The organism is Streptomyces narbonensis (genome assembly GCF_014649015.1).
Lineage (GTDB): Bacteria > Actinomycetota > Actinomycetes > Streptomycetales > Streptomycetaceae > Streptomyces > Streptomyces narbonensis.
This window is the reverse complement of the sequence record NZ_BMSF01000023.1, coordinates 1-55,546: the sequence shown is the minus strand read 5'-3', so window position 1 is coordinate 55,546 and position 55,546 is coordinate 1. Positions and strand designations below refer to the sequence as shown.

Below are 55,546 nucleotides of genomic sequence, written 5' to 3'. Positions count from 1 at the left end.
AATCCTTACGCGGACGGGGAGTACCAGTGGGGGCCTGGCCAGGGGCCCGGGACGCCGGCGTACGGGTATCCGCAGGACGCCACGCCGGGGTACGGGTACCCGAAGGACGCGACGCCGGGGCCGGGGGCGTACCAGGCGCCGGTCTACCAGCCGACCCTGCCGGGCGGGGTGGCCGTGCCGCCGCAGTACCCGACGGGCGGGGCGCCGTCGTTCGCCATCGGGGACATCAGCGTGGTCGGTGACCAGATCCTCACCCCGGCCGGGCCGATGCCGCTGCGGGGCGCGGTGTGGAACGCGATGGACCTGTCGCGCACCGAGGAGAAGATCTCGACGGTCGGCATCGTGCTGGCCTGTCTCTTCGTCGCGGCCTGCGGCCTCGGGCTGCTGTTCCTGCTGATGAAGGAGCAGCAGACGACGGGCTTCGTGCAGATCACGGTGAACAGCGGCGGCAAGCACCACTCGACGATGATTCCGGCGGTGCGGCCCGACACCATCCACTGGGCGATGGCCCAGGTCAACTACGCGCGCTCGCTGAGCATCTGACACCGCGCCGGAGACAGCGCCGGGAGCGGGGCCGCTCAGTCCCAGTGGCGGGCGTTCTCCACGCTCTCGGCCTCGACCATGATCCGGCGCAGCAGGTCGTTGAGCAGGTTCCGCTCCTCGGGCGAGAGGACGCCGAGGATCCGGTACTCCTCGTGGCCGAGGACGTCCATCGCGCCGAGCCAGGTCTGACGGCCGGTGCCGGTGAGCTCGACGACGACCCGGCGCCGGTCGGTCGTGGACTGGGTGCGGCGGACGAATCCGCGCTTCTCCAGGGCGTCGAGGCGGCCGGAGACGGAGGCGGGGGCGAGGTCGAGGTCCTGGGCGAGCTCGGAGGGCGCGGCGCTGCCGCCGCGGCCGGCGAGCTTGTGGAGGGTGTCGAACTCGTGGCGTTCCAGGTCGAAGTCGACGAGTGACTGCTCCCTGACCCGGCGGAGGTGGACGGAGAGCTTCTTCATGCGGGTGACGGCGCCCTCGACGACGGGGTCGAGGCCCGGCAGGACGGGCTGCCAGCGGGCGACGTGCCCGTCGGTCCAGTCACTGGGCCGCCGGGGTTCGCGGGGTTCGCCCGGCCCGCCGGATTCACCAGGTTCGCCTGGTTCGCCCGGGGCACGCGGTTCGTGGGGGAGCGCCATGAGCTGATCGTACGTCGAGAGCCGGCCGCACCCCCGAGAAAGTATTTCGTTGACGAATTATTCGGAACCGAAATACTCTGCGATCCATGCCTGCCGCTCCCCCGCGCGCCGCCGCGCCCGCGACCGTCCCCCACCCCCTGCGCACCCGCTCCTTCCGCCTCCTCTTCACCGGCCGCGCCCTCTCCCTCCTCGGCGACGCGGCGATCCCGGCCGCCCTCGCCCTCGCCGTCCTGGAGGCCACCGGATCCACCTCGGCGCTCGCCCTCGTCCTCGGCTGCGCCATGGTCCCCCGGCTGCTCCTGCTGCCCCTGGGAGGCGTCGTCGGCGACCGCTTCGACGCCCGTACGGTCGCGCTCGTCACCGACCTCGTACGCTGCGCCACACAGCTCCTGGTCGGCATCCAGCTGCTCGGCGGCGCCCCGAGCCTCGCCGTCCTCGCGGTCGCCGAGGCGCTCGGCGGTGCGGCCGGGGCCTTCGCGATGCCGACCGGCTCGCCGCTGGTGAAGGGGACCGTCGCGCCCGAGGCGCTGCACCGCGCCAACGCCGCGATGGGGATCGCCCGCAGCGCCAGCCGGCTCGGCGGACCCGCGCTCGCCGGCACCCTCGTCCTGACCGTCGGGCCGGGCTGGGCCTTCGTCCTGGACGCCGCCACCTTCGCCCTCAGCGCACTGCTCCTGACGGCCGTTCGGGTGAAGCGGGTGCCGATCCCGCGCCGCTCGCTCCGCGCCGACCTCGCGGAGGGCTGGCAAGAGGTCCGCTCCCGGGACTGGTACTGGGCCAGCCTCATCGGCCACAGCGCCTGGAACGGCGCCGCCGCCGTCCTGATGACCCTCGGGCCCGCCGTCGCCGTGCAGCACCTCGGCGGCGGCACCACCTGGGTCGTCCTGCTCCAGGTCGGCGCCGTCGGCTTCCTCCTCGGGGCGCTGCTGGCCGGCCGGGCCCGCCCCCGGCGCCCGGTCCTGACGGCGAACCTCGGGCTCGCCACGTACGCGCTCCCGCTGGTCCTGCTCGCCGTGGCCGCGCCCGCGCCGCTGACGATCGCGGCCTACGGGCTCGCGCAGGCGGGACTCGGCTTCCTCTCGCCCGTGTGGGACACCGCCGTCCAGCGGGCGATACCCGAGCACGCGCTCGCCCGGGTCACCTCGTACGACTGGCTGGTCTCGCTCGCGGCGATGCCGCTGGGCTACGCCCTGGCCCCGCTCGCCGCCTCGGCCTGGGGCCCCGAGGTACCGCTGCTCGCCGCCGCGGTGATCGTCGGGGGCTGCTGCCTCGGCACGGCGCTCGTGCCCGGGGTACGAGGGTTCCGGGCGGAGGACTGAGACCGGGCGCCTCGTCGGTGCGTCCGCAACCGCACGGCGCTCAAGGGGCCGAGAGGGCCCGCGAGGGACCGGCCGACCGCTCAGGGGGCTGACACGGGTGCGGGCCCGCACCGTGGGGCGCGGGCCCGTCCGTCGGGTGTGACGTTCTACGAAGCCGTGGTCCGGGCGAGGAAGTCGGTGAGGAGGCGCGCGGTCTCGTCCGGGCGCTCCAGGGCGGGGAGGTGGCCCGCCCAGTCCAGGTCGACGCGGCGAGCGTCGGGCAGGATCCGGGTCAGCTCGTCGGCGACCGCCCGGAAGTCGGGCACGTCGTGGCCGCCGGCGACGACGAGCGCGGGGGCCTTGATCCCGGCGAGGTCGTCCGCGGTGATCCCGGTCCGGACCGGCGAGAACTCGTCGGGGACAGCCAGCTGGACCTCGAAGGCGCGCCGCTGCATCTCCCGTACGAGCGCGCGGGCGGCCTCGTCGGCCTCGGGGCCGAGCCAGGTGTCGACGTTGAGCTCGACGGCGCCGTCGAGGTCCCCCGCCTCCAGCAGCTCGTCCTCGCGGCCGCCCCAGGCCCGCAGCTCGTCGCTGGGCGCGAAGCCGGGCATGCCGGAACAGAGCAGGGCGAGGGCGGAGACGCGTCCGGGGTGGCGGACGGCGAGTTCGAGGGCGACCTGGCCGCCGAAGGAGGAGCCGACGACGGCGGCGGCGTCCACGCCGAGGTGGTCGAGAAGGTCCCTGACGTCGTCGGCGTGGGTGTGCGCGGCGTCGACGGGGGTCTCGCCGAAGCCGCGGAGGTCGCAGCGGACGACACGGTGGCCCGCCTCGGCGAGCGCGGAGAACTGCACGTCCCACATTCGGCGGTCACAGACCCCGGAGTGCAGCAGGACGACGGTCGAGGGGCCATTACCGGCCAGGTCATGAGAGAGCGTCACCCGCCAGACCCTAGGGGGTGGCACGGGTGGGGTCCACCACGTTTCCCGACAGCAGCTTGAACACGTTCAAAGAGAGGTCTACAGTCATGCCCGTCAGCTTTTGAACGCGTTCAAGGGAGCGTGGGGCATGGACCTCACTGTCGTCGCGTATGTCGCCTACCTGCTGATCAGCGTGGCCCTGACCATCTGGGTCGCCCGCACGCTCAGCCGTAACGGAAAGATCTTCCTCGCCGACGTCCTGCACGGGAACGAGAAGCTCGCGGACGCCGTCAACCACCTCCTCGTGGTCGGCTTCTACCTCGTCAACTTCGGCTTCGTCGCCCTCTATCTGAGCCAGGACGAGGCCGTCGTCGACACCCGCGCGCTCTTCGAGGCCCTCTCGGTCAAGCTCGGAGTGGTCCTGCTGGTCCTCGGCGTGATGCACCTCGGCAACGTCTACGTCCTCAACAAGATCCGCCGCCGGGGCGTGATGGAGCGCGAGCAGGTGCCGCCGGTCCGTCCGCAGGGCTGGACCGCGGCCCCCCAGGCCGGTCCGTGGGCCCCGCCGGCCCCCCAGCGCTGACCGCCGGGCCATGCCGACCCCCGTGGGACGCCTGACCGTCCTGTACGACGCCGACTGCCCGCTCTGCGTGCACCTCAGGCACTGGCTGCTGCGGCAACGGCAGCTCGTCCCGCTCGACCTCGTACCGGCCGGATCGCACGAGGCCAGGCGCCGCTTCCCCGACCTCGACCACTCCGCCACCCTGCGGGAGATCACCGTGGTCGGGGACCGGGGCCAGGTCTACCGGGAGACGAACGCCTGGATCGTCTGCCTCTGGGCACTCGCCGACCACCGGGCCAAGGCCCACTGGCTGGCCACCCCCGCCGGACAGCCCTTCGCCCGGGTGACCGTCCTGGCCGCCGCCAAGTGGCGCGAGGCCCTCAAGGGCCCGGACCGGGAAGGCGGGCACGCCGAGGGCGGGCACTGCGAGGGCGGGCACTGCGAAGTGCCCGATCCGCCCGACTAGGCTCAGTCCCGTGACGCAAGAGAAGAAGGCCGACGAGAAGAAGGCCCCGAAGAGCGAGCAGACCCGCACGCTCATCCTCGAAACCGCGCTCCGGCTGTTCAAGGAGCGCGGTTACGACAAGACGACGATGCGGGCCATCGCCCAGGAGGCCGGAGTCTCCGTCGGCAACGCGTACTACTACTTCTCGTCCAAGGAGCACCTCGTCCAGGGCTTCTACGACCGGATCGCCGAGGAGCACCAGGCCGCGGTCGAGCCGATCCTGAACGGCCCCGAGAAGGACCTCAACACCCGGATCAGGGGCGTCTACCTCGGCTGGCTGGACATCGCCGAGCCGTACCACGAGTTCGCCTCGCAGTTCTTCAAGAACGCCGCCGACCCCGACAGCCCGCTCAGCCCCTTCTCACCGGAGTCGGAGGGCCCGCGCGAGGCGGCGATCGAGGTCCACCGGCGGGTCATCTCCGGCGCCTCGGTGAAGGTCGACCCGGAACTCAGGGAAGCCCTCCCGCAGTTGCTGTGGCTCCAGCAGATGGGCCTCGTGCTGTTCTGGGTGTACGACCGCTCGGAGGGCGCCGCGAACAGCAGGCGGCTCGTCGAGCGGCTCGCGCCGGTCACGGCCCGGGCCATCTCGCTCTCCCGCTTCCGGATCCTCCGGCCGCTCGTGAAGGAGACGCACGAGCTGCTCTCCGACTTCATGCCGACGGCGGCCGGGATGGCGGCCTCGGGCAAGCCCAAGCGGGCCACCGCGAAGCCGCCGACCGCCTGACCCGTGGACCTCAGGGCCTGCGACCTGAGGTCGCAGGCCCTCAGGTCGCAGGCCTTCAGCTCGCAGGCCCTCAGGTCGCAGGCCTTCAGCTCGCAGGCCTTCAGGTCGCAGTCCTTCAACCCGCCGGGCTCAGATCCAGTCGAGCTCCCACAGCCGCCAGATGCCCGTGCCGTCCGTCAGGTACTGCGAGCCGTCCACGGCCTCCTCGGCGAGGACGTAGTCCCGCTTCTGCCACAGCGGGACGAGCGGGACGTCCTCGGCGACCTCGTCCTGGATCGCCTTGAAGTCGGTGGCCGCCTGGGAGCGGTCGCTGTACTGCTGCGTCGAGGCGATCAGGGCGTCGATCCGCCTGCTGGAGAAGCCGTTGTGCAGGGTGTTCCCGGTGCCGACGAGCGGCGCGGTGAAGCTGTCGGAGTCGGGGAAGTCGGGGAGCCAGCCGACGGTGTACGCGTCGTAGGTGCCCTTCGCGTACTCCTTCTGGAACTCGGTCCACTTGACCTCGACGGCCTCGACCTCGAAGAGGCCGGTGGCCTCCAGCTGCCGCTTGATCTCGGCGGTCTCGGCGCCGTAGGTGGCGTCAGCGCGGTAGCCGAAGGTGAACTTCACCGGGGTCGCGACGCCGGCGTCCTTCAGGAGCTTCTTCGCCTTCTTCGCGCTCGGCATGGGGTCGGCGTCGAAGAAGGCCGTGCTGTGCCCCACGAAGCCCTGCGGGATGAGGGAGTAGAGCGGCTCGACGGTGTCCTTGTAGGCGCCGGTGGTGATCGCCGGACGGTCGAGGACGGCGGCGACGGCCTGGCGCACTGCCTTGTCGGCCAGCGGCCTGCCGGGCCGGACGTTGAAGTTGAGGTTGCGGATCTCGGCGCTCTCCGCCTCGGTGACGCGCGTCCCGTCCTTGACGTCCAGCGTCGAGATGAAATCCGGCGGGAGCTGCCGGTGCGTCACCTGCACGTCCTTCGCCTTCCAGGCGTCGGCGAGCTCCGCGGACTGGCCGTAGTACTTCACGACGACCGGGCCGCCGGTCCTGGTGATCGCACCCTTGTACTTCGGGTTGGGCTCCAGGCGGGCGGACTCGCCCTCCTTGTACTCCTTGAGGACGTACGGCCCCGATCCGTCGACCCCGAAGCCCGTACGCAGCTTGTCGGCCGGGTACTGGTCCTTGTCGACGATCGAGCCGGCGCCCGTGGCCACCTTCAGCGGGAAGGTCGCGTCCCGGCCACTCAGGTGGAAGGTGACCTTGCGGTCCTGCGACGTGATGCTCTTCAGGGTCGGGAAGAGGGCCTTCGGGCCGACGTCCGTCTTGATCCGCAGCATCCGCTCGAAGGAGTACTTGACGTCCTCGGCGGTCACCTTGCGCCCGTTGGCGAAGGAGAGGTCGTCACGGAGCGTGCACTGGTACGTGGTGAGCCTGCTGCCCACGAACTTGCAGCTCTCCGCCGCGTCCGGAACCGGCGTCGTGAACCCCGGCTTGAACGTCATCAGCGACTGGAAGATGTTGCTGTACATGGCCCAGGAACCGGCGTCGTACGCACCGGCCGGGTCGAGTGAAGTGATCGCGTCGGTGGTACCGACGCTGATGGGATCTGTCCGGCCTTCGTCGGAGGGCAGGAGTTGCCAGCCCCCGACTCCGGCCGCCACCAGTACTCCACACATGATGAGGATCCGCAGACGGACCGTCGACCGCATTGCCGTGCTTCCTTTTTTCGTACCACCCCTGGCACGACGCCCCCCGAAAACGCCGCATTTGCCGACAGCCAATCACACGACCTTCACATGGGGAAGAGGAAACTTTCACACAGCAGGTATATGTCCGGGATATGAGAATTTAAGTCGATGAGCAGCACGTATCACTCTCTGCGCACGGAGTCACGTCTTCCGATTACGCCTGTTTCGAGGCGAGTTCGACGATCGTGATGTCGGAGGGCGCGCCGACCCGGACCGGGGGCCCCCAGGCGCCCGCGCCGCGCGAGACGTAGAGCTGGGTGTCGCCGTACCGTTCGAGCCCGGCGACGGTCGGATTGGCCAGGTCCGCGAGGTACTCGCCCGGCCAGAGCTGGCCGCCGTGGGTGTGGCCGGAGAGCTGGAGGTCGACGCCGTAGCGCACGGCGTCGTGGATGACGATCGGCTGGTGCGCGAGGAGCACGGCGGCACGGGCCCGGTCGCGGTCGCCGAGGGCCCGGCCGAAGTCGGGGCCCTGCCCCTCGCTCTCCCCCGCGACGTCGTCGACGCCCGCGAGGTCGAAGCCGGCCGCGATCTCCACCCGCTCGTTGCGCAGCGGGCGCAGGCCGAGCTCGCGTACGTGGTCGACCCAGGCGTCGGCGCCCGAGAAGTACTCGTGGTTGCCCGTCACGAAGAAGGAGCCGTGGCGGGCGCGGAGCCGGGCGAGCGGCTCGGCGGCGGAGCCGAGGTTCTCGACGGTGCCGTCGACGAGGTCGCCGACGATCGCGATCAGGTCGGGCTGGGTGGAGTTGATCGTGTCCACGATCCGCCGGCTGTGGGCCCGGCCCAGGATCGGCCCGAGGTGGATGTCGGACACGACGGCGATCCGGTACCCGTGCGCGGCGCGCGGCACCTTGGCGAGCGGCACGGTGACCCGCTTGACCCGGGGCCCGCGCAGCACGCCGTACGTGCCGTACCCGACGGTCCCGAGAGCCACGGCCGCGGCGGACCCGCCGACGACCCGCGAGACGAAGAGCCGCCGGGAGACGTCGGCGGGGGGCACGGACCCGGACTCCGCGGGAGCCGCGGGCGCGGCCGTCTCGGGCTCCGCCACGGCCACGGCCACGGGCTCGACGGCCTGGGCCGGCGCCGCGGGGGCGGGCTCGACGACCGGCGCCGCGGGGGCGGGCTCGACGACCGGGGCCGGCGCGGGGGCGGCCTTCGCGTCGCGCCGGGCGAGCCGGGCGCGCAGGACGGGCCGCACGGCCTCGCCGACGACCAGGGCCAGGGTCACGTACAGGAGCAGCGCGAGCCACAGGAACCCGGGCCAGGCGACGACCTGCTGGAACCAGAAGGGCGCGCCGGCACGCGAGGAGGTCAGGGCCGCGAGCGAGAGCAGCGGCAGCGCGACGACGACGGCCGTCCCCACCCGGCGCGCCACCCCGCCGGGCACGGTCACGTCACGGACGAGCCGCCGCCACACGTACCAGTGCACCCCGCCGAGCAGGGCGAGCACCACGACCAGAACCAACAGGAAGGCGACCACGCCCCGAACCCCTCTTTCTCGTTTCGCGGCCCGGGGCCGGACAGGTCTAGGAGCTGTGACCGGTATCGCGGCGCGCGGAACGCACACCACGCAACCCGAGCCCACCGATCACCGTCCCCAAGACAAAGGACGTGACGGCGAGCAGCAGGTGAACCCAGAAGTAGGCCGTCGGGTCGCCCGCGTCGTCGAAGGCGAGGCCGCTCCCGTCGTTCCAGAGGTTCTTGACGAAGGTGATCCAGATGAACCAGCTCCACACCCCGAACGCGAGCAGGAACCAGGAGACGCGACGGCTGAGCTTCATGGCCCCAGTATCACCGTCCGCCTCCGAGGGCCCGCGTCCGGGTGGACGAGCTCGGTCGAACCGCCCGGTGGGGTTCGGATATGTGTTCCGTACCTGTACGTTCTCGACCGTGTCTGCTTCGAAGAGGACCGCTTGGGCGGTCGCTGCTGCCGTACTCCTGCCGCTCGTCGTCGCCGTGCCCTCGGCCCACGCGGACGAAGGGAAGGACGCGAAGGACAAGCAGCCCAAGCCGCCCGCCACCATGTCCGCGGTCGGCGGCGCGCTGCTCGGGAAGCCCGGCACGCAGGCTCAGCTGCTGCCCGGTGCGCCCGTGCTGCCCAAGGAGCTGTCCGCGCGGTCCTGGATCGTCGCGGACGCGGAGAGCGGTGACGTCCTCGCCGCGCACAACGCGCACTGGCGGCTCGCCCCGGCGTCGACGCTCAAGATGCTCTTCGCGGACACCGTGCTGCCGAAGTTCGAGAGGACCAAGAACCACCTGGTCACCACCCAGGACCTGGCCGGGATGGGCTCCGGCTCCAGCCTGGTCGGCATCAAGGAGAAGCAGACCTACAGCGTCCACGACCTGTGGCTCGGCGTCTTCCTCCGCTCCGGCAACGACGCCGTCCACGTCCTGTCGGCCATGAACGGCGGCATCCCGCAGACCGTGAAGGACATGAACGAGCACGCGGCCGAGCTCCAGGCGCTCGACACCCACGTGGTCTCCCCGGACGGCTACGACGCCCCGGGCCAGGTCTCGTCCGCGTACGACCTCACGCTCATCGCCCGCAACGGCATGCAGAAGCCGGACTTCCGGGAGTACGCCGCCACGTCCCGCGCCGCCTTCCCCGGCGAGCTGAAGCCGGGCAAGAAGCGCGAGACCTTCGAGATCCAGAACACCAACCGGCTCCTCACCGGCGACTTCGGCGTCGCCCCCTACCAGGGGATCGCCGGCGTGAAGAACGGCAACACCACGCACGCGGGATCCACCTTCACCGGTGTCGCGGAGCGGGGCGGGAAGGTGCTGCTCGTCACCGTCATGAACCCCTCCTCGAAGGAGCAGCACGCGGTCTACAAGGAGACCGCCCGGCTGCTCGACTGGGGCTTCGCGGCAGCCGGGAAGGTGACCCCGGTGGGCGAGCTCGTGCCGCCCACGTCGGCCCGTACGGACACGGAGCCCGGATCGGGCGGGGGTACCGCGCCCGCGCCCGGGAAGGAGGCTCCCGGCGCCTCGGCCTCGGCCACCGCCGCCGCCGGTGAGGAGAAGTCCGGCGGGGTGGGGATCGCTCTGAGCGTCGCGGGCGGGGTGCTCGTCCTGCTCGCCGGCGCCGTCTTCCTGGTCAACCGTCGCTGGCCGCTGGCCGGTTCGGGCTCGCGTCGGCAGCGCTCGCGGGAGGCCCGGGCTCCTCGGGAGTCCCCGACTCCGCAGGATCCCGACGTGAACCCGTAGCCGTCCAGGCCGCGCAGAACAGCAGGAGCTTCGCGGTGAAGTTGATCCACAGCATCAGGGCGATCGGCGTGCCGAACGCCCCGTACATCGACTTCCCCGCGACGTCCCTCATGTAGCCGCCGAGCAGCAGCTTGAGCAGTTCGAAGCCGACCGCGCCGATGACCGCCGCCACCACGAGGCGGCGCCGGGGCGGTGTGACGCCGGGCAGCAGGGTCAGCAGGTAGAGCAGGATCAGGAAGTCGGCGACGGCGGCGACGAGGACGGCGGCGGCCTGGAGCAGGTAGCCGCCCGCCCCCTCGCCGGAGATCCCGGCCCGCTCGGCGGTCCAGCCGACGGCGGTGGAACCGAGCCAGGAAGCGGCGAGGGAGCAGACCGCGACGCCGCCGAGGCCGAGGAGCACGAGCGCGTCCTTGCCCTTGCGGACGAGCGGGTTGCCCTCGTCGATGCTGTCGAGCGCCCACACGGCGCGCAGGCAGTCCCGCATGGCGCCGATCCAGCTGATGCCGGTGAGGAGCAGCAGGGCGCCCGCGATGAGTCCGACGGTGCCGGCGTTGGCGACGAGCCCGTCGATGTCGAGCTGATCGGAGATGCCGGGCACCTGGTCGGCGACCTTCTCCTCGATCCGGTCGAGCTGCTTCTGGGAGAGGAGCGCGGCGCCGATCGCGGCGGCGACGGTGATCAGTGGGAAGAGGGCGAGGAAGGAGAGGAAGGTGATGGCGGCGGCGAGCCTGGTCCAGTGGACCAGGTCGAGGGTCTCGTACGAGCGCCAGGCGTGGGTCCGCATGAGGCGGATGGCCGCGGGGCCGATGACGGGGAGCTTGGTCAGCCAGTCCATGTCGTACGCGTACCCCTTGATCCGTTGGCCACGGGAGGGACCCGCCGCCCGGATACGAGAATCCCCCGGCGGAACGCGCGCGGCGGTGACCGACATCCCGGAGGGGACCGACATCCCGGAGGGGAGAGCGGCAATACCGGCATAAGCGACAGGTGCGGCTATACGGTCACCCTGATGGCTGTCGAGACCCACCGCCCTCTGAGGAGTACCCCACGATGAAGGACGCCTTCGGCACCCCGCAGTCCCTGCTCGTCCTCGGCGGCACCTCCGCGATCGGGCTCGCCACCGCGCGCCGGATGATCACCCGCGGCGTCCGCACGGTCTGGCTGGCCGGCCGCCCCTCCCCCGCGCTCACCGCCGCCGCGGACTCGCTGCGCGCGCTCGGCACGGACGTGCACACCGTCCCCTTCGACGCGCTCGACACCGAGTCGCACGAGGAGCGGCTCGGCAAGATCTTCACGGAGGGGCCCGTCGACGTGGTCCTGCTCGCCTTCGGGGTCCTGGGCGACCAGGCGCACGACGAGTCCGACCCCGTCGCCGCCGTCCGCGTCGCACAGACCAACTACACGGGCGCCGTCTCGGCCGGTCTGGTGTGCGCGGGCGCGCTCCAGGCGCAGGGGCACGGCTCGCTGGTGGTGCTGTCCTCGGTGGCGGGCGAGCGGGCCCGGCGCGTCGACTTCATCTACGGGTCGTCGAAGGCGGGTCTCGACGTCTTCACCCAGGGCCTCGGGGACGCGCTGTACGGCACGGGTGTGCATGTCATGGTCGTCCGGCCCGGATCCGTGCGGTCCGGGTCCGTCCGGCCCGGGTCCGTCCGGCCCGGGTCCGTGCGGTCCGGGTCCGTGCGGTCCGCGGCCGAAGGGCCCGGGGCCGCCGCCGGTAGCTCCGGCTCCGGGCGGTCGGGCGCCCGGCGGTCCGGCTTCGTGACGACTCCCGAGGAGGTCGCGACCGCGATCGAGCTGGGGCTTCGGCGCCGCTCGGAGACGGTGTGGGTGCCGGGGGCGCTGCGGATGGTGATGGCGGCGGTACGGCACCTGCCGAGGCCGCTCTTCCGCCTCCTGCCCGTGTGAACGAGCGGCGGGAGCGGGAGCGGGGAGGGTCAGCCGGCGGGGGTGGCGGACGGCGTGTCGACGGGGCTGCCGCCCTGCGTCGGGACGGCCGAGATCGGGCGGCCGCTCCCGAACTCGTAGTCGTACAGCTTCCGCCACACGCCGTCCGGGCCCTGCTCGTACAGCGCGAACGAGCGGCACGTCCAGGCCGCCTCGTACCCGGCGAGCTCCTCGAACGCCCGGTCCATCCCCTCCTCGGAGATGGCGTGCGCCACGGTGACGTGCGGGTGGTACGGGAACTGGAGCTCGCGCGCGAGCGGTCCCGCCTCGTCCCGGATCTGGTGCTGGAGCCGGTTGCAGAGGGGCACGCCCTCGGCGAGCTTGACGAAGACGACCGGGGAGAGCGGGCGGAACGTCCCCGTGCCCCGCAGGCGGACGGGGAACGGCTGGTATCCGGCGGCGACCCCGGCGAGGTGCGCCTCGATCTCCGGGAGCCGCTCCTCCGCGACCTCGGTCGGCGGGACGAGGGTGACGTGCGTGGGGATGCCGTGCGCGGCGGGATCCCCGAAGCCAGCGCGCCGCTCCTGGAGCAGGCTGCCGTAGGGCTCCGGGACCGCGATCGAAACGCCGAGCGTTACGGTCCCCACGTCGTTCTCCTCCGTCGTCCGTCGAGTCGTGTGCTTGTGGTGGTGCAGCCGCCAGTGTGCGTCCTGCACCACCCTCGTGGCCAGGGTCCCGGGACTCAGTGCTTGGCGGGCAGGAAGCCCATCCGGTCGTAGGTCTGCGCCAGCGTCTCGGCCGCGACCGCGCGGGCCTTCTCCGCGCCCTTGGCCAGGATCGAGTCCAGCGTCTCCGGGTCGTCCAGGTATTCCTGGGTGCGGGCCCGGAACGGCGTGACGAAGTCCACCATGACCTCGGCCAGGTCCGTCTTCAGTGCGCCGTACATCTTGCCCTCGTAGCTCTTCTCCAGGTCGGCGACGCTCGTGCCGGAGAGCGTGGACAGGATGGTGAGGAGGTTGGAGACGCCCGCCTTGTGCTCCGGGTCGAAGCGGATCACGGTGTCCGTGTCCGTGACCGCGCTCTTGACCTTCTTCGCGGTGACCTTCGGCTCGTCCAGGAGGTTGATCAGGCCCTTCGGCGTGGACGCCGACTTGCTCATCTTGATCGTCGGGTCCTGGAGGTCGTAGATCTTCCCGGTCTCCTTGACGATGTACGGCTTGGGGACGGTGAAGGTGTCGCCGAAGCGGCCGTTGAAGCGCTCCGCGAGGTCACGGGTCAGCTCGATGTGCTGGCGCTGGTCCTCGCCGACCGGGACCTCGTTGGCCTGGTAGAGCAGGATGTCCGCGACCTGGAGGATCGGGTACGTGAAGAGGCCGACGGTGGCGCGGTCGGCGCCCTGCTTCGCGGACTTGTCCTTGAACTGCGTCATGCGGGAGGCCTCGCCGAAGCCGGTGAGGCAGTTCATGACCCAGCCGAGCTGCGCGTGCTCGGGGACGTGGCTCTGGATGAAGAGGGTGCAGCGGTCCGGGTCGAGCCCGGCGGCGAGCAGCTGCGCGGCGGCGAGGCGGGTGTTCGCCCGCAGCTCGGCGGGGTCCTGCGGGACCGTGATGGCGTGCAGGTCGACGACCATGTAGAAGGCGTCGTGGGACTCCTGCAGCGCGACGTACTGACGGACCGCACCGAGGTAGTTGCCGAGGTGGAAGGAGCCCGCCGTGGGCTGGATTCCGGAGAGCGCGCGAGGACGATCAGAGGCCATGCACATCATTCTCTCAGGTGTGGGAACCGATCCCCGACTGCCGGTGTATCAAGAGTGTGAGGACGCGGGAGGGGACCCGGGAGGGGGGCCTGGTCGACGACGAGGCCGTGGTGATCGCACGGGTGCGCGCCGGAGAGCCGGAGGCGTACGCGGAGCTGGTCCGCGCGCACACGGCGGTGGCGCTGAGGGCGGCCGTGGCGTGCGGCGCCGGGCCGGAGGCCGAGGACGTGGTGCAGCAGGCGTTCTTCAAGGCGTACCGCTCGCTGGGGCGGTTCAAGGAAGGCGCTGCGTTCCGGCCGTGGCTGCTGAGGATCGTCGTCAATGAGACCAGGAACACAGTGCGCTCGGCGGGTCGGCAGCGGGCCGTCGCGGACCGGGAGGCGGACCTGCTCGGGGGCGAGCCGCTGATACCGGAGTCGGCGGACCCGGCGGTCGCCGCGGAGGAGCGGGAGCGGAGCCGGCGGCTGCTCGACGCCCTGGACGGTCTCGCCGAGGACCATCGCCAGGTGGTGATCCACCGCTATCTGCTGGAGCTGGACGAGGCGGAGACGGCGGCGGCGCTGGGCTGGCCGAGGGGGACGGTGAAGTCCCGGCTGAGCCGGGCGCTGAAGAAGCTGGGACTGGTGCTGGAGGGAGGTGAGGAGCGTGGCTGAGGAGCCTCTGCCGGAGGAGCGGTCGCGTCGGGAGGAGCGGTCGCTTCGGGAGGAGGGGCTGCCGGGCGAGCGGCTTCCGGAGGAGTTGCGGGAGCTGGGGCGGCGGCTGCGGGTGCCCGAGGTGGACGGCGGGTCCATGGCGGAGCGGGTGCTCGCACAGCTCCTCGCCGAGCACGTGCCGACGCCCGTGCCGGAGCCGCCGGGGCCGTGGCGGCGGCGGTGGTCGGGGGTGCGGGCGTGGGTGCGGGAGAAGCGGCGGGTGCTGGCGGCCGGCCTGACCGGGGTGCTGATCGTGCTGGTGCTCACCCCTCCGGTGCGGGCGGCGGTGGCGGAGTGGTTCGGCTTCGGTGGGGTGGTCGTGCGGTACGACCCCGAGGGCCGCACGGCGCCACCGGGCGGTGCGGTGCCGGGCTGTCCCGACCCGGTGCCCCTGGCGGACGCCGGGCGCAGGGCCGGGTTCGAGCCGGTGGTGCCGGGCGCGCTCGGACCGCCGGACGCGGTCGCGGTGACGGGGTCGGCCGAGCGGGGCCGGGCGGTGATCAGTCTGTGCTGGCGCGACGGGGAGCGGACGGTCCGGCTGGACGAGTTCCCGGCCCGGCTGGACATCGGCTTCGCGAAGGAGGTCAGGACGCAGCCGGAGTGGGTGGATCTTCCGGACGGGGCGCAGGGCTACTGGTTCGCGGCGCCGCACCTGCTGGCCGTCCCGATGACGGACGGGACGGGAGGGACCTGGACCCATGAGGTCCGCACGGCGGGCCCCACCCTCCTCTGGACGCGGGGCGGGGGCGCGCTCACCTTCCGGCTGGAGGGCATACCGGACCGGGAGGAGGCGCGCAGGGCTGCGGAGTCCGCCGGCTGAGCTCCGGCTGGTGGTCCGGCTGGCGCTCCGGGTGGCGGTGGCCGTGCCGAAGGCGCTTCCGGTGTGGTGGGCGCGCCGTCGTCGAGGTTTCCGCCTCCGGCGCGCGAGCGACGATAAGAAGGGGAGCCCACAACCCCTGAGCTCCCGGGCCGCAGGACGAACGGAGACCCCGTGTCGAGGACGCAAGACGCGATCGCTTCCGCGGAGGCGCACAGCGCTCACAACTACCACCCCCTGCCGATCGTGGTCGCCTCGGCGGACGGCGCGTGGATGACCGATGTCGAGGGGCGCCGCTATCTCGACATGCTCGCCGGCTACTCGGCGCTCAACTTCGGGCACGGCAACCGGCGGCTGATCGAGGCCGCGAAGGCGCAGCTGGAGCGGGTGACGCTGACCTCGCGCGCCTTCCACCACGACCGCTTCGCCGAGTTCTGCGGGCAGCTCGCGGCCTTGTGCGGCAAGGAGGCGGTGCTGCCGATGAACACGGGGGCGGAGGCGGTCGAGACGGCCGTGAAGACCGCCAGGAAGTGGGGGTACGAGGTGAAGGGCGTGCCGGACGGGCACGCGAAGATCGTGGTCGCGGGGAACAACTTCCACGGCCGGACGACGACGATCGTCAGCTTCTCCACGGACCACGAGGCGCGGGACCACTTCGGCCCGTACACGCCGGGGTTCGAGATCGTCCCGTACGGGGACCTGACCGCTCTGGAGACGGCGGTCACCGAGAACACGGTGGCGGTGCTGCTCGAACCGATCCAGGGCGAGGCGGGGGTCCTGGTGCCGCCGGCCGGCTATCTGCCGGGGGTGCGGGAGCTGACCCGCCGGCGGAACGTGCTGTTCATGGCGGACGAGATCCAGTCGGGACTGGGCCGGACGGGGAAGACCTTCGCGTGCGAGCACGAGGGCGTCGTGCCGGACGTGTACATCCTGGGGAAGGCGCTGGGCGGCGGGGTCGTGCCGGTGTCGGCGGTGGTCGCGGACCGTGCGGTGCTGGGGGTGTTCAAGCCGGGTGAGCACGGGTCGACGTTCGGCGGGAATCCGCTGGCCTGCGCGGTGGCCCTGGAGGTGATCGCGATGCTGCGGACGGGCGAGTACCAGGAGCGGGCGGCGGAGCTGGGCGAGCACCTGCACGCCGAGCTGAGGCTGCTCGTGGGCGGCGGTGCGGTGGAGGCGGTGCGCGGGCGCGGCCTGTGGGCGGGCGTGGACATCGTGCCCTCGCGGGGCACGGGCCGGGAGATCTCGGAGAAGCTGATGGAGCGGGGGGTCCTGGTGAAGGACACGCACGGGTCGACGATCCGGATCGCGCCGCCCCTGGTCATCTCCAAGGAGGACCTGGACTGGGGCCTTGAGCAGCTGCGGGAGGTGCTGTCGGACTGACGGGCAGGCTCCCCCGGGGCGGGAGCACCGGCCGGTGGTCGCATCGGCGAAGCGATGCGACCACCGCGCACGGCGCTCAGTCGTGGATGCCGCACCGGGCGATGCCGGTTGCCGGGCGTCGAAGCGGAGGGCCGGCCTCAGGACAGTGCGGACAAGTGGGGCCATTGACACGGGAGTTGGTCTAGGCCAATGATGCCGCCATGCCGAGACTCCGTCTGCGTCACGCCGTGCGTGCCGCGCTCGCCGCCCTCGTCCCCCTCGCGCTCCTCGGCGCGTCCACGGGACCCGCGCACTCCGCCCCCGAGGCGGCCTGGCCCGAGCCCGTCCCGGTGGTCTCCCACGTCGAGACCACCGACCCCGTCGTCTTCGTCACCATCGACGACGGCTGGTACCACGACCCCGCGGCGGCGAAGCTGCTGCTCGACCGCCGGGTGCCCGCCTCGCTCTTCCTCCTGCCGGGCGCCTACTCGTACGACTCCGGCTACTTCCAGACCCTGCTGAACCAGGGCCGCTCCCGCGTCGAGAACCACACCGTCAGCCACCCCGACCTGACCGCGCTCGACGCCGCCGGCCAGCAGGCGGAGGTCTGCGGGGCCCGCGACCGGCACCTCGCCCGGTTCGGCGACGGGCCGCGCCTGCTGCGCCCGCCGTACGGCACGTTCGACGCGACCACCCGGACCGCCGCGCGCGCCTGCGGGGCGAAGGCCGTCGTGACCTGGACGCACGACCTCACCACCTGGGGCTCCTGGACCCCGCCGACCCCGCAGCTCAAGGCCGGCGACATCATCCTGCTGCACTTCAACGAGACGGTGAAGCAGGACCTGGAGCGGGCCCTGGACCTGGCCGAGGCGGCCGGCCTGACGCCCGCGCCGCTCAGGGAGTACGTCCCCGAGTAGGACCCGCCGGACCGTCAGAGGATCACGTGCGGGAGGAAGCGGGCGTACTCGTCGGTGACGAGGCCCGCCGACTCCCGGATCCCGAGGCCCGCCGCCTCGTTCTCGACGACCCACGCGCCGAGCACCACCCGGTTGCCGTCGAAGTCGGCCAGCGGGGCCAGCTCCTGGTAGCAGCAGGCCTCCCCGTCCCGGACGAACGGGTCCGTACCGGCCTCGTGCAGGGTGACGCCCGCGCCCTCGCGGCCGAGCAGCGGCTTGGCGACCCAGCCCGTGGTCGAGGCGAGCTCGCGCGGACCGTCGAGGTAGGCGGGGAGCAGGTTCGGGTGACCGGGGTTCAGCTCCCACAGGATCGCGAGCAGCGCCTTGTTGGAGAGGAGCATCTTCCAGGCCGGCTCGATCCAGCAGGTGGTACCGGTCCCGCCGCCGTTGTCGAGGGTGTCGAGGACGTGCTTCCCGAAGCGGTCGGTGGTCAGCCACTCCCAGGGGTAGAGCTTGAAGCAGGCACGGAGGAAGCGGAGCCGGTCGTCGACGAAGCGGCGCGAGAGCCGGTCCCAGCCGATCCGCTCGACGGAGAGCGCCTCGGTGTCCAGCCCGGCCTGCTGGGCGGTCTCGCGCAGGTACGCGACCGTCATGAGGTCCTCGCCGAGCTCGTCACCGTCCGAGTGGACGAAGTGGACGGGGCCCGGCGGCAGCAGCGGCGCCTGACGCTTCCAGGCGTCGACGAGCCGCTCGTGGAGCGAGTTCCACTGGTCGGCGCCGGGGAACCGCTCCTCCATCCAGAACCACTGCGGGCTCGCGGCCTCGACCAGCGAGGTGGGGGTGTCGGCGTTGTACTCCAGCATCTTGGCCGGGCCCGTACCGTCGTAGCGCAGGTCGAACCGCCCGTAGAGGGAGGGCAGTTCGGCCCGCCGCCGCCAGGACTCGGCGACCAGCGAGGCGAGCTTCGGGTCGGTGATCCCGAGCTCGGCGAAGCGGTCGTGCTCGACGATGTGCTCGGCCGCGGCCAGACACATCGCGTGCAGCTCTTCGACGACCTCCTCCAGCGCCTCGACCTCGGGCAGCGTGAAGGAGTAGTACGCGCTCTCGTCCCAGTACGGACGCAGCGAACCGTCCGGGTAGCGGGTCAGGGGGTAGACGACCCCCTGCTCCTCGACGATCCGCTGCCAGTCCGGGCGTGGCTCGATGGTGTGCCGCTTCATGTGCCGGGGCCTCCTCAGCCGCCGCCGGAGCCCGAGCAGCCGAAGCCGCCGGTGTCGACGGCCGACTTGCTGAAGCTGCCGCCGCTCACCTTGCCGCTCCGGACGGAGCCGCCGTAGTAGTACGAGCCCCGGGTCGTGCTGCCGTTCTCGTCGTCGTCGTCGACGCCGCCGCTCTCGCAGCGGTAGCTGGGCAGCTCCTCGCGGGTCAGCGGGTCCACACACCGCTGGTCCGGTTCCGAGCCGCACGCGGTGATCGTCGCCGCGAGCACACCCATCCCGCCGAGCACCACCGTGCTCGACCTCAGCCTCCGCATGTCCGTCGCCTCCCCTTCGCGGTCGTAACCGTCGTGGGCACGACAGTCGCGACCGCACAGTGTAGGCCGGTGATTTCCGGCCTCAAGCCCTAGAGTCGTTTCGTGCTTCTCGGGATGATTTGTGCGCTTGCTTCGACCTTCTGCTTCGGCGCGGCCTCTGTCCTCGAGGCGATGGCGGCCCGTGCCGCGCAGCCGGGGACGGGCGGGGGCGTCGACGTCGCCCTGTTCTGGCGGGCGCTGCGCCAGTGGCGCTACATCGCCGGCCTGGGGCTGGACGCGCTGGGCTTCGCCCTGCAGATCGTGGCGCTGCGGACGCTGCCCATCTACGTCGTGGGCGCGGCGCTCGCCGCGAGCCTCGCGGTCACGGCCGTCATCGCCTCCCGGCTGCTGCACGTGCGGCTGAGCCGGGTGGAGTGGGCGGCCGTGGCCGTGGTCTGCGCGGGGCTCGCGATGCTGGCGCTCGCCGCGGGGAGGGAGGGGCACAAGGACGGTTCGGAGGCGCTGGAGTGGGCGCTGCTCGGCGTCTCCTTCGGGGTGCTGCTGCTGGGGGTGGTCGGTGGCCGGCTGCCGGAGAAGCCGCGCGCCCTCGTCCTCGGCCTCGGGGCGGGCTTCGGTTTCGGGGTGGTGGAGGTGGCGGTCCGGCTGATCGACGGCATCGACTTCGCCGATCCGGTCTGGTACGCGCTGCTCGTCGGCGGCGGGGCGGCCTTCCTGCTGCTGACCTCGGCGCTCCAGCGAGGGTCGGTGACGACGGCGACGGCGGGCGCGGTGCTCGGCGAGACGATCGGCCCGGCGGTGGTCGGGGTGGTCTGGCTCGGGGACAGCACGAGGGAGGGCCTGGGGTGGCTGGCGATCCTCGGCTTCGCGGTCGCGGTGGCGGGCTCCCTGACCCTGGCCCGCTTCGGCGAACCACCGGCACCGGACGAGCCGGCCGCCCCCATCGAGTCCCTGGACACGGACACGGACCAGGCATCGGCCCCCGAACGGGGCCCGCGTACGCCCTGACGGGCCGGAGCGGTCTCCCCGCCCGGGTCCTTCCCGGCCCTCCCTGGCCCTCCCCGGTCCTTCCCGGCCCTCCCCGGTCCTTCCCGGTCCTTCCCGGTCCTTCCCGGCCCTCCCCGGCCCTCCCCGGCCCTCCCCGGCCCTTTCCGGCCCTCTCCACCCCGCCCGCCGGTCGGTCAGGGCAGCACCCTGCACAGGGTCCGGAGTGCGCTCTGCCAGCCGCTGTCCGGGGGCGTGGCGTATCCGACCACCAGGCCGTCGAGGTCCGCCCTCACCCCGGGTCGCCGGAACCGGTTCAGGCCCAGGACCGCGAGCCCGTGCCAGGCGGCGGCGCGCAGGACGTCCTGTTCGGTGCCGGGTGGCAGGGCGAGCACCGCGTGGAGACCGGCCGCGATGCCGCTGACCCGCGTCGCGGGCGAGTGCGCGGCCACCGCCTCCACCAGCTGGTCCCGGCGCCGCCGGTAGCGCAGCCGCATGGCCCGTACGTGCCGGTCGTACGCCCCCGAGGACAGGAACTCGGCGAAGGCCAGCTGGTCCGGCGCGCTCGACGCCCAGTCCGCGGCCCCCTTCGCCGCGACCACCTCGCCCACCAGCCCCTCCGGCACCACCATCCACCCCAGCCGCAGCCCGGGCGCGAGGGACTTGCTCGCGGTCCCCAGGTAGACGACCCGCTCGGGGTCCAGGCCCTGGAGCGCGCCCACCGGCTGCCGGTCGTAACGGAACTCGCCGTCGTAGTCGTCCTCCAGGACGAGGCCTCCCGAGGCGCGGGCCCAGTCGACGACGGCCGCCCGCCGGTCCGGCGGGAGGGCGCCGCCCAACGGGAACTGGTGGGCCGGAGTCAGGAGGACGGCGCCGGGGTCCGTCAGCTCCTCGACGCGTGTGCCGCGTTCGTCGATGGGCAGGACCGGGGTCCCGAGGCCGGCCCTGGTGAGGAGGCCGGCGTGGACGTCGAGCCCGTACGACTCGACCGCCACGTCCCGTACTCCCCGGCCGCGCAGCACCTCGCCGACGAGCATCAGGCCGTGCACGAACCCCGCGCAGATCACGATCCGTCCGGGCCGGACGTGCACGCCCCGCGCGCGGGCGAGGTACTCGGCGAGCGCCGTGCGCAGTTCGATCCGGCCGCGCGGATCCCCGTAGCCGAAGGCCTCGTTCGGGGCGGCGGTGAGCGCCCGCCGGTAGGCCTTGAGCCAGTCGGCGCGGGGGAAGGAGGCGAGGTCGGGGGTGCCGGCCTTCAGGTCGTGCGCCGGAGCGGCGGGCGCGCCGGGCCGCGCCGGAGCCGCGGGCCGGGACTGCGGGGACGAGGGCGCCGTCCTGCGGGGCGCGGCCCTGCGGGCGACGCGCGTGCCCGAGCCCTGCCGGGCCGTCAGCCAGCCCTCGGCGACGAGCTCGGCATAGGCGTCGGCGACGGTGTTGCGGGCCATGCCCAGGTCGGCGGCGAGCGACCGGGAGGACGGCAGCCGGGTGCCCGCCTCCAGGCGCCCGCTGCGGACCGCCTCGCGGAGCGCGTCCATGAGCCCGGCGCGCAGCCGCGGACCGCGGAGCTCCAGGTGGAGGTCGGCTCCGAAAGTGGCCCAGTCGTTTGCCATGAAAATGGACCATACTCCTGCGCCATCCCGTTCGTACGGTGGGAGACATGACCACCACGGCAGCAGACACGACCGCCCCCGCACCCTCGCACGAGCACGAGCACGCACACGAGCACGCGCCCCGCCTCGCCCTCGCCGAGCGGGTCCCCGAGTTCTACCGGGCGATGATCCGGCTGGAGACGGCGGCCGCGAAGGACGTCGACCCGACCCTGTACCACCTGATCAAGATCCGGGCCTCGCAGGTCAACCGCTGCGCGTTCTGCCTGGACATGCACACCAAGGACGCGCTGGCGGAGGGCGAGACCGTCGAGCGGATCGTGCAGCTCACCGCCTGGGAGGAGTCCCGGCACTTCTACACGGAGCGGGAGCTCGCGGCCCTCGCCCTGACCGAGGCCGTCACCGTCCTCACCGACGGCTTCGTCCCCGACGAGGTGTACGCGAAGGCCGCCGCCCACTTCGACGAGACCGAACTCGCCCGTGTCATCGCCGCGATCGTCACCATCAACGCCTGGAACCGCATCGGCGTGACGACCCGGCTGACGCCCGGCCACTACACCCCGCGCTCCTCGTGAGGAGCGGGGGGCGGCGGCGCTGACGTCAGCCTCGGTGCCGTCAGTACGCGCCCGGGCGGAAGAACTCCAGCGCCACGCGCAGCACCTCGCGCTGCTTGGGCCAGTCGGTCTCGGGACCCGCGGCCAGGATGGCGTAGTGGTTGCCGTCCGCAGCAGTGAAGGCCCGGTCGACGACCTTGCGGCGGCCGCCGTCGCGCTCGTACGAGTACACCAGCTCGGCGGCGTCGGCCGGGGCGGCCGGGTCCCCGGTGACCCGGTCGAGGCTGATCTCCACGTACCCCGGCTTGTTGGCCTTGCCGTCCTCGGAGGCGCCGCGCAGGGCCTCGTACGGCGTCATGCCGGGCTCGGTGACGACGAACACCTGGAGGAGGCTCTTCCCGCCCGGCGCGTTGTAGAAGATTCCCTGGTCGGACTCCGTACGGTCCCAGCCCTCGGGGACGCCGACCGTGAAGCCCTTGAGGTCCTTCTGTACGCGGTAGCCGGGCGGAGCGACACCGTCCGAGGGGGCGGTGGCCGATCCGGAGGGCGTGGGCGAGTCCGTCGGGGAGCCCGTCGGCGTGTCCGTGCCGTACGAGGGCTCCGCGTCGTCCGGACCGTCCGTCGGGTATGCGGAGGGTGTCGTCTCCACCGGGGCCGAGACCGAGACCGCCGGGCCGCCGGCGGCCGGGCCGTTCCCGTCCCCGCTCCTGCCCCAGAGCAGCCACGTGCCCACCGAACCCGCCGCCAGGACGGCGACTGCCACCCCGGCCGCGACCGCGCCGCGCGCCCGCGGGCGGCCGGCCGCGTCCCCGGCCGGGGACGCGGTGGGGTACTGCCACTGCCCCGTCTCCGGGACGTACTCGGGGGTGTACGAGGGCGGTGGCGGCACGGGCGCGGCGGGGCCGGAAGCGGGAGCGGGCGCCGGGCCGGTCGTGGGCATCGGCGGCGGGGCCGGAGCCGGGGACGGTACGCCCCCGACCGGCTCCCAGCTCTGCGTCTCGTCGTTCCAGCGGGCGCTCATGTCACCCTCCGAGCAGGGCGCCGACGGCCTGCCCGACGGCCACGCCCGAGGCGAGGATCCCGGTCACGGCGCCCGCGTCCAGGAGTGCCTGGCGCAGCCGGGTCAGGCGGGGCGCACCGGCGCGCCCCGTGCCCTCGATCTCGTCCTCGGCGTCCGAGAGTTCGCCGTCCAGGGCGGCCGTCTGCTCGGAGGCGACGACACCGCCGAGGTCGGACCGGAGCCTGCGGATGGCCTGGAGGAGCTCCTCCTGCTGCGCGTCGCGGGCCGGCTGCGTGCCGTTCACGGTGCTGGTGACGGTGTTGTTGTCGCCGATGGTGACGTTGCCGCCGGTGTTGGTGACGTGAATGCCGCCGCGGTCGCGGGAGTTGTCGGTGTCAGCCACGGTCGCCTCCGGTCGTGGAAGTGGTGAAGGTCTTGCTGGTGACGGTGTTGTGGTTGCCGAGGGTGACGTTGCCCTTGGTGTTCTCGATGAAGGTGCCGCCCTCGGCGACGTGGATGATCTTCTGCTCGAACTCGGTGGTCTCGTAACCGGCTTCGCGGAGCGCGACGGTCACGCCGTTCGCGACCCGGTCCTGGATGCTCTTGAGGTAGCGGCTGAGGTCCATCTCCTGGAAGAGGGAGGCCTCGTCGTCGGAGCCGAGCTCGCGGACCGAGACCACGGGGCCCTCGGGTAGCGCGTTCGCGTGGCCGGCGGTGAGCAGCCGCCAGCCGTGGCCGAGCGCCCGCCAGAGCGTGGCGACGGCCTGCCCGGCGGAGCGCGGGGTCTGGCCGAGCGCCCAGACGGCCTTGCCGAAGTGGTGGTTGTGCCGGTAGCGGTGGGCGATCCGGTCGGCGTACCGGTAGAGCGGCTTCACGGGTCGCAGGACGTGCGGGGCGACCTCCAGCATCAGCATGCCGCCCTGTGTGTGGACGCGGACGAAGACCGTGGCGACGATCTCCTCGCCCCAGCCGCCGACCCGGATGCGGAGGAAGTGGCGGCGGGTCTCGCCGCCCTCCTCGATGGCGCCCGAGCGGTGCAGCTCGAAGCCCTCCGGGGAGTAGGGGGCGGCGGTGCGGGCCGGCAGCCCGTCGACGGGCAGGAAGACGACCTCGTCGATCTCCAGCTCGCGCAGCCGGTCCCGTACGGCGGCCTGGATCTGCGGCGAACCGTGCGGGGAGGGCACGCGCAGCCCCTCCACGAGCGGGACGACGTGCCGCATGATCGCGCTGTTGTCGAGGGGCTCGGGCGCCTTGGCGTCGAGGTTCTTGCGGGGGCGCAGCTCGATGGAGAGCGACCAGGGCTCGTACGGGGCTCCAGCGCCGCAGAACGGGTCCTCGGAGCCGTACATGACGAGCCGCGCGTGCTGCTCGACGCGGATCCGGTCGCGCAGCCGGCGGGAGCGGCCGCCCTCGGCCTGCTCGGCCGGGTCGGAACGCAGGTCGGCGAAGCGGTCCCTGGAGAGCTCCTGGGTGAGCGCCCGGGCGAACTGGCCGCGCTGGGTCGCCACCGCCCAGGCCACGAGCAGCGGCACGGCGACGGTGATCCACACCTCCACCGGGCCGATGCCGAACATCCCCTCGGCGGCGAGGCCGAGCGCGGGCCCGGCGAACTCGCCCGCCTCGGAGACCTCGCCGAGGAACTCGTAGCCGGACTCGTCGTCGCCGAAGCCCAGCAGGAGCAGGAGCAGCGCCGACTGGACGAGGAAGATCCGCCCGTACCAGCGCAGGAGGAAGGCGGGGACGGTGCGCCAGAGGGGCGCGGCGGCGGCCCGGCCGCGGACCCAGCGGGCGAGGCCGAGCACGAGGAACGGCACGACCAGGAGGACGATCAGGCCCTTGGTGAGCGGGAAGGCGATGATCCAGAGGGCGAGGATGCCGGCGGCCCAGGCGAGTTCGACGCGGCGGGCGCGCAGCGCGTGCGCGAGGACACGGCTCGCGTCGAAGCCGAGGGAGGGTGCGGCGAAGCGCTCCTCGTGGACGTACAGCTGCTCGATGACGGCGTCCCGGAAGCCGTCGTCGAGGTAGGTGCCGGCGCAGAGCAGGCGGGTCGACTCGCTCGCGGAAGGTAAGCGGCGCGGATCGACGGCGGGCGCCGCACCGGGGGGCGTACCGGGCGGTGTTCCCGGTGGCGTACTCGGTGGCTGCCCTGGCTGCTGCGGTACGAACGACTGCGTCAAAACTCCCCCGATGTGCGGAACTGTCCTTGTTTTCGGCTCACTTGGCGGGGAACCGGTGGGACAGCATAGGGGAGGCGGGGGCTGCCTGTCGGCGCGAAAACGGCGCCCCCGGGCCGTACGGTCGGTCGTACGGTCCGGGGGCGCCGGGTATGCGGAGGGCCGTCAGGCGGTCAGGCCGTCAGGCCCTGCGGCATGGAGGGTGGCTCAGATGAGGCCGAGCTCGCGGACCGCGTCGCGCTCCTCCGACAGCTCCTGGACGGAGGCGTCGATGCGGGCGCGGGAGAAGTCGTTGATCTCCAGACCCTGGACGATCTCGTACTTGCCGTCGGTGCAGGTGACGGGGAAGGAGGAGATGAGACCCTCCGGGACGCCGTACGAGCCGTCCGACGGGATGCCCATGGAGGCCCAGTCGCCCGCGGCGGTGCCGTTGACCCACGTGTGGACGTGGTCGATGGCGGCGTTGGCGGCGGAGGCGGCGGAGGACGCGCCACGGGCCTCGATGATCGCGGCGCCGCGCTTGGCGACGGTCGGGATGAAGGTGTCGGCCAGCCACTTCTCGTCGTTGACGACGTCGGCGGCGTTCTTGCCGGCGATCTCCGCGTGGAAGATGTCCGGGTACTGGGTCGCCGAGTGGTTGCCCCAGATGGTGAGGCGCTTGATGTCCTCGACGGAGACGCCGGTCTTCTGGGCCAGCTGCGTCAGCGCGCGGTTGTGGTCCAGACGGGTCATCGCGGTGAAGCGCTCGGCCGGCACGTCCGGGGCGGCGGCCTGGGCGATCAGGGCGTTGGTGTTGGCCGGGTTGCCGACGACGAGGACCTTGATGTCGTCCGCGGCGTGGTCGTTGATGGCCTTGCCCTGCGGCTTGAAGATGCCGCCGTTGGCGGCGAGCAGGTCACCGCGCTCCATGCCCTTGGTGCGGGGGCGGGCGCCGACGAGCAGCGCGACGTTGGCACCCTCGAAGCCCTGGTTCGGGTCGTCGAAGATGTCGATGCCCTTGAGCAGCGGGAACGCGCAGTCGTCGAGCTCCATGGCGGTGCCCTCGGCGGCCTTCACGCCCTGCGGGATCTCGAGGAGGCGCAGCTTGACCGGCACGTCCGCGCCGAGCAGGTGGCCCGAGGCGATGCGGAAGAGCAGCGCGTAGCCGATCTGGCCGGCCGCGCCGGTGACGGTGACATTCACGGGAGTGCGGGTCATGGCGATCTCCGTAAGACAGCTGGCGGTGGGGGGTCCCTGCCCCGGGTTCAGGACGTCCCTTCTTGATCGACGATCGACGATCGATCGGTGTGATCGATCGGTGTCTCGACGTGAAGAGATTTCCAGCGGTCAGGCTATCGGACCCGGGGGCCCAGGAACCCCCACCCCCTTGTGGTCCGGCTCACTGCCACCCCTCCGAGAACCCTTCCGCGGCCGGACCGTGCGTCAGTTCGCGGTGCAGACCTCGCCGTCGGTCCCGTCGGTCCCGTCGGTCCCGTCGGTCCCGTCGGCGAGCGTGGCGCAGGCCGTCGCGTCCGTGGCTGCCGTGACCGCGAGCATCGGGGTGTACGCGTCGGTGTCGGCGCCCGCCGGGACGGACGCGCGCCGGGTGGCCCCCGCGACCTCGACCGAGACGGTGTCCCCCGCCGCGGCGCCGCTGATCCGCGCCCAGGCCGCCGCGCAGGTCGCGCTGTGCCGGACCTCGACCAGGGCGGCGCCGGCGCGGGTGCGGGCGACGGTGGTCGCGAGGGGGCCGCCGCAGCCCATGGCCTCCGGGTCGCGGCCGGTGCAGGCGGGGCCCGCGCACTTCACCCCGGCGGGGAGGGCGGTGCTCGGCGCGGCGGTCGGGGCGGTCGGCGAGGGCGGGGTCGCGGCCCGGTCGTCGGCGCCGTCGCCCGTACCGCCGAGGTCGACGAGGAGGAGGGCGGCGGTGACGACGAGCAGGGCGCCGAGGGTCGCGGTGACGTAGAGCAGGAGGGTCCGCCGGGGGCGGGACGGGGACGGGGCCGCCGGGGGGTCGGCGGTCGCAGCGGGAGCCGACGCCCGGGACGGCGCCTGGGCCGAGTCCCGGGACGGCGCCTGGGCCGAGTCGCGGGCCGGTTCGAGGCGCCGGATCTGCATGGTCCGGTCGTCGCGAGACCCGTCGGGATCGGGCGCCCCCTCGCGGTCGCCGATCCGCGCCCACGCCCGCTCGGCGCGCTCCCACTCCGCCGCGAGGTGCCCCGGCTCGGTCCCGGTCACCTCGGCGAGCGCCGCGACGGCGCTCCTGGGGACGGGACGGCGTCCGCCCAGATAGGCGTCCCACGTGCTCCGGTCGTGTCCGGTGCGTTCGGCCACGGCGGTGACGCCGAGGCCGCTGCGGTCGACCAGCCGGCGGAGCCGCTCGGCGAACGCGCGGACGTCCGGGTCGAGTTCGTCCGACAGCGCCTTCCAGCCAGGCATGTACGCCCCCCTTGTCCGCGACCTCCCCTGCGTCCTCGAAGGATGGCAGCTCCGAGGGCGATCCGCGCCCCGGATGCGGAGGCGAGGTGGCGGAATGGTCACTTCCGTGCCACAGCGACCGGCCGGAACTTGAACCTCGTTGGCGCGTACATGACCCTTGATCACAGCGGCGCCCGCCCTCCCACGGGGGAGAGGGCGGGCGCCGTACACGCTCGTCGCCACCGGCACTTCACCGGTGTCGCGTCACCGGCGTCGCGTCACCGCTGCTACGTCACGGTGAGATGGAGGACGTCCTCCAGGAACGGGATCCGCAGCCAGGGTTTCGGCTGCACCATGAGCGCGAGCAGCACGATCAGGCTGCCCATGACCCCGTACGTGATCATGTCCGTGAAGCGGGACCGGACGGCGAGCATGCCCACGGACGGCACCACCCGGCGCATCACGGCGCCGAGGAGCAGGGCCGCCCCGACCAGCATCGTGCCCACCCGGAAGGAGTGCGGGAACGCGTCGACGCCCACCACCACGAGGCCGATGCCGGCGAGCACGAGGACGCTGAGCAGGGGCCACTGGCGCGCGGGCGCCGAGGCGTCGCCGGGCGCCGCCCGGCCGCCGCCCTCGGGTGGCGCCGTGTCGGTGGTGAGGCCGAACCGCCGCCGACGGGCCTTCTTGGCCGCCTCGGCCTTGGCCGCATCAGCCTTGGTCGCATCGGCGCCCGTGGCTGCCTCGCCCACGGCGGCCTCGCCCGCTGCGGCCTCCCGCTCGGCGGCCTCGTCGCCGGAGGCCCCGCTCCCGGGAGCCGCGCCCTCGGCGGTCACGCTCAGAGCGCCGCGGCCGCGCGCTCGGCGGCCTCGACGACGTTCACGAGGAGCTGCGCGCGGGTCATCGGGCCGACGCCGCCCGGGTTCGGGGAGATCCAGCCGGCGACCTCGGCGACACCGGGGTCCACGTCGCCGAGGATCTTGCCCTCACCGTTGCGCGAGACGCCGACGTCGAGGACGGCCGCGCCCGGCTTGACGTCCTCCGGCTTGATCAGGTGCGGCACACCGGCGGCCGCCACGATGATGTCGGCGTTGCGCAGGTGCGCCGAGAGGTCCCGGGTGCCGGTGTGGCACTGCGTCACGGTCGCGTTCTCGGAGCGGCGGGTGAGGATGAGCGGCATCGGGCGGCCGATGGTGACACCGCGGCCGACGACCACGACCTCCGCGCCGTTGATCTCCACGCCGTGCGCGCGGAGCAGCGTGATGACGCCGTTCGGCGTGCAGGGCAGCGGGGCGGGCTCGTTGAGCACGAGCCGGCCGAGGTTGGTCGGGTGCAGGCCGTCCGCGTCCTTGGCCGGGTCCATCAGCTCCAGGATGCGGTTCTCGTCGATGCCCTTCGGCAGCGGGAGCTGGACGATGTAACCGGTGCAGGTCGGGTCCTCGTTGAGCTCCCGTACGACCGCCTCGATCTCCTCCTGCGTGGCGGTGGCCGGCAGGTGACGCTGGATGGAGGCGATGCCGACCTGGGCGCAGTCGCGGTGCTTGCCCGCCACGTACTTCTGGCTGGCCGGGTCGTCACCGACGAGGACGGTGCCCAGGCCGGGCGTGACGCCCTGGTCCTTGAGGGCCGCCACACGGGCGGTCAGTTCGGTCTTGATCGCGGCTGCGGTGGCCTTGCCATCGAGAATCTGGGCGCTCATGGAGACATCCTCCCGGATGACCCCCGCCTTGTTCCAATTCGCTCCCGCCCGACGGCTCGTCAGGCGGAGCAACACATTGCACTTGCACAACTCCGCCGGGTATCGACTGGACAAAAAGTCGACGGTGCGACGACGATGACCGGCGAAGTACCGCGGAAAGTGCCGGGGGGAAATCCGCTCAAATGCCGTGAAAGTCCTCCGCGCGGGCCGCGTCGTCCCCGCACAGAGATCTTCACGGAGGAACCCCCCGATGAGCTTCGGCGACTCGAACAACCCCTACGGCCAGCCGCAGGGCCAGCAGCAGCCCGGTTACGGCTACCCGCAGCAGGCCCCGCAGGGCGTGCCGCCGCAGCAGGGTTACGGCTACCCGGCGGCCCCGCCGGTCTCCCCGTACGGCGGCGGCGGTTACCCCGGCGCGATCACCGAGATGCCCGGTTCGGTCAAGGCCGCCCGCGTCATGCTCTTCGTCATCGGCGGTCTGCAGATGATCGGCGTGATCTTCGGTGTCCTCGGCGCGCTGAGCATCGCCGCCGCGAAGGAGGACCCGACGCTGAAGAGCGACGTCCAGTTCCAGCAGATCGCCGACATGTCCACCGGCGCCGTCTGGATCGCGACCGCGCTCATCCTGGCCTGGGGCGTCTTCGCGATCGTCCTCGGCGCCAAGTTCGGCAGCGGCGGCAACGGCGTCCGCATCGCGGCGCTCGTCTTCGGCATCATCACCGCGATCCTGGGCCTCTACCCGTTCGTCATCATCGGTCTGGCGCACACCGTGCTGGCCATCCTGGTCGCGGTCTTCGTCGGCAAGTCGGACGGCGCCGCCTGGTTCAACCGCAACAAGCACGCGCAGTACTGATCACCCGCTGAACGCGAGGGGCCGGACTCCGTACCGAAAAGTACGGGGCCCGGCCCCTCCGCCGTTCCTGCGGGTCACACCCGCTTGAGCACCGCGAAGCCGTCCGAGCGGTGCGTGATCTCGTACCGCGCCTCCGGATGCAGTTGCGAAGCCAGCTGCGCCGGGTCCGAGACCTGCTGCGACCAGCCGCGCAGGTCGAAGGCGAGGTAGTCCGGGGTCGCGCCCTTCGAGGTGCCGACCCAGTAGACCCGGTGGTCCGCCGTGAGGTGCGCCAGGAGCGAGACGTCCGCCTCCACGCTCGCGCCCTCCGGCACCGCGTCCACCGCCGCCCGCGCCTGCTCGGCCCGGGTGTCCGTGCGGTACGTCTCCGACTTCAGCAGCTCCCGCAGCGGCAGGTTCATGGCGAGGACGAGCGCGACCGCCGTCGCGACGGGCACGACGACCTTCGCGTACGCCGCGAGCCAGGCGTGCGGCGAGGTGCGTGCGGACCGGACCGCGTCCACGAGGGCCAGGAAGACCACCGGCATGAGGATGGCGCTGTAGTGCCAGTGCAGGCCCCAGTGGTTGGCGTCCTGGGAGACGAAGCGCCAGCCCAGCGTCGGCAGGACGATCAGGATCAGCGGGGAGCGCAGGGCGAGGAAGCCGACGATCCCGAGGAGGAAGAAGACCATCTCCCAGCGTTCGCCGGAGACGAGGGCGTCCCCGATGACCTGCCCGAAGGACGTCTCCGCGCCCTCGCCCGTCTTCTCGATCTTGGACCAGTAGTCGTACTGGCCGACCCGGCTCGCCGCCGGGATCAGGACGAGGACCGTGAGGGCGAAGGCCGCCGCGCCGAACCCGGCGAGCGCGGCGCCCAGCCGCTTCCGGCCCTTCACGATGAGGACCACGCCGACCATCGTGACGGTCAGCCCCATGTCCTCCTTGACGAGGACGAGCGGGGCGGACCAGGCGACGGCCGCCGTCCAGCGCTTGAGGATCAGGGCCCGACAGGTCAGGGCGAGCATCGGGACGGCGAAGGCGATCTCGTGGAAGTCGGACTTGACCGCCTCCTGGAGCCCCCAGGAGAGCCCGTACGCGATCGTGAGACCGATGCCGGCGGCCCGGCTGCCGAGGACCTGCTGGGTGGTGCGGCCGACGACGACGGCGGACGCGGCGAAGAGCGCGGCCTGCCCGAGGAGCAGCGATGCGGGCGAGGACCAGACCCCGTACAGGGGCGCGAGCAGTGCGGTGACCGGGCTGAAGTGGTCCCCGAGTATGTGGAAGCCGGGGCCCTTGATGTCGACGATCGGGGCCCGGAACTCGGCGTACGCCCGGACGGACTGGCCGAAGATCCCGAGGTCCCAGGAGGGGGTGCGGAAATGCGTGTACTGCACCCAGGAGTAGAGGAAGTACAGGCCGCAGAGGACGGCCGCGAGGATCACATAGGGCATCGGCGGCGCCGGGGAGAGGCCGTCCGACGCGTTCGGGTCGCTGGTGTCCGCGGCATCCGCAGCGGGCCTGTTCAGTACGTCCAACACCACGTCCCCCACACCGGCGGCCGACAAAAGAGCAACCCATTAGACCAGAGTCCACCCGTTCGGAGGACCGGTCGCCGGGGGCCGGACGCCCGGGAGCCGCCGGCCCTTCTCCGTGATCAAGGGGTGACGTTCTGCGTTCGTTTATCGCCGCTTCCTACCCTGACCGCGCACGCAGACCTCGGGGAAAGGAAGCGTCATGTACAGCATCATCGTGGTGCCCGCACCCGCCGCGGCCTCCGGGAGCCAGGTGAGGCTGGCACCCGGCGAGAGGCTCCACTTCGGCCGCGCCGCCCCCCGGACGGCCACCGCCCGACACACGGCCGCCACCCCGCACACGGCCGGCGCGCCGCGCCATCTGGCCATCCCGCACCCCGGCGTGTCCCGCACGGCCGGGGAGATCGGTGCGACGGCGAGCTACTGGACGCTCAGCAACTTCAGCGCGACCTCGACGTACGTCGTGGAGAACCCGGAGGGCGCCGGGGAGCACATCAAGATCGCGCCGGGGCGGCTCGACGCCCCCGTACCGTTCGAGTTCTCCCGGGTCGTCCTGCCCGCGGGCGGCGACCTGCTCGACTTCAGCGTCTGGGCGCCCCGCCACGACTACCTGGAGCGCGCGCACCCGGCCTGCGCCTGCGCATCCACCTCCACCTCCGCCTGCGTCTGCGTCTGCGCCGGGGACGGGGGCGGGGACGGGGAGCCGACCACGCTCGCCTTTCCCCTCGACCGCACCAAGCGGTACTTCCTCGTCCTCGCCGCGCTCTGCGAGTCGCGGCTGCGCGGCGCCCCGCACGCGCCGCTGCCGACGGTCGACCGGATCGTGGAGCGGCTGCGGCCCCTGTGGCCCGCGGTGAACCGCGCCTCGGTGCAGTGGAACATCGACTACCTGGCCGTGAAGTTACGCCTCAAACCCGGCCCCGACACAGCCGACGCCGGGCCGCGCCTCAACGGCAAGAAGGAGACCCTGGTCTCGCTCGCGCTCCGCTTCGACCTCGTCCACGAGGACGACCTGGTGACGCTGACGGCCCTGCCGGCCCCGGCTCCCCTGACGGAGGCGCGGTGAACGGCTTCCCACTGACCGTCCCCGCCGGGTACGAGGTCGGTGGCTGGACCGTCGAGCGGCCGCTGGGCGCGGGCGCGTTCGGCAGCGTGTACGCGGCACGCCGCACCGGAGGGCATTGCGGAGGGGGCGGCGGAGGGGGCGGCGACCTCCCCGCCCGGGCCGCGCTCAAGTTCCTGCCGACCGGCACCCACACCCCGCGCCAGCTGCGCCACCTGCGCGACCTCGCGGACCGCGAGGTCGACCTGCTGAGGCGGCTGCGCTCGCCGCGCCTGATCCGGCTGTACGAGACCCTCACGGTCGACGACCCGGCGCACCCGGAGCTGGACGGCGCCACCGTCCTCGTACTGGAGGAGGCGGAGCGCCCGCTCCAGTCCCTCCTCTCGGGCGCGGCGCCGCCGTCGGCCGGTCCCGCGCTGCTCGTCCAGATCTGCGAGGGCCTGCACCAGCTGCACACGGCGGGCTGGGTGCACGGCGACCTCAAGCCGGGGAACGTCCTGCTGATGAAGGACGGCACTGTCCGGCTCGGCGACTTCAGCACGGCGAGCGAGCTGGAGGGCACCCACGCCTACGCCGCCGGCTTCGCCACACCCGACTACACACCGCCCGAGCTGCTCTGGTCGGAGGTCGGCGACCGGGGCACGCGGATCCGCCCCAGCGCCGACGTCTGGGCCTTCGGCGTCCTGGCCCACACCGTCCTGACCGGCGCCTCCCCGCTCCCCGGCGGCACGCCGACCGCCCGCCGCGACGCCGCCCTCCGCTACGCGCGCGGCGAGGAGGAGCTCCGCCTCTCCCCCGGGCTCCCCGACGTCTGGCGGGGGATCGTCGCCGACTGCCTGAGCCGCACCCACGAGGAACGGGCCGCGCACGACGCCACGACCGTCCTGCGCCGGGTCCGGGAGGCGGCCGCCGGCCGGATGCCGCGCCGCAGACGCCCCGGACGACGGCTCGTCCCGCTCCTCGCCGCCTCCCTCGCGGGACTGACGGCGGCGGGTCTCGGCCTGTACGCCCTCGGCGACCGGCAGGACGGGACGGACGTCGCCACCGGGTACGAGCGGTGCGCGCCGGGGTACGTCTGCTTCTTCTCCGAGACGGGCGGCCAGGGCCGGATGTGCGACTGGGAGAACGACGACAGGGAGTGGTTCGACGGCGACACGGTCTGCGACTGGGCCCGGGACGAGGGGCCCCGCTCCGTGTTCAACAACGGCACCGCCGACCCCCGAGGCCTCGTCCACGTCGCCTTGTTCGCGGCGAAGGACCTGAAGGACGACCTCGGCTGCGTACGACAGGGCGGGCGCCGCGACCTCGCGCTGCGCCTGCCGATCGCCTCGCACACGTGGTCGAAGACGTGCGAGGAGTCCGTGGCCCTCTGATGTCCGAGTACGGCCCGGGTGCCGAACCCCGGGACCGTGGACCCACCTGATCGCGAGAAGGGAACACGCTCGTGTCCTACGCACAACTGCGCGCCGCACTCCTGGCGTTCCTGACCGCCCTGGGCCTCACCCTCGGGCTCGGCGCCACCACGGCGGGCGCCGCCGAGGCCCGTACGGCCGCCGCCCCGCCCGCCGGCAAGCCGGCCTTCCAACTGCCGTTCGCCTGCGGTACGAAGTGGCAGCTCGACACGTGGGGCCACGACCCGGCGCTCGATATCGTCAAGGTGGGCAACCCGGGCTCCGACGGCCTGCCCGTCTACGCCTCCGCCCCGGGCACGGTCTCGGCCGCCTACTGGAACAACGGCTCCGGCAACACCCTCCAGATCAGCCACGGCAACGGCTGGTTCACGGCGTACTACCACCTCCAGGAGGCGCCGACCGCCTACGTGAAGGTCGGCAGCCGGGTCACCGGCGCCACCCAGATCGGCCGCGTGGGCAAGTCCGGCGGGGCGAACAACTGGGCCCACCTCCACTACGAGCAGCGCTACCTGGCCTCCGGCACGTTCACGGACGAGACCCACCGCCGGCCGGTCCACTTCGACGGGGTCGAGTACAGCGGGGCCGAGCGCCAGTGGGCGAGCGTCACGAGCGCCAACTGCGCCCAGCCGCAGACCGCCCCGTACCAGCCGTGGAACTGCCCCAACGGCTCCGTCTGCTTCTTCTCCGAGACGGGCGGCAGGGGCACGGTCTGCAAGACCGACAGGAACGTGCCGGCGAGCACCTGCGGCCTGCGCAGGTCCTTCTTCAACAACGGCCACCCGCAGGCCGGCGCCGACCACGCGTACGTCTCCTTCACGGAGGGCGGCACGTCCTGCCTCCACCACGGCTGGACGGACGGCCGCGGCGACTTCACCACCGGCGGCCGGACGATCAAGGCCGTGACCTGGGGCGGCGAGTGCCCCTAGGACTTCCGAGGTACCCCGCTCGGGGCCGCGCCGCGAGGGTGTGACCGGGCCGCCCGACCGGTGCGGCCCGGTCACCTCGGGGGGCTCGGAACCATGATGTCCACGTTCGCTCGCGCCTGCGCCGTCGCCCTCGTCCTCATGGTCACCTCGACCGGCTGCGTGGACCGGCCCGCCGCCGGCCCCCGGAGCCCCATCGCGGAATCCGGTGACACGGACACCCGACTCACGGACACCCGACTCACGGACACCGAACTCACGGACACCGACCGCGCGTCGCTCCGCCACGCGGAGCAGGTCCTGGTCGCGCGGTGCATGCGGGCCGAGGGCTTCTCGTACCGGGCGGGGCCGCGCCCGACCCCGGACGAGAGCTTCACCGTCGGCTATCTGCTGTCGGACACGGCCTGGGCCCGGCGGAACGGCTACGGCAGCCGCATCGCCGCCAGGGTCCTGGCGGCGCGGAGGACGGACCCGAACCAGCTGTACGTCGACGGGCTGTCGCCCGAGCGCCGAGGGGCCTACCGAAAGGCCCTGGACGGCGGCGCCGGAGCCCGGACTCTCGCGGTGAAGGTGCCGGGCGGCGGAACGATCGGCCGCCGGCTCGGCGGCTGCGAGGAGACCGCCCAGAAGCAGCTGTACGGCGACCCCGCGACCTGGTTCCGGGCGAGCAGGACCGCGACCAACCTGACCCGGCTGTACGTCTCCGAGCTGGGCCGCGACCCGGAGTTCACCGCCGCCCAGGCGGCCTGGGCGGCATGCATGCGCGCGGCCGGCCACCCGTACGCGACCCCGGCGGACGCCAGGAACGCGCTCCCGGCGAACCGCGAGGACGACAGGGCCTTCGCCGCGGAGGTGCGCCTCGCGACGGCGGAGGCCGAGTGCGCCGGGTCCTCCGGCTTCGCCCGTGCGGGGCGGGCCCTGGAGCGCCGGTACGTGGACGGGCTGCGCGGCGAGTACGGCGACGAGCTCGACACGTACGCACGACTGGAGCGCGAGGCGCTGACCCGCGCCCGCTCCCTCACATGAGCTCCCGCGGCGCGAGGCCGCGGGCGGACGGAGGAGAAACCATGAAGCGTCTCATCGGAAGCGCCGCCGCGGTGCTGGGTCTTGCGGCCGGCTCCGTACTGATCGGTTCGCCGGCCCAGGCGTCGACCGCGTGCGACAACTTCTACAACAACACCGCCCGGTCCGGATACATGTACGCGTGGAACCTGCCCAACTGTTCCGGCCTGCTCGGCGGGGACGTGGACAACGACTCCGACTGGGGCGACTCCAGCGGGTCCTTCCGGGGCAGCGACACCAACAACGCCGAGTCCGTCATGAACAAGGGGACGGGCAGTACGTACCACATCGTCCGGTTCCACGACTACACGGCCTACAACACGCCCAACGGCTACGGATGCCTGCACCCGAACGAGTTCTACGCGAGCGACCTGCGGGACAACCGGCTCAGCGACGGCGGTCCGGCCGCCAACAGCATCAGCTCGCACAACTGGGTGTCGAGCTGCAACCACTGGCTCGACTGACCGCCACGCAACGGCGGGCGGCCCGCCGGTACCCGTCGGGTACCGGCGGGCCGCCCGCCCGTCAGTGCGTCAGTGCGTCACCGATCAGTGGAAGAAGTGGCGCGTCCCGGTGAAGTACATCGTCACGCCCGCCTTCTTCGCGGCCTCGACGACGAGCTCGTCGCGCATCGAGCCGCCCGGCTGCACGACCGCCTTCACGCCGGCGGCCGTCAGGATCTCCAGGCCGTCGGGGAAGGGGAAGAAGGCGTCCGAGGCGGCGTAAGCGCCGCGCGCCCGCTCCTCGCCCGCCCGCTCGACGGCCAGCTTCGCGGAGTCGACGCGGTTGACCTGGCCCATGCCGACGCCGACCGAGGCGCCGTCCTTGGAGAGCAGGATCGCGTTGGACTTGACCGCCCGGCAGGCCTTCCAGGCGAAGGACAGCTCGGCGAGCTCCTCGGCGGACAGGGCCTCGCCGGTCGCCAGGGTCCAGTTCGCCGGGTCGTCGCCCTCGGCCTGGAGGCGGTCGGTGACCTGGAGCAGCGCGCCGCCGTCGATCGGCTTGACCTCGACCGGGTTGGCCGGGGCGCCGTCGGCGCGGAGCACGCGGATGTTCTTCTTCTTGGCCAGGACCTCGACCGCGCCGTCCTCGTAGCCGGGGGCCACGATCACCTCGGTGAAGATCTCCGCGACCTGCTCGGCCATCGCGACCGACACGGGGCGGTTGACGGCGATGACGCCGCCGAAGGCGGAGAGCGGGTCGCAGGCGTGCGCCTTGCGGTGGGCCTCGGCGACGTCGGCGCCGATCGCGATGCCGCACGGGTTGGCGTGCTTGATGATCGCGACGCAGGGCTCGGTGTGGTCGTACGCGGCCCGGCGCGCGGCGTCGGTGTCCGTGAAGTTGTTGTACGACATCTCCTTGCCGTGCAGCTGCTCGGCCTCGGCGAGGCCGCCCGTGCCGTCGACGTAGAGCGCGGCGCCCTGGTGCGGGTTCTCGCCGTAGCGCAGCACGTTGGCGCGCTCGTACGTGTGGCCCAGGAAGCCGGGGAAGCCGCTGTCGTCGTCGGCGGCATAGTCGTCGGCGAACCAGGAGGCGACGGCCACGTCGTACGCGGCGGTGTGCTGGAAGGCCGCGGAGGCGAACAGCTTGCGCATGCGCAGCGTGCTCCCGCCCTCCTTGACCGACTGGAGGACCGCGTCGTAGGCGCCCGGGTCGGTGACGACCAGCACCGAGGGGTGGTTCTTGGCGGCGGCGCGGACCATCGACGGGCCGCCGATGTCGATCTGCTCGACGCACTCGTCGGGGGTGGCGCCGGAGGCGACGGTCTCCTTGAACGGGTACAGGTTCACGACGACCAGGTCGAAGGGCTCGACCCCCAGCTCGGCGAGCTGGTTGCGGTGGTCCTCCAGTCGCAGGTCGGCGAGGATGCCGGCGTGCACGCGCGGGTGCAGCGTCTTGACGCGGCCGTCCAGGCACTCGGGGAAGCCGGTGAGCTCCTCGACCTTGGTGACCGGGATGCCGGCGGCGGCGATCTTCGCGGCGGTGGAGCCGGTGGAGACGAGGGCGACACCCGCCTCGTGCAGGCCGCGGGCCAGCTTCTCCAGGCCGGTCTTGTCGTAGACGCTGACGAGTGCGCGGCGGATGGGGCGCGTCGTACCTTCGGCGGTCACGGGATTGTTACCTTTCGTCCCTCAATGCGGTAGCCGTGCCGGGCCAGACGCCCCACGACCTCGACGAGCAGCGAGCGCTCGACTTCCTTGATGCGCTCATGGAGCGCGCTTTCATCGTCCTCGTCCCGGACCTCGACCACGCCCTGGGCGATGATCGGGCCGGTGTCGACGCCGTCGTCGACGAAGTGGACGGTGCACCCGGTGACCTTCGCGCCGTAGGCGAGGGCGTCACGCACCCCGTGGGCACCGGGAAAACTGGGCAGCAGCGCCGGGTGGGTGTTGACGACCCGGCCGCCGAAGCGGGCGAGGAACTCCTTGCCGACGATCTTCATGAACCCGGCCGAGACGACGAGGTCCGGCTCGTACGCGGCGGTCGCCTCGGTCAGGGCGCGGTCCCACTCCTCGCGGGTCGCGTGGTCCTTCACGCGGCAGACGTAGGTGGGCAGCCCGGCACTCTCGGCGCGCTCCAGACCGACGATGCCGTCGCGGTCCGCGCCGACGGCGACGACCTCCGCCCCGTACCCCTCGGGGTCGGCGGCGATGGCGTCGAGGAGGGCCTGCAGATTGGTACCGGACCCGGAGACCAGGACGACGAGGCGGGCGGCAGCCACTGGGTCACTCTTTCCGTGGTGTTTGTGCGGTCGTACGAACAAATCGTGTCGCTCGATACGGGGAACCCTACGAATGGCTCGACCGTCAGCAACGATACCGGCACACCGGACGGCCCCCACGGGACGGGGGCGGAGCAGGGCGGTAGCGTCAGGGTCCGACGCCGGAAGAGACACCGGAAGAGACAACAGCGGAGACCGCGGGTGCGGCCGCGGTCGCGACGACAGAGGGAAGACGTCCAGCACATGCCGGAACGCCAGTCCACGAACGACAACAACCCGTTCGCGCCGCCGCCCGAGGGCCGGCCGGATCAGCCGTGGCAGCCCCGGCGGCCGGAGGGCTCGGGCGACGACGCGTCCGGCTCCTCGGGGTCGCCGGACGGTTCGGGACAGGAGCCGGACGGGTCGTCCGGGGCGTCCGACGGGCGCTGGAGCCCGCGGCAGCCGGGCCGTTCGACCGACGGGTTCGGCCGGGGCCCCGACCGCCGGGGCGGCCCGGAGGGCGGCCCGGGCCAGGGCGGGTCCGGGCGCGAGAAGGGGATGCGCTGGGACCCGACGGACCCGGCTCAGCGACGGGCGCGCTACGCGATCCTCGCGGGCATGTGGGCCTTCTTCTTCGCCATCTTCGAGATCCCGGAGCTGGCGCTGCTGCTCGGCGCCCTCGGGCTCTACTGGGGCATCAGCTCCCTGCGGACGAAGCCGAAGGAGGCCGCGCCGACCGACGCGTCGGCGGCCCCGGCGGTCTCACCGGCCTCGCCCTCGGAGGCACCCGTCCCCGCTTCCCCGACTCCCGCGCCCGCGGCCGTGCCGGTCCGCTCGATGCGGACGGCCGCGATCAGCGGTCTGGTGGCATCGAGCGTGGCACTGATGATCGTCGCGGTCGGCTTCACGATGCAGCTCGTCTACCAGGACTTCTACGAGTGCCGTGACGACGCCCTGACCCACGCGGGCGAGCTCGCCTGCAACGACCTCCTGCCGAAGCCGCTGCGCGCGGGCTTCGGAGTGCGGGAGTAGCTCAGGCCTCGGGGTCCGGCGGCGGCGGGGAGGACTCCCACGCCGCCGGGAGGTAGTCGTACGGTTCGTAGCCCGGGTCGTCGTCCAGGTCGAGGTCCAGGGCCGGGGCGGCGGCCTTCGCCGTGCCGGCCTGGGTGCCGGGGTCGGGCTTCCCGGTGGATCTCGTCGCCTGGCCGGCGCCGTGAACCGCGCCGGAAGCCGCGCCGGAGCCCGCCGCGTCAGGCGCTGCCGCCGGCTGCGCCTGACGGTCGAAGGGCTCCCCGAACCCGGCCGCGGCTCCCGCACCCTCCCCTGCCCCCGCTCCCGCCCCTGCCCCCGCTCCGACGGACGCGGTCGCCGGGGTCGTCGCGGATGCGGCCGCGTCGGCGTTCGCGGGTGCCGGTGCGGGCAGCGGCAGCGGCTTGGGCCGAAGCGCCCGCCGCCCCCACGCCCGTACGGCCAAGGCCGTCGGCACCCCGACGCAGGCGCCCCACAGCACCGTCGCCGCTCCCGCCTGCCACCACACGGGGCCGAAGGCGGACAGCCGCCCGGAGCCGAGCGGCCCCCCGGCGGCGGCGGCGAGGACCGCCACGACGGCCCCGCATCCCCAGGCGGCCGCCAGGGCCGTCAGGACCGCGTCCCGGGCCGGCCGGCCCGGGGCCGTGCGGCCCACGCGCCAGCCCTGCACGAGGGTGGCCGCCAGCGGGACCGCCGCGGCCGCCCAGTGCGTCCACGTACCGCGGCCCTCGGCGGGCAGCGCGGCGAGGAGCGGGAAGGGCGGCACGGCCGGGTCGCCGGCGAGCCCCAGCGGGGTCGCGAGCGCGCCCGTACCGAGGGTGAACCCCGGACCGAGCCCGTACGCCGCTCCCCACACGGCCGCGTTCGGCAGCAGCGCCAGGACGAGGAGTACGACCGCCACCCGCCCCGACCACTCCCCCGCGAGGCCCGCGAAGGAGGCCTGCGCCTCACCCGCGTGCCAGGCCAGCGAGACCGCGGCGAGCACCGCGCCGCCTCCGCACAGCGTCACGAGCCCGAGCCCCGCCGCTCGCAGGGCGGCCGCCGCCTGCCGCCGGCCGGGCAGCGGGCGGCCGAGCGCCGTCCAGACGCCGGCGCCCGCCGCCCCGAAGACGACGGCGGGCAGCCAGAAACCGGCGCTGATCAGCTCGGCGGGCAGCGGTCCGCTCTCGCTGTAGACCACCACCACCGCCCCGACCATCAGATATCCCCCCGCCACCGCGGCCACCGCGCCGCTCGGGGAGGGGCGCGGCCGGTCACTGTCGTCGCCCGGGTCGAGGGTGTCGCGGGCGGCCCGGTGGAGGAGCCAGACGGGCAGGACGGCGACGAGCATCGGCACGACGCCGAGGGGCGCGGGCAGCCCGGACAGCGTGTCCGTGCGGACCAGGTCCACGCCGTGGGCGAGGAGCCAGAGCCCCGCGGCCGCGTGCAGCGCGCCGCCGGGGCCGTCCGCGAACGGGGAGCTGATCCAGGCGGCGGTCACCAGGACGGCGAGGGCTCCGAGACCGAGCCCGGCGGCGACGCCGCCACGGACGCAGGCGGTGGCCAGGGCCGCGGAACGGCCGCCCTGGACCAGGGGATGCTCGGTCAGATGGGTCACGGGGCCATGCTCCCAACGACACGCGCTTTAGCCGCGTAACAGGCAAACCTCCGCTGTGTCGCTCAAGATACGTTTATGTACTTTTCCGCCCATAGCAGCTCTGCGGGAGGTCGACGCCGATGAGCCGGAGCACCACCGATTCCGCATCCTTCGTCACCCTGCCGACACCGAAGGAGCGGCGCAGGTTGCGTGAGGCCCTCGCCCTGAGCGAGGAGCAGGTCGCCGAGGCCATGGGCGTCACGAAGGCCACCGTCAAGGCCTGGGAGACCGGGCGCTCGGCGCCACGGGGCCGCAAGCGCGAGGCGTACGCGAAGCTGCTCTGCGCGGCGGAGAGCGCCGAAGAGCAGAGGGCCGAAGCACAGGCGCAAAGGGCCGAAGTACAGGGGGCCGAAGCGCAGTGGTCCGAAGCGCAAGGGTCCGAAGCACAGGGGTCCGAAGCACGGAGGCCCGAAGCACGGAGGGCCGAGGAGCCTGCGGAGTCCGTACCTGCCGAGCCCGCGGCCACGCACCCCGTACCCGCGAGGCCGGCGCCCCAGCCCGCGCCCGTCCCCCAGACGGCCCCCTCCCCCGCCTCCGGGTTCGCTTCCGTGTCCGCCAACGTCCGGCCCAAGGCCACCGCCAAGCGGGCCGCCAAGCCGCCGAGGGCCCCCGCCCCCGCCCCGGCCATCGCCTCCGGGCCCGCCCGCAAGGGTGCCCCGAAGCCGCCGGAGCGCCTGAAACCCGCTGCCGCCGAGACGGCGGACGGGGAGCGGGTGACACCGGATCCCACGCGGCCGCCCGCCGTACCGGGCCTCACCCCGGCGGAGGCCTTCGACGCGCTGTACGCGTACGCCGCGCCCGGCCTCGTTCACCAGACCTATCTGCTCACGGGCCGCCGCCGGCTCTCCCGCGAGTCCGTCGAGTACGCCTTCCACCACGCCTGGGAGCACTGGCCCGAGGTCGCCGTCGACCCGGACCCGGTGGGCTGGGTGCGGGCGGCCTCGTACGAGTACGCCCTCTCCCCCTGGCACCGGTTCCGGCGCGCCCACAAGCACCCCGACTCCCCGCCGGCCGAGGCGAACCGGCGGGCGCTGCTCGGCGCGCTCCTCGAACTGCCGCCGCCCTACCGCCGCACGGTCCTGCTCTATGACGGGCTCGGCCTGGACCTGCCGGAGACGGCCGCCGAGACGGAGGCGAGCACCCCCGCCGCCGCCAACCGGCTGCTGCACGCCCGGACGGTCCTCGGGAAGCGGATCCCCGAGCTCGCCGAGCCGGAGGCCCTGCACCGGCAGCTGAGCCGGCTGGTCGCGGAGACTCCGGCGGCGGCCCTCCCGGCGGCCCGCACGATCCGGGCGGGGAGCGAGAAGCGGAGCCGTACCTGGACGCGGGCGGTGCTCGGGGTGACGGCCGTCCTCATCGGCGTCACCGGCTTCACGGCGGCGACCGCGCCGACCCGCTACGTCCCGGTCAACGCCCCCGGCGAGACCGTCAACGGCGTGCCGGTGCGCGGCGGCCCGCAGAAGCTCCGCCCGGAGGATCTGGAGCTCCGCGACAGGCTGCGCTCCGAGCCCAACCCGGGCCCCGAGCGCCTGATCCCGACGGCGGAGTAGCCGCCGGCGGACGCGCGCGGACGCGAGAGGGCCCCGCCCTCGCCCGGGTGACCGGGCGGGGGCGGGGCCCTCTCGTACAGCTACCGCGGGTGTCAGCCCGCGAGGCTGTGCTAGCCGGCCAGAATGGCGCGCGCCAGCTTGGCCGTCTCGGTCGGCGTCTTGCCGACCTTGACGCCCGCGGCCTCAAGGGCCTCCTTCTTCGCCTGGGCGGTGCCGGAGGAGCCGGAGACGATGGCGCCGGCGTGGCCCATGGTCTTGCCCTCGGGCGCGGTGAAGCCCGCGACGTAGCCGACGACCGGCTTGGTGACGTTGGCCTTGATGAAGTCGGCCGCACGCTCCTCGGCGTCGCCGCCGATCTCACCGATCATGACGATCAGGTCGGTGTCGGGGTCCGCCTCGAACGCCGCGAGGGCGTCGATGTGCGTGGTGCCGATGACCGGGTCGCCACCGATGCCCACGGCGGACGAGAAGCCGATGTCACGGAGCTCGTACATCATCTGGTACGTCAGCGTGCCGGACTTCGAGACCAGGCCGATGCGGCCCGGCTTCGTGATGTCGCCCGGGATGATGCCGGCGTTGGACTGGCCCGGGGTGATGAGACCGGGGCAGTTCGGGCCGATGATGCGGGTCTTGTTGCCCTTCGACTGCGCGTACGCCCAGAAGGCGGCGGAGTCGTGGACGGCGATGCCCTCGGTGATGACGACGGCGAGGGGGATCTCGGCGTCGATCGCCTCGACGACGGCGGCCTTCGCGAAGGCCGGCGGCACGAAGAGGACCGAGACGTTGGCGCCGGTCTCCTTCATGGCCTCGGCGACGGAGCCGAAGACCGGGACCTCGGTGCCGTCGAAGTCGACGGTCGTGCCGGCCTTGCGCGGGTTCACGCCACCGACGATGTTGGTGCCGTCACCCAGCATGAGCTTGGTGTGCTTCATGCCCGTGGCACCGGTCATGCCCTGGACGATGACCTTGCTGTCCTTGGTCAGGAAGATAGCCATGGTGTTCTGACCTCGTCCCTTACTTCGCAGCCGCGAGCTCGGCGGCCTTGTCGGCCGCGCCGTCCATGGTGTCCACGCGCTGCACGAGCGGGTGGTTCGCGTCCGACAGGATCTTGCGACCCAGCTCCGCGTTGTTGCCGTCGAGGCGCACGACCAGCGGCTTGGTGACCTCGTCGCCACGGGAGGCGAGGAGCTCCAGGGCCTGGACGATGCCGTTGGCGACCTCGTCACAGGCGGTGATGCCACCGAAGACGTTGACGAACACGGACTTGACGTCCGAGTCGCCCAGGATGATCTCCAGGCCGTTCGCCATGACCTCGGCGGAGGCGCCGCCACCGATGTCGAGGAAGTTGGCCGGCTTCACGCCGCCGTGGTTCTCACCGGCGTACGCGACGACGTCCAGGGTCGACATGACCAGGCCGGCGCCGTTGCCGATGATGCCGACCTCGCCGTCGAGCTTGACGTAGTTGAGGCCCTTGGCCTTGGCGGCAGCCTCGAGCGGGTTGGCTGCGGCCTTGTCCTCGAGCGCCTCGTGCTCGGGCTGACGGAAGTCGGCGTTCTCGTCGAGAGACACCTTGCCGTCAAGGGCCAGGATGCGGCCGTCCTTGGTCTTCACCAGCGGGTTGACCTCGACGAGGAGCGCGTCCTCGGCGACGAAGGTGTCCCACAGGGTGACCATGGCCTCGGCGACGCCCTCGGCCACGTCGGCCGGGAACTTCGCGAGGGCGACGATCTCGCGCGCCTTCTCGATGCTCACGCCCTCGACGGCGTTGACCGGGACCTTCGCGAGGGCCTCGGGGGTCTTCTCCGCGACCTCCTCGATGTCCATGCCGCCCTGCACCGAGGCCATGGCCAGGAAGGTGCGGTTGGTGCGGTCGAGGAGGTACGAGACGTAGTACTCCGCCTCGATCTCCGGGGACAGCTCGGCGATCATCACCTTGTGGACCGTGTGGCCCTTGATGTCCATCCCGAGGATGTCCGTCGCGCGGGCGACGGCCTCGTCAGCGTCGGCGGCCAGCTTGACGCCGCCGGCCTTGCCGCGGCCACCGACCTTCACCTGCGCCTTGACGACGGACTTGCCGCCGAGGCGCTCGGTCGCGGCGCGCGCGGCCTCAGGCGTGTCGATGACTTCACCGGCCAGCACCGGTACTCCGTGCTTGGCGAAGAGGTCCCTCGCCTGGTACTCGAACAGGTCCACGCGCGTCCGTCCCTTTTCTGATGATCGCGGTTCGTTGTCTGCGTGGGCGTGCCGCGGAGGGCAACGTGACTGCGCTGTCACAAGGGAGGCGTACACGGTGTCCGTGGACGCGGCATGTCCGTCTCGCAGGTTATCCCCGAGGGACGTGGGTCCCTAAATCGCAGATCACAACAGAGCGGTGATACGGGTCACAGAATGTAGGGGCCACGGGGCGTTCCGTAGGGGTTGCGCAGCGGGCGTCCGGACCCTCCACGGCAGGCGGGGACTGGGCTGCGGGCTTCTCACGACGCGCCAGGTTCCGGGGTGAGGGGGTTTCAGGGGGCGGTGTGATATGAGCCTCAGTGACCCCCGGAGCACCCGTGCGGGTGGTCCCTGGGCTGCGGATTCCGTACCCCCGCTCAGGCCGGGGGTATCGGCAGCGGGCGCTTCTCCAGCGCGGCGGCCATGATCTCCGGGAACAGGTCGGGCGTGCAGGCGAAGGCCGGGACGCCGAGCGCGGCGAGCGCCGCCGCGTGGTCGCGGTCGTAGGCGGGGGCGCCCTCGTCGGAGAGGGCGAGCAGCGCCACGAACTGGACGCCGGAGGCCTTCATCGCCGCGACCCGCTTCAGCATCTCGTCGCGGATGCCCCCCTCGTACAGGTCGCTGACGAGGACGACCACGGTGTCGGCCGGGCGGCCGATCCGCGCCTGGCAGTGGGCGAGGGCGCGGTTGATGTCGGTGCCGCCGCCCAGCCTCGTGCCGAAGAGGACGTCGACCGGGTCGTCGAGCCGGTCGGTCAGGTCGACGACGGCCGTGTCGAAGACGACGAGCCGGGTGGCGATCGACCGCATGGAGGCCAGCACCGCGCCGAAGACGGAGGCGTAGACGACGGAGGCGGCCATGGAGCCGGACTGGTCGATGCAGAGCACGACCTCCTTCCGGACCGCCCTGGACGCCCGCCCGTGGCCGACGAGCCGCTCCGGGACGACCGTGCGGTGCTCGGGCAGGTAGTTCTTCAGGTTGGCGCGGATCGTGCGGTCCCAGTCGATGTCCCGGTGCCGGGGGCGGTTGATCCGGGCCGAGCGGTCGAGGGCGCCGGTGAGCGTGGCGCGGGTGCGGGTGGCGAGGCGCTTCTCCAGGTCGTCGACGACCTTCCGCACGACGGCCCGCGCGCTCTCCCTGGTGGTCTCCGGCATGGCCTTGTCGAGGGAGAGGAGCGTGCCGACGAGGTGGACGTCGGGCTCGACGGCGTCCAGCATCTCCGGCTCCAGGAGGAGCGTGGCGAGGCCGAGGCGGTCGATCGCGTCGCGCTGCATGACCTGGACGACCGAGCTGGGGAAGTAGGTGCGGATGTCGCCGAGCCAGCGGGCGACGGAGGGCGCGGAGCCACCGAGTCCGCCCGCGCGGTCCTTGCCCTTGGCGTCGGCCCGCCGGGGCTCGCGGCCGTAGAGCTCGGCGAGGGCGCGGTCCATGGCGGCGTCGCTCCCGGTGAGCGCGCGGCCGGTGCCCTCGGCGTCCCCGCCGCCGAGGACCAGCCGCCAGCGGCGCAGCCGCTCGTCGCCCGGGTCCGCCGTGGCACCGGGGCTCGCGCCGGCACTCGTGCCCGCGCCGGTACTCGTACTCGTGCCGGGGCTCGTACTCACGTGGTGGGCTCCGTTCCGAGGATGAGGTGGAGCAGGGGCAGGACGCCGTCCGCCCGGTCCCGGTCGAGGCCGGTGGCGAAGCCGGGTACGCCGCCATGCGCCGCGCTCCCCGGCCCCTCGGCCTTCGGGCCGCGCGCGACGAGCTCGCCGAGGGTGCGGCGGACACCGGGCTCGTATCCGGAGAAGGTGCGCCGCAGCAGCGGCAGGACGTCGGTGAACGCCTCCGCCGGTACGGACGTGAGCCAGGTGTCGACCAGGCCGAGCAGCCGCTCGTCGTGGACGAGGAGCAGTCCGCCGCCGGAGGCTCCGCCGGCGAAGCCCTCGATCCAGGCGGCGGCGTCCTGCGGCGGGGCGCCGGGCGAGAGGGCGCGGCTCATGAGCGGCGCGGCCTCGTCCTCGGCGATCCGGCCCTCGTCGAGGAGCAGCCGGGTGGCCCGGCCGCGCAGGACGCCGGGCACCCGGTCGCGGCCGGCGAGGCGGCGCAGGACGCCCGTCCAGCGGTCGGCCGGACGCGCGGTGTCCGGCAGCAGGCCGAGCGCCTGGTGGACCTCGTCGATCCGCTCGCGCATGGCGGTGGCCGCGTCGGCGTCGAGTCCGGTGCAGGCGGGCGGGAGGCCGACGCAGATCCGCTCGGCGAGCCCGGCGGCGACCTCGGCGAGGGCGGCCGTGTCGGTGCCGCGGACGTCGCCGTAGCGCAGGGAGCGGGCCAGGGCCGGGAGGGCCTGGGCGAGGTGGGTGACGTCGGTGTCGAGCGCGGCCCGATCGGCGAGGGCCCGCATCACGACCGGCAGGGCATCGGTGAGCCCGGCGAGCAGGCACTGCTCGGCGAGGGCGGTGATGTCGGCGAGGGCGGTCGTGGTCACGGCCCGGGACTCGGCCCTGGCGGTGGCCGCGGCCTCGACCGTGGTGCCCCAGACCCCGGCCTCGGCCACCTGGACGTGCAGCTCGGGCTCCCAGCCCAGCCGCCAGGTCTCCCGGAAGGTGCCGGTGCCGGCCCGTCCCGGGGCGGGGGCGCCCCAGTCGACGCCGAGCAGCCGCAGCCGGTGCAGCAGTCGGCTGCGGGCGCCGTCCGTCTCCTTGCGGAGGTCGAGGTCGAGCTCGCGCCGCTGCGCCTCGGGCTTGAGGCGCAGCGAGCGCTGGAGGCGGCTCAGGTCGCGCTGGAGGGGGACGGCGGGGGCGCCGGCCGGCACCTCGCCGAGGACGTCGCCGACGACGAGGCGGTCGCGGACGAGGGCGAGCGGCACGTCGGAGCCCTCGCACAGGACGGCGCGGACGGCGTCCGTCGTCTCGTCGAGTCCGGGGAGCGGCCGGCCGCGCAGGGCGGCGAGGGTCTCGGCGAGCCGGACCGCCTCGATGACGTGGGCGGTGGAGACGTGGTGGTCCTCCGCCCTGAGGAGTCCGGCGACCTTGGCCATCCAGCGCTCGACGGGCCGGTCCGGGGCGGTGAAGAGGTGTCCGTACCAGCCGGGTGCCTCGATGCCCGCGCCGTAGCCGGAGCGCCGGGCGAGCCTGCGGTGGGTCCAGGGCACCCAGGTGAGCTCGGTCTTCACCTTGGGCAGGCCCTTGAGGAGGGCGCGGTCGGCGGCGACGGTGGTCTTCCAGGTGAGGGCGGGGACGTGCCAGGCACCGCAGACGACGGCGACCTCGTCGCCGAACTCCTTGCGGGCGGCCCGCAGCTGGAGCCGCATGTACGCCTCGCGGACGAGGTCGCGGGGGTGGCCCCCGTGGCCGTACGCCTCGCGCAGGGCCCCCATCGCCTCGGCGAGGGCCTCGAACGGGGCGGTGGGGTCCTCCTCGCCGCGCAGTTCGACGACGTCCTCCCACCACTGCTCGGCGTCCTCGTGCCCGGCGGCCCTGGCGAGCTCGGCGAGCGGGTCGATCCGCAGGGTCAGGCCGTCCATGGCCCGTCCGCCGTCACCGTCGCCTCTCCCCTCCCCCTCGCCCTGTCCGCCGTCACCGTCCCTTCTGTCACTCCCGACGCATGGTCCGCCGTCGTCACGACCTCCATCACCATCGCGCCCGCCATCACCATCGCGTCCACCGGCACCGTCGCGTCCACCGGCACCGTCGCGGCTGCCCTCGGCGCCCCGGCCACCGTGCGCGTCCCCGCCGCCGTAGCCCCCTTCGCCGTCGGACCAGGTGGGGTCGGCGGCGGCGAGGGTGTGGGCGGCGGGCAGGTCGACGAAGCGGACGGCGGCGCCCCGGTCGAGGGCCCAGCGGATCGCGACCCACTCGGGCGAGAACTCCGCCATCGGCCAGAACGCCGCCCGTCCGGGGTCGTCCACGGCGTGTGCCAGCAGGGCCACGGGCGGCCGCATCGACTCGTCCCCGGCGAGGGCGACGAGGGCGTCCGCCTCGGCGGGTCCTTCGACGAGGACCACGGCGGGCTTCTCCGCCTCCAGCGCGGCCCGCACCGCGCGGGCCGAGCCGGGCCCGTGGTGCCGGACCCCGAGGAGCAGGGGCTCCCCGCGCCGCCCGCGGCCTCCGGCCCGGACCGTGCTCCGGCCGGGTCCGGGGATGTCGGGTGCCGGGGCCGTGGGGGCGGCTGTCATGCGCTCACCTCGCGGCAGGCGCGGTAGAAGTCCTTCCAGCCGTCTCTCTCCCTGACCACGGTCTCCAGGTACTCCTGCCAGATCACCCGGTCGGCCGCCGGGTCCCGGACCACGGCTCCGAGGATGCCGGCGGCGATGTCCCCGGGGCGCAGGACGCCGTCGCCGAAGTGGGCGGCGAGCGCCAGGCCGCCCGTGACGACGGAGATGGCCTCGGCCGTGGAGAGCGTCCCCGAGGGCGACTTGACCTTCGTCCGCCCGTCGGTGGTGACTCCGTCCCGCAGCTCGCGGAAGACGGTGACGGCGCGGCGGATCTCGGCCGCTCCGGCCGGCACGGCGGGCAGGTCGAGGGAGCGGCCGATCTGCTCGACGCGCCGGGCGACGATCTCGACCTCGGCGTCGGGCGTCGCGGGCAGCGGCAGGACGACGGTGTTGAAGCGGCGGCGCAGCGCGCTGGAGAGTTCGTTGACGCCCCGGTCGCGGTCGTTGGCCGTGGCGATGAGGTTGAAGCCGGGGACGGCCTGCACCTCCTCGCCGAGCTCCGGGACGGGCAGGGTCTTCTCGGACAGGATCGTGATGAGGCTGTCCTGTACGTCGGCGGGGATGCGGGTGAGCTCCTCGACCCGGGCGGTCGCGCCCCGCGCCATCGCCCGCATCACCGGGCTCGGCACGAGTGCGTCGCGGCTGGGGCCGTGGGCGAGGAGCCGCGCGTAGTTCCAGCCGTACCGGACGGCTTCCTCGGGCGTGCCCGCGGTGCCCTGGACGAGCAGGGTGGAGTCACCGCTGACGGCGGCGGCCAGGTGCTCGGAGACCCAGGTCTTCGCGGTTCCGGGCACGCCGAGCAGCAGGAGCGCCCGGTCGGTGGCGAGCGTGGTGACGGCGACCTCGACGATGCGGCGCGGTCCGACGTACTTGGGCGTGATCACCGTCCCGTCGGGGAGCGTGCCGCCGAGGAGATAGGTGGCGACTGCCCAGGGAGAGAGGCGCCAGCGGGCGGGCCTCGGCCTGTCGTCGGCGGCGGCGAGTGCGGTGAGTTCGTCGGCGAAGGCGTGCTCGGCGTGCGGCCTCAGAGCCTCGGCGGTGGCCTCGTGCGGGCCCGGTCCGGTGTCCGTCTCGACACCGGAGCCGGGCTGCGCGACAGTTTCGGGCACGGTCATGGATCCCCCTCCAGATCGCTCGACCTGTTGTGCGATCCACCGTGCACCATCGCACTGACAATCGCCTTCCACCGCTGGTCAGGAGCGCTGCGAGGAAAGGGATATGAGGCTGGGTCAGCCCGCGACGGGGGCCGGCCCACGGCGGTGAGGCAGCGGGCGGCGGAGGTCAGCCCACGGCGGTGAGGCAGCGGGCGGCGGAGGTCAGCCCACGACGGGGGAGACGGCGACGCAGCCGCCCGCCATCGCCTGCTCGCCCTCGGCCTCCTTGATGACCTTGCCCTGGTAGACGATCTTGCACGTGAGGCCGGCCGGGTCGAGTGCCATCGGCATGACGGCCGGCGGCATGATGCCCTTCAGCGTCACGGTCTTCTTCCACGGCAGGGCCGGCTTCTTCTCCGACTCGAGCTTCGGCGCCGTCGCGGTGCCGCCACCGGCGTGGTACTCGATGGACTCGGCGCCCTTGCCGCTGACCTCGTACGTGACCTCGTAGGTCTCGGTGACGGACTTGTCGACCTGCTCGACGGCCTTCTCGGCCGCCTCCGAGCAGGCGCCGAGCCCGAGGGCGAGCCCTGCGACGGCGAGGGCCGAGACGGCGGTACGGACGGTGCGCTTCTTCATGACGGGGTTCCCCCTGGGCGGGTGGTGCCGGCCTTCGGTCCCGCGCAGAGAATCGCAAAGAGAGAGTAAAGTCAAATCGTCTTTCCCGAGGTCGGGGGCGTTGTCAGTGGCGGCGTCTACGGTCGTCGACATGAATGCCATGGGGGTGCGCTGGACGGCTGAACAGGTGCTGGCACTGGCTCCTGACGATGCCTCACGCAGAGCGGCGGGCGAGCTGGGCGCGGCCGGGCCGTGGTCGGACACCGGCCGCGACGAGGGGGCGCTCTGGGGCCGGTGCGGGGGCAGCGGCGGCCGGTCGTACACGACGGCGGTCGACCTCACCGGGCCCGCGTACACATGCGGTTGCCCCAGCCGGAAGCTCCCGTGCAAGCACGCGCTGGGCCTGCTGCTGCTCCAGGCGTCCCACCCGACGGCGATCCCGGACGGCGCCCCGCCCGAGTGGGCGGCGCCCTGGCTCGCGAAGCGCCGGGAGGAAGCTGCCGGGGCCACGACCCGGCCGGCCGGGACCGGCGCCTCCGGAGCCGTGGCCGATCCCGAGGCCGCGCGCCGCAGGGCCGAGCGCAGGGCGGCCCGGATCACCGCGGGCGCGGAGGAGTTGGAGCAGCGGCTCGCCGACCTGCTCCGCGGCGGCCTCGCCACGGCGGAGCGGAGCGGGTACGGCCTCTGGGAGGAGACCGCGGCCCGCATGGTCGACGCCCAGGCGCCGGGGCTCGCGGGCCGGGTCCGGGAGCTGGGCGCGATACCGGGCTCGGGTCCCGGCTGGCCCGTGCGCCTCCTGGAGGAGTGCGCGCTGACCCACCTCCTCGACCGGGCCTGGCTCGCCGCCGACCGGCTGCCCGCCGGCTTCGCCACGACCGTGCGGACCCGGGTCGGTCTCACCGTCCCGGCCGACGGCGCCCCGGTGCGCGACCACTGGCTCGTCCTCGCGCAGTACGACACGGCCGACGCCCGGCTGACCACCCGGCGCGTCTGGCTGCACGGGGCCTCGACCGGACGGACGGCCTTCCTCCTGTCCTTCGGCGCGGCAGGCCGGGCCCCCGCACTAGCGCTTCCCGTGGGCGCGCTGCTCGACGGAGAGCTGACGCCGCACACGGGCGCGGGCCGGCTGCGCGCGGAGCCGGGTGAGCACTTCGTCCCGGTCGACGCCCCCGTCTCCCCGCCGCCCGGCGGGCCGGTGGGCGAGGCTCTCGACGCGTACGGGCGGGCGCTGAGCGAGGACCCGTGGCTGGAGTCCTGGCCCGTGACGCTGCGCCAGGTCGTCCCGGCACGGGCGGAGTACGGCTGGCAGCTCGCCGACGCGGACGGCCGCGAGGCCCTGCCGCTGACGCCCGCCGCACAGAACCGGCCCGGGCTGTGGCGCCTCGTCGCCCTCTCCGGCGGCGCCCCGCTGACCGTCTTCGGCGAGTGCGGCCACCGGGGCTTCACCCCGCTCGCCGCCTGGTCGGCTGAGTCCCCGGCCGAGACGGTGCCCCTCATATGACGGCCCGCCACCTCCCCCGACCGCACGGAGGACTCCGATGAACACACGCGCGACGACCCCGGCCCCGTACTCCGGCAGCGGCACCGGCGACAGCGCTCGCGTCTGGGAGGAGCTCGTCACCTCCGCACTCCTCGGCACGGACCGACGGCCGCCCACGGTCCTCGCGAGCACGGCGGGAGCGTCCGGAGCGACCGGAGCTGCCGGAGCGCCCGGGACGACCGGAGCTACCGGAGCTGCCGGAGCGCCCGGACCGACCGGAGCTGCCGGAGCTGCCGGAGCTGCCGGAGCGACCGGAACGACCGGAGCGACAGGCACGACCGGAGCGACAGGCACGACCGACCCGGATACGAGCGGCGCGGGCGCGCCCGGCGTCGGCCCGGCGGGTGGGGACCTCGCGGGTGCGCTGCTCGACGCCGCCGCGCTGCACACCGTACGGCGCAGGGCGGGGCTGCGCCCCGGGCCCGCCGCGCCGCCGCTCGACCTCGCGCCGGAGGACCCGCGCCGGCCGCTGCCCGAGGCGGCCCGGAAGCGGCTCGACCAGCTCCTCGCCGGGCGGGCCGCGCCGTCGCCCGCCGCCGGGAGACGCGGTGCCGCTCCCGACCTCGCCGAACTGCTGCCCCAATGGCTGACCCTCGCCAACGAGCGCGGGTACAAGGCGCCGCCCGCCGCCCTGCCCGCCCTGCTCGACGCGGCCAGGGCCCGCACCGACCTGCGGCCCCAGGCGCTCCGGCTCGCCGGGCCGCGCGGCCTGTGGCTGGCCGCCCTCAACCCCGAGTGGCGGTTCGCCCTGCGCGGTTCGGGCGCGGCCGGCCGGCTCCCGTCCCCCGGGGACTCCGAGGGCGTCAGGGCCTTGTGGGACGAGGGGCTGTTCGCCGAGCGGGTCGCGCTGCTGGCCGCCGTCCGGACCGGGGACGCGGGGGCCGGTCGCGCCCTTCTGGCGTCCACCTGGACCGCCGAGCGGGCGGAGGACCGGCTGATGTTCCTGGACTCCCTGCGGACCGGGCTCTCCGACGCGGACGAGGACTTCCTGGAGGCCGCCCTCGCCGACCGCAGCCGCAACGTCCGCGCGACCGCCGCCGAGTTGCTCGCCGCCCTGCCCGCCTCGGCGTTCGCGGGCCGGATGGCGGGCCGGGCCGCCACCTGCGTCGGCCTCGACCGGACGGCGGAATCGCCCACGATCTCGGTCGAGGCACCGCACGAATGCGACGCGGCGATGGAGCGCGACGGCGTCGTGGCGACCCCGCCGGCGGGGCGGGGCGCGCGCTCCTGGTGGCTGGGCCAGCTCGTCGAGGCCGCTCCCCTCGCCTGCTGGATCGCCCGGTTCGGCGGACGGACCCCGGAGGAGATCGTCGCCCTGCCGGTCGCCGACGACTGGCAGGCCGAACTGCACGCCGCCTGGTGCCGGGCGGCCGTGCGGCAGAGGGACGCGTCCTGGTCGCGCGCCCTGCTCGGCGCCCCCGCCGTACCGCCCGCGACGGGCCCCGGGACCTCGTCACTGGCCGAGCGGGCACAGCTCCTCGCGACGCTCCCGGCGGACGAGCGGGCCCACTGGGTCGCCGCCTTCGTCGCCGCCCACGGCCTGTCGGAGGCCTTCCAGCTGCTCGGCGTCTGCGCCGTGCCCTGGGCGGAGCCGCTGGGCGCCGCCGTGGTCGACTCCCTCGACATCGCCCGGGACGCGGGCAGTTACCCGTGGAGCTTCAGCGGGGTGATGGGCCTCGCCGAGCGCTGCCTCTCCCCGGAGGCGGCACGGCACCTGGACTCCCTGACGACCCTGCCCGACGAGGAGGAGGACACCGCGCCCGGCGCGGGCGGCTACTGGTCCGAGGCCTTCCAGCGCCTGGTCTCCACCCTCCGGCTGCGCGCCGCGATGCGCGCCGAGCTCGGCGGCGGCCCCGGGCCGGCCGGGGCCGCCGACTGACGGGCGGCACACGGCGAAGGGCCCCTCCCGAAGGGAAGGGGCCCTGGCGGACCAGGCGCCGAAGGCGCACACGTGTACGGCGGGTCAGGCCGCCACGCGGACGTTCGCGTTCACCCATTCGACGATGGAAGCGGTCGTCGCGCCCGGCGTGAAGATCTCCGCCACGCCCTTCTCCTTGAGCGGCGCGATGTCCGCGTCCGGGATGATGCCGCCGCCGAAGACCTTGATGTCCTCCGCGTCCCGGTCCTTCAGCAGTTCCAGGACCTTCACGAAGAGCGTGTTGTGCGCGCCCGAGAGGATGGAGAGACCGATCGCGTCGGCGTCCTCCTGGATCGCGGTGTCGACGATCTGCTCGGGTGTCTGGTGGAGACCGGTGTAGATGACCTCCATACCGGCGTCGCGCAGCGCCCGCGCGATCACCTTGGCCCCGCGATCGTGGCCGTCGAGGCCCGGCTTGGCGACCACCACGCGGATCGGACCGGTCACACCCATCACTGCCTCCACATGCGACCCCCGCGCTTGATTGCCGGGGCGGTGAACGAACGTTATCTCCAGCATCCCGCAAGCGGCCGTTTCGCGGTGGCGAGGGAGGGGGAAATCACACGTGGGACATGTTCGCTCTGCGCCGTTCCCCGCTTAGGGCCCTCCTCCTGGGCCCACCAGCCGCAAGCGGGGCCCGGTCGCAAGGGAGCCGCGAGGAGGTCGCCGTACCTCCGCGCCGCCGTCCGTGCGGCGCGGAGGTACGGCGTACCTCCATACGGTCCGGCCCCGCGTGTCGATCGGGAGGTCGGCGATGGAGCTCTCCAAGG

Annotated in this window: 52 protein-coding genes and 2 pseudogenes (1 of these 54 cut by a window edge); 25 read left to right on the top strand and 29 right to left on the bottom strand. The window is 73.3% G+C overall.

Annotated elements, in window-relative coordinates:
* Window positions 1-543 carry the 3' portion of a hypothetical protein gene (locus IE124_RS30920; RefSeq protein WP_189512795.1) on the top strand. It extends 12 nt beyond the left edge of the window, so the window shows 543 of its 555 coding nt (coding positions 13-555); its start codon lies beyond the left edge, outside the window; the stop codon is at window positions 541-543.
* Window positions 544-578: 35 nt separating this feature from the next.
* Here the strand turns inward: IE124_RS30920 and IE124_RS30915 are convergent, their stop codons facing one another.
* Window positions 579-1,175, bottom strand: coding sequence for a MarR family winged helix-turn-helix transcriptional regulator (locus IE124_RS30915; RefSeq protein WP_229833051.1), 597 nt, complete (start codon window positions 1,173-1,175; stop codon window positions 579-581).
* 86 nt (window positions 1,176-1,261) lie between these two features.
* Between IE124_RS30915 and IE124_RS30910 the strand changes: the two genes are divergently transcribed.
* Complete coding sequence (locus IE124_RS30910) at window positions 1,262-2,494, top strand: MFS transporter (RefSeq protein ID WP_189512793.1); 1,233 nt, start codon at window positions 1,262-1,264, stop codon at window positions 2,492-2,494.
* A 146-nt stretch (window positions 2,495-2,640) separates the two neighbouring features.
* On the opposite strand, the gene IE124_RS30905 is transcribed toward IE124_RS30910, so the two are convergent.
* Window positions 2,641-3,411, bottom strand: a complete 771-nt coding sequence (locus IE124_RS30905; RefSeq protein ID WP_189512791.1) for an alpha/beta fold hydrolase — start codon at window positions 3,409-3,411, stop codon at window positions 2,641-2,643.
* Window positions 3,412-3,538: 127 nt separating this feature from the next.
* Here IE124_RS30905 and IE124_RS30900 point away from each other — a divergent pair, with 127 nt between their 5' ends.
* The 3 genes from IE124_RS30900 to IE124_RS30890 are packed head-to-tail and all read left to right on the top strand — an operon-like array spanning window position 3,539 to window position 5,181.
* Window positions 3,539-3,973, top strand: coding sequence for a hypothetical protein (locus IE124_RS30900; RefSeq protein ID WP_189512789.1), 435 nt, complete (start codon window positions 3,539-3,541; stop codon window positions 3,971-3,973).
* Between the two features lie 10 nt (window positions 3,974-3,983).
* The gene (locus tag IE124_RS30895; protein WP_189512787.1) at window positions 3,984-4,418 is read left to right on the top strand and encodes a thiol-disulfide oxidoreductase DCC family protein; all 435 of its coding nucleotides are present in this window, start codon (window positions 3,984-3,986) and stop codon (window positions 4,416-4,418) included.
* A 10-nt stretch (window positions 4,419-4,428) separates the two neighbouring features.
* Window positions 4,429-5,181 (top strand): TetR/AcrR family transcriptional regulator, encoded by a 753-nt coding sequence (locus IE124_RS30890; RefSeq protein ID WP_189512785.1) that lies wholly within the window; start codon window positions 4,429-4,431, stop codon window positions 5,179-5,181.
* A 129-nt stretch (window positions 5,182-5,310) separates the two neighbouring features.
* On the opposite strand, the gene IE124_RS30885 is transcribed toward IE124_RS30890, so the two are convergent.
* From IE124_RS30885 to IE124_RS30875, 3 genes are all read right to left on the bottom strand, one after another.
* Entirely contained in the window at window positions 5,311-6,864 is a 1,554-nt protein-coding gene (locus IE124_RS30885; protein WP_189512783.1) for an ABC transporter substrate-binding protein, read from the bottom strand.
* Window positions 6,865-7,057: 193 nt separating this feature from the next.
* On the bottom strand, window positions 7,058-8,383 hold the full coding sequence (locus tag IE124_RS30880) for a metallophosphoesterase (protein WP_189512781.1): 1,326 nt from the start codon (window positions 8,381-8,383) through the stop codon (window positions 7,058-7,060).
* Between the two features lie 46 nt (window positions 8,384-8,429).
* Window positions 8,430-8,684, bottom strand: a complete 255-nt coding sequence (locus IE124_RS30875; protein ID WP_189512779.1) for an SCO4848 family membrane protein — start codon at window positions 8,682-8,684, stop codon at window positions 8,430-8,432.
* Between the two features lie 109 nt (window positions 8,685-8,793).
* Between IE124_RS30875 and IE124_RS30870 the strand changes: the two genes are divergently transcribed.
* Entirely contained in the window at window positions 8,794-10,110 is a 1,317-nt protein-coding gene (locus IE124_RS30870; RefSeq protein ID WP_229833049.1) for a D-alanyl-D-alanine carboxypeptidase family protein, read from the top strand.
* Here IE124_RS30870 and IE124_RS30865 read toward each other — a convergent pair.
* Window positions 10,001-10,945, bottom strand: a complete 945-nt coding sequence (locus IE124_RS30865) for a YihY/virulence factor BrkB family protein (protein ID WP_189512776.1) — start codon at window positions 10,943-10,945, stop codon at window positions 10,001-10,003. The genes IE124_RS30870 and IE124_RS30865 overlap by 110 nt on opposite strands.
* Before the next feature lie 215 nt (window positions 10,946-11,160).
* Between IE124_RS30865 and dprE2 the strand changes: the two are divergent.
* Both dprE2 and IE124_RS36050 read left to right on the top strand, forming a co-directional pair.
* Window positions 11,161-11,740: pseudogene (dprE2, locus tag IE124_RS30860) on the top strand (decaprenylphospho-beta-D-erythro-pentofuranosid-2-ulose 2-reductase); the annotation flags it as partial.
* A gap of 128 nt (window positions 11,741-11,868) precedes the next feature.
* Window positions 11,869-12,015 (top strand): annotated as a pseudogene (locus IE124_RS36050) (decaprenylphospho-beta-D-erythro-pentofuranosid-2-ulose 2-reductase); the annotation flags it as partial.
* Window positions 12,016-12,044: 29 nt separating this feature from the next.
* Here IE124_RS36050 and IE124_RS30855 read toward each other — a convergent pair.
* Window positions 12,045-12,641, bottom strand: coding sequence for a 2'-5' RNA ligase family protein (locus IE124_RS30855; protein ID WP_189512771.1), 597 nt, complete (start codon window positions 12,639-12,641; stop codon window positions 12,045-12,047).
* 95 nt (window positions 12,642-12,736) lie between these two features.
* Entirely contained in the window at window positions 12,737-13,750 is a 1,014-nt protein-coding gene (gene trpS / locus IE124_RS30850; protein ID WP_189512769.1) for a tryptophan--tRNA ligase, read from the bottom strand.
* Window positions 13,751-13,806: 56 nt separating this feature from the next.
* Between trpS and IE124_RS30845 the strand changes: the two genes are divergently transcribed.
* The 4 genes from IE124_RS30845 (at window position 13,807) to IE124_RS30830 (ending at window position 17,535) form a co-directional block, all read left to right on the top strand.
* The gene (locus IE124_RS30845; RefSeq protein ID WP_229833047.1) at window positions 13,807-14,403 is read left to right on the top strand and encodes an RNA polymerase sigma factor; all 597 of its coding nucleotides are present in this window, start codon (window positions 13,807-13,809) and stop codon (window positions 14,401-14,403) included.
* A 58-nt stretch (window positions 14,404-14,461) separates the two neighbouring features.
* On the top strand, window positions 14,462-15,262 hold the full coding sequence (locus tag IE124_RS30840) for a hypothetical protein (protein ID WP_229833056.1): 801 nt from the start codon (window positions 14,462-14,464) through the stop codon (window positions 15,260-15,262).
* A gap of 171 nt (window positions 15,263-15,433) precedes the next feature.
* A complete protein-coding gene (rocD, locus tag IE124_RS30835; protein WP_189512763.1) occupies window positions 15,434-16,639 on the top strand; it encodes an ornithine--oxo-acid transaminase in 1,206 nt (401 codons plus the stop codon).
* A gap of 200 nt (window positions 16,640-16,839) precedes the next feature.
* Window positions 16,840-17,535 (top strand): polysaccharide deacetylase family protein, encoded by a 696-nt coding sequence (locus tag IE124_RS30830; RefSeq protein WP_189512761.1) that lies wholly within the window; start codon window positions 16,840-16,842, stop codon window positions 17,533-17,535.
* 14 nt (window positions 17,536-17,549) lie between these two features.
* Here IE124_RS30830 and IE124_RS30825 read toward each other — a convergent pair whose 3' ends face one another.
* Both IE124_RS30825 and IE124_RS30820 read right to left on the bottom strand, forming a co-directional pair.
* Entirely contained in the window at window positions 17,550-18,734 is a 1,185-nt protein-coding gene (locus IE124_RS30825; RefSeq protein WP_189512759.1) for a glutathionylspermidine synthase family protein, read from the bottom strand.
* Between the two features lie 14 nt (window positions 18,735-18,748).
* The gene (locus IE124_RS30820) at window positions 18,749-19,048 is read right to left on the bottom strand and encodes a hypothetical protein (protein WP_189512757.1); all 300 of its coding nucleotides are present in this window, start codon (window positions 19,046-19,048) and stop codon (window positions 18,749-18,751) included.
* A gap of 114 nt (window positions 19,049-19,162) precedes the next feature.
* Between IE124_RS30820 and IE124_RS30815 the strand changes: the two genes are divergently transcribed.
* Window positions 19,163-20,053, top strand: coding sequence for a DMT family transporter (locus tag IE124_RS30815; RefSeq protein WP_229833045.1), 891 nt, complete (start codon window positions 19,163-19,165; stop codon window positions 20,051-20,053).
* A gap of 173 nt (window positions 20,054-20,226) precedes the next feature.
* On the opposite strand, the gene pdxR is transcribed toward IE124_RS30815, so the two are convergent.
* On the bottom strand, window positions 20,227-21,639 hold the full coding sequence (gene pdxR, locus IE124_RS30810) for a MocR-like pyridoxine biosynthesis transcription factor PdxR (RefSeq protein ID WP_189512753.1): 1,413 nt from the start codon (window positions 21,637-21,639) through the stop codon (window positions 20,227-20,229).
* A gap of 47 nt (window positions 21,640-21,686) precedes the next feature.
* Between pdxR and IE124_RS30805 the strand changes: the two genes are divergently transcribed.
* Window positions 21,687-22,211, top strand: coding sequence for a carboxymuconolactone decarboxylase family protein (locus tag IE124_RS30805; protein WP_189512751.1), 525 nt, complete (start codon window positions 21,687-21,689; stop codon window positions 22,209-22,211).
* Between the two features lie 40 nt (window positions 22,212-22,251).
* On the opposite strand, the gene IE124_RS30800 is transcribed toward IE124_RS30805, so the two are convergent.
* The 3 genes from IE124_RS30800 to IE124_RS36110 are packed head-to-tail and all read right to left on the bottom strand — an operon-like array spanning window position 22,252 to window position 24,539.
* Complete coding sequence (locus tag IE124_RS30800) at window positions 22,252-23,211, bottom strand: serine/threonine kinase C-terminal domain-containing protein (RefSeq protein WP_189512749.1); 960 nt, start codon at window positions 23,209-23,211, stop codon at window positions 22,252-22,254.
* A 1-nt stretch (window position 23,212) separates the two neighbouring features.
* Entirely contained in the window at window positions 23,213-23,593 is a 381-nt protein-coding gene (locus IE124_RS30795; RefSeq protein ID WP_189512747.1) for a hypothetical protein, read from the bottom strand.
* A complete protein-coding gene (locus tag IE124_RS36110; protein WP_502266935.1) occupies window positions 23,586-24,539 on the bottom strand; it encodes an AbeC-like domain-containing protein in 954 nt (317 codons plus the stop codon). The genes IE124_RS30795 and IE124_RS36110 overlap by 8 nt, the downstream gene beginning before the upstream one ends.
* A gap of 12 nt (window positions 24,540-24,551) precedes the next feature.
* Between IE124_RS36110 and IE124_RS36105 the strand changes: the two genes are divergently transcribed.
* On the top strand, window positions 24,552-25,259 hold the full coding sequence (locus IE124_RS36105; RefSeq protein WP_502266934.1) for a hypothetical protein: 708 nt from the start codon (window positions 24,552-24,554) through the stop codon (window positions 25,257-25,259).
* 312 nt (window positions 25,260-25,571) lie between these two features.
* Here IE124_RS36105 and IE124_RS30785 read toward each other — a convergent pair whose 3' ends face one another.
* The 4 genes from IE124_RS30785 to IE124_RS30770 form a co-directional block, all read right to left on the bottom strand.
* Window positions 25,572-26,561, bottom strand: a complete 990-nt coding sequence (locus IE124_RS30785; protein WP_189512745.1) for a malate dehydrogenase — start codon at window positions 26,559-26,561, stop codon at window positions 25,572-25,574.
* A 225-nt stretch (window positions 26,562-26,786) separates the two neighbouring features.
* A complete protein-coding gene (locus IE124_RS30780; RefSeq protein ID WP_189512743.1) occupies window positions 26,787-27,782 on the bottom strand; it encodes a helix-turn-helix domain-containing protein in 996 nt (331 codons plus the stop codon).
* A gap of 266 nt (window positions 27,783-28,048) precedes the next feature.
* On the bottom strand, window positions 28,049-28,597 hold the full coding sequence (locus tag IE124_RS30775) for a DUF3017 domain-containing protein (RefSeq protein ID WP_370468844.1): 549 nt from the start codon (window positions 28,595-28,597) through the stop codon (window positions 28,049-28,051).
* A 2-nt stretch (window positions 28,598-28,599) separates the two neighbouring features.
* A complete protein-coding gene (locus tag IE124_RS30770) occupies window positions 28,600-29,460 on the bottom strand; it encodes a bifunctional methylenetetrahydrofolate dehydrogenase/methenyltetrahydrofolate cyclohydrolase (RefSeq protein WP_055641755.1) in 861 nt (286 codons plus the stop codon).
* 250 nt (window positions 29,461-29,710) lie between these two features.
* Here IE124_RS30770 and IE124_RS30765 point away from each other — a divergent pair, with 250 nt between their 5' ends.
* A complete protein-coding gene (locus IE124_RS30765) occupies window positions 29,711-30,313 on the top strand; it encodes a hypothetical protein (RefSeq protein WP_189512741.1) in 603 nt (200 codons plus the stop codon).
* Between the two features lie 74 nt (window positions 30,314-30,387).
* On the opposite strand, the gene IE124_RS30760 is transcribed toward IE124_RS30765, so the two are convergent.
* Window positions 30,388-31,830 carry a DUF2079 domain-containing protein gene (locus IE124_RS30760; protein ID WP_370468843.1) on the bottom strand — a complete coding sequence of 481 codons (1,443 nt, stop codon included), beginning with the start codon at window positions 31,828-31,830 and terminating at the stop codon, window positions 30,388-30,390.
* Between the two features lie 196 nt (window positions 31,831-32,026).
* Here IE124_RS30760 and IE124_RS30755 point away from each other — a divergent pair, with 196 nt between their 5' ends.
* The 5 genes from IE124_RS30755 to IE124_RS30735 all read left to right on the top strand — a co-directional run bounded on the left by IE124_RS30755 (window position 32,027) and on the right by IE124_RS30735 (window position 36,748).
* Window positions 32,027-32,890 carry an FHA domain-containing protein gene (locus IE124_RS30755; RefSeq protein ID WP_189512739.1) on the top strand — a complete coding sequence of 288 codons (864 nt, stop codon included), beginning with the start codon at window positions 32,027-32,029 and terminating at the stop codon, window positions 32,888-32,890.
* The gene (locus IE124_RS30750; protein WP_189512737.1) at window positions 32,887-34,260 is read left to right on the top strand and encodes a protein kinase domain-containing protein; all 1,374 of its coding nucleotides are present in this window, start codon (window positions 32,887-32,889) and stop codon (window positions 34,258-34,260) included. Before IE124_RS30755 ends, IE124_RS30750 begins: the two co-directional genes overlap by 4 nt.
* Before the next feature lie 71 nt (window positions 34,261-34,331).
* On the top strand, window positions 34,332-35,225 hold the full coding sequence (locus tag IE124_RS30745) for a peptidoglycan DD-metalloendopeptidase family protein (RefSeq protein WP_189512735.1): 894 nt from the start codon (window positions 34,332-34,334) through the stop codon (window positions 35,223-35,225).
* A 96-nt stretch (window positions 35,226-35,321) separates the two neighbouring features.
* Window positions 35,322-36,248 (top strand): hypothetical protein, encoded by a 927-nt coding sequence (locus IE124_RS30740; protein ID WP_189512733.1) that lies wholly within the window; start codon window positions 35,322-35,324, stop codon window positions 36,246-36,248.
* Between the two features lie 41 nt (window positions 36,249-36,289).
* Window positions 36,290-36,748, top strand: a complete 459-nt coding sequence (locus IE124_RS30735) for a hypothetical protein (protein WP_189512731.1) — start codon at window positions 36,290-36,292, stop codon at window positions 36,746-36,748.
* 84 nt (window positions 36,749-36,832) lie between these two features.
* On the opposite strand, the gene purH is transcribed toward IE124_RS30735, so the two are convergent.
* Both purH and purN read right to left on the bottom strand, forming a co-directional pair.
* Window positions 36,833-38,395, bottom strand: coding sequence for a bifunctional phosphoribosylaminoimidazolecarboxamide formyltransferase/IMP cyclohydrolase (purH, locus tag IE124_RS30730; RefSeq protein WP_189512729.1), 1,563 nt, complete (start codon window positions 38,393-38,395; stop codon window positions 36,833-36,835).
* A complete protein-coding gene (gene purN / locus IE124_RS30725; RefSeq protein WP_189512727.1) occupies window positions 38,392-39,006 on the bottom strand; it encodes a phosphoribosylglycinamide formyltransferase in 615 nt (204 codons plus the stop codon). The genes purH and purN overlap by 4 nt, the downstream gene beginning before the upstream one ends.
* 243 nt (window positions 39,007-39,249) lie before the next feature.
* Here purN and IE124_RS30720 point away from each other — a divergent pair, with 243 nt between their 5' ends.
* On the top strand, window positions 39,250-40,017 hold the full coding sequence (locus IE124_RS30720; protein WP_189512725.1) for a hypothetical protein: 768 nt from the start codon (window positions 39,250-39,252) through the stop codon (window positions 40,015-40,017).
* Between the two features lies 1 nt (window position 40,018).
* Here the strand turns inward: IE124_RS30720 and IE124_RS30715 are convergent, their stop codons facing one another.
* Window positions 40,019-41,611, bottom strand: a complete 1,593-nt coding sequence (locus IE124_RS30715) for a cell division protein PerM (protein ID WP_189512723.1) — start codon at window positions 41,609-41,611, stop codon at window positions 40,019-40,021.
* Between the two features lie 119 nt (window positions 41,612-41,730).
* Here IE124_RS30715 and IE124_RS30710 point away from each other — a divergent pair, with 119 nt between their 5' ends.
* Window positions 41,731-43,200: a helix-turn-helix domain-containing protein gene (locus IE124_RS30710; protein WP_189512721.1), complete on the top strand. Its 1,470-nt coding sequence runs from the start codon at window positions 41,731-41,733 to the stop codon at window positions 43,198-43,200.
* Window positions 43,201-43,310: 110 nt separating this feature from the next.
* Here the strand turns inward: IE124_RS30710 and sucD are convergent, their stop codons facing one another.
* The 6 genes from sucD to IE124_RS30680 form a co-directional block, all read right to left on the bottom strand.
* The gene (gene sucD, locus IE124_RS30705; RefSeq protein ID WP_056552175.1) at window positions 43,311-44,195 is read right to left on the bottom strand and encodes a succinate--CoA ligase subunit alpha; all 885 of its coding nucleotides are present in this window, start codon (window positions 44,193-44,195) and stop codon (window positions 43,311-43,313) included.
* Window positions 44,196-44,214: 19 nt separating this feature from the next.
* Window positions 44,215-45,393, bottom strand: coding sequence for an ADP-forming succinate--CoA ligase subunit beta (gene sucC / locus IE124_RS30700; protein WP_189512719.1), 1,179 nt, complete (start codon window positions 45,391-45,393; stop codon window positions 44,215-44,217).
* Window positions 45,394-45,791: 398 nt separating this feature from the next.
* Window positions 45,792-46,922: a VWA domain-containing protein gene (locus IE124_RS30695; RefSeq protein ID WP_229833053.1), complete on the bottom strand. Its 1,131-nt coding sequence runs from the start codon at window positions 46,920-46,922 to the stop codon at window positions 45,792-45,794.
* 89 nt (window positions 46,923-47,011) lie between these two features.
* Window positions 47,012-49,567, bottom strand: a complete 2,556-nt coding sequence (locus IE124_RS30690) for a DUF5682 family protein (protein ID WP_229833042.1) — start codon at window positions 49,565-49,567, stop codon at window positions 47,012-47,014.
* Complete coding sequence (locus tag IE124_RS30685) at window positions 49,564-50,721, bottom strand: ATP-binding protein (protein WP_229833041.1); 1,158 nt, start codon at window positions 50,719-50,721, stop codon at window positions 49,564-49,566. The genes IE124_RS30690 and IE124_RS30685 overlap by 4 nt, the downstream gene beginning before the upstream one ends.
* A gap of 201 nt (window positions 50,722-50,922) precedes the next feature.
* Window positions 50,923-51,339 (bottom strand): hypothetical protein, encoded by a 417-nt coding sequence (locus tag IE124_RS30680; RefSeq protein ID WP_189512714.1) that lies wholly within the window; start codon window positions 51,337-51,339, stop codon window positions 50,923-50,925.
* A 130-nt stretch (window positions 51,340-51,469) separates the two neighbouring features.
* Between IE124_RS30680 and IE124_RS30675 the strand changes: the two genes are divergently transcribed.
* Together IE124_RS30675 and IE124_RS30670 are read left to right on the top strand one after the other, a co-directional pair.
* Window positions 51,470-52,819 (top strand): SWIM zinc finger family protein, encoded by a 1,350-nt coding sequence (locus IE124_RS30675; protein ID WP_189512712.1) that lies wholly within the window; start codon window positions 51,470-51,472, stop codon window positions 52,817-52,819.
* A 37-nt stretch (window positions 52,820-52,856) separates the two neighbouring features.
* On the top strand, window positions 52,857-54,737 hold the full coding sequence (locus IE124_RS30670; RefSeq protein WP_189512710.1) for a DUF5691 domain-containing protein: 1,881 nt from the start codon (window positions 52,857-52,859) through the stop codon (window positions 54,735-54,737).
* Between the two features lie 84 nt (window positions 54,738-54,821).
* On the opposite strand, the gene icmB is transcribed toward IE124_RS30670, so the two are convergent.
* On the bottom strand, window positions 54,822-55,229 hold the full coding sequence (gene icmB, locus IE124_RS30665; RefSeq protein WP_055641772.1) for a coenzyme B12-dependent isobutyryl CoA mutase small subunit: 408 nt from the start codon (window positions 55,227-55,229) through the stop codon (window positions 54,822-54,824).
* Window positions 55,230-55,546: the final 317 nt, after the last annotated feature.

Coding starts and splice junctions, on each gene's coding strand:
- IE124_RS30915 (WP_229833051.1), bottom strand. CDS start 1,175: ATGGCGCTCCCCCACGAACCGCGTGCCCCGGGCGAACCAGGCGAACCT.
- IE124_RS30910 (WP_189512793.1), top strand. CDS start 1,262: ATGCCTGCCGCTCCCCCGCGCGCCGCCGCGCCCGCGACCGTCCCCCAC.
- IE124_RS30900 (WP_189512789.1), top strand. CDS start 3,539: ATGGACCTCACTGTCGTCGCGTATGTCGCCTACCTGCTGATCAGCGTG.
- IE124_RS30895 (WP_189512787.1), top strand. CDS start 3,984: ATGCCGACCCCCGTGGGACGCCTGACCGTCCTGTACGACGCCGACTGC.
- IE124_RS30885 (WP_189512783.1), bottom strand. CDS start 6,864: ATGCGGTCGACGGTCCGTCTGCGGATCCTCATCATGTGTGGAGTACTG.
- IE124_RS30875 (WP_189512779.1), bottom strand. CDS start 8,684: ATGAAGCTCAGCCGTCGCGTCTCCTGGTTCCTGCTCGCGTTCGGGGTG.
- IE124_RS30865 (WP_189512776.1), bottom strand. CDS start 10,945: ATGGACTGGCTGACCAAGCTCCCCGTCATCGGCCCCGCGGCCATCCGC.
- trpS (WP_189512769.1), bottom strand. CDS start 13,750: ATGGCCTCTGATCGTCCTCGCGCGCTCTCCGGAATCCAGCCCACGGCG.
- IE124_RS30830 (WP_189512761.1), top strand. CDS start 16,840: ATGCCGAGACTCCGTCTGCGTCACGCCGTGCGTGCCGCGCTCGCCGCC.
- IE124_RS30825 (WP_189512759.1), bottom strand. CDS start 18,734: ATGAAGCGGCACACCATCGAGCCACGCCCGGACTGGCAGCGGATCGTC.
- IE124_RS30820 (WP_189512757.1), bottom strand. CDS start 19,048: ATGCGGAGGCTGAGGTCGAGCACGGTGGTGCTCGGCGGGATGGGTGTG.
- IE124_RS30815 (WP_229833045.1), top strand. CDS start 19,163: ATGATTTGTGCGCTTGCTTCGACCTTCTGCTTCGGCGCGGCCTCTGTC.
- pdxR (WP_189512753.1), bottom strand. CDS start 21,639: ATGGCAAACGACTGGGCCACTTTCGGAGCCGACCTCCACCTGGAGCTC.
- IE124_RS30805 (WP_189512751.1), top strand. CDS start 21,687: ATGACCACCACGGCAGCAGACACGACCGCCCCCGCACCCTCGCACGAG.
- IE124_RS30800 (WP_189512749.1), bottom strand. CDS start 23,211: ATGAGCGCCCGCTGGAACGACGAGACGCAGAGCTGGGAGCCGGTCGGG.
- IE124_RS36110 (WP_502266935.1), bottom strand. CDS start 24,539: ATGTACGGCTCCGAGGACCCGTTCTGCGGCGCTGGAGCCCCGTACGAG.
- IE124_RS30785 (WP_189512745.1), bottom strand. CDS start 26,561: ATGACCCGCACTCCCGTGAATGTCACCGTCACCGGCGCGGCCGGCCAG.
- IE124_RS30780 (WP_189512743.1), bottom strand. CDS start 27,782: ATGCCTGGCTGGAAGGCGCTGTCGGACGAACTCGACCCGGACGTCCGC.
- IE124_RS30770 (WP_055641755.1), bottom strand. CDS start 29,460: ATGAGCGCCCAGATTCTCGATGGCAAGGCCACCGCAGCCGCGATCAAG.
- IE124_RS30765 (WP_189512741.1), top strand. CDS start 29,711: ATGAGCTTCGGCGACTCGAACAACCCCTACGGCCAGCCGCAGGGCCAG.
- IE124_RS30755 (WP_189512739.1), top strand. CDS start 32,027: ATGTACAGCATCATCGTGGTGCCCGCACCCGCCGCGGCCTCCGGGAGC.
- IE124_RS30740 (WP_189512733.1), top strand. CDS start 35,322: ATGTCCACGTTCGCTCGCGCCTGCGCCGTCGCCCTCGTCCTCATGGTC.
- IE124_RS30735 (WP_189512731.1), top strand. CDS start 36,290: ATGAAGCGTCTCATCGGAAGCGCCGCCGCGGTGCTGGGTCTTGCGGCC.
- IE124_RS30720 (WP_189512725.1), top strand. CDS start 39,250: ATGCCGGAACGCCAGTCCACGAACGACAACAACCCGTTCGCGCCGCCG.
- IE124_RS30710 (WP_189512721.1), top strand. CDS start 41,731: ATGAGCCGGAGCACCACCGATTCCGCATCCTTCGTCACCCTGCCGACA.
- sucD (WP_056552175.1), bottom strand. CDS start 44,195: ATGGCTATCTTCCTGACCAAGGACAGCAAGGTCATCGTCCAGGGCATG.
- IE124_RS30690 (WP_229833042.1), bottom strand. CDS start 49,567: ATGACAGCCGCCCCCACGGCCCCGGCACCCGACATCCCCGGACCCGGC.
- IE124_RS30685 (WP_229833041.1), bottom strand. CDS start 50,721: ATGACCGTGCCCGAAACTGTCGCGCAGCCCGGCTCCGGTGTCGAGACG.
- IE124_RS30680 (WP_189512714.1), bottom strand. CDS start 51,339: ATGAAGAAGCGCACCGTCCGTACCGCCGTCTCGGCCCTCGCCGTCGCA.
- IE124_RS30675 (WP_189512712.1), top strand. CDS start 51,470: ATGAATGCCATGGGGGTGCGCTGGACGGCTGAACAGGTGCTGGCACTG.
- IE124_RS30670 (WP_189512710.1), top strand. CDS start 52,857: ATGAACACACGCGCGACGACCCCGGCCCCGTACTCCGGCAGCGGCACC.
- icmB (WP_055641772.1), bottom strand. CDS start 55,229: ATGGGTGTGACCGGTCCGATCCGCGTGGTGGTCGCCAAGCCGGGCCTC.